Annotated in this window: 55 protein-coding genes and 1 pseudogene (1 of these 56 running past the window's edge); 21 read left to right on the top strand and 35 right to left on the bottom strand. The window is 58.2% G+C overall.

All coding sequences use genetic code 11. The features are described from left to right. From yidA to dnaA, 5 genes are all read right to left on the bottom strand, one after another. Positions 1-237, bottom strand: the beginning of a protein-coding gene (yidA, locus tag ACJ8M3_RS19730; RefSeq protein ID WP_033645143.1) for a sugar-phosphatase. The gene continues 579 nt to the left of window position 1, outside the view; only the first 237 of its 816 coding nucleotides appear in the window; its start codon is at positions 235-237; its stop codon lies beyond the left edge, outside the window. A 125-nt stretch (positions 238-362) separates the two neighbouring features. Then, a complete protein-coding gene (gene gyrB, locus ACJ8M3_RS19725; protein ID WP_004933898.1) occupies positions 363-2777 on the bottom strand; it encodes a DNA topoisomerase (ATP-hydrolyzing) subunit B in 2415 nt (804 codons plus the stop codon). A gap of 18 nt (positions 2778-2795) precedes the next feature. After that, on the bottom strand, positions 2796-3881 hold the full coding sequence (recF, locus tag ACJ8M3_RS19720; RefSeq protein ID WP_004933895.1) for a DNA replication/repair protein RecF: 1086 nt from the start codon (positions 3879-3881) through the stop codon (positions 2796-2798). Positions 3882-3926: 45 nt separating this feature from the next. After that, positions 3927-5027: a DNA polymerase III subunit beta gene (dnaN, locus tag ACJ8M3_RS19715; RefSeq protein ID WP_004933892.1), complete on the bottom strand. Its 1101-nt coding sequence runs from the start codon at positions 5025-5027 to the stop codon at positions 3927-3929. A gap of 4 nt (positions 5028-5031) precedes the next feature. Further along, entirely contained in the window at positions 5032-6426 is a 1395-nt protein-coding gene (dnaA, locus tag ACJ8M3_RS19710; protein ID WP_004933889.1) for a chromosomal replication initiator protein DnaA, read from the bottom strand. A 682-nt stretch (positions 6427-7108) separates the two neighbouring features. On the opposite strand from dnaA, the gene rpmH reads away from it, so the two are divergent. The 6 genes from rpmH to ACJ8M3_RS19680 all read left to right on the top strand — a co-directional run bounded on the left by rpmH (position 7109) and on the right by ACJ8M3_RS19680 (position 11896). Next, positions 7109-7249: a 50S ribosomal protein L34 gene (gene rpmH, locus ACJ8M3_RS19705; RefSeq protein ID WP_000831330.1), complete on the top strand. Its 141-nt coding sequence runs from the start codon at positions 7109-7111 to the stop codon at positions 7247-7249. A gap of 17 nt (positions 7250-7266) precedes the next feature. Then, the gene (gene rnpA, locus ACJ8M3_RS19700; protein ID WP_004933883.1) at positions 7267-7626 is read left to right on the top strand and encodes a ribonuclease P protein component; all 360 of its coding nucleotides are present in this window, start codon (positions 7267-7269) and stop codon (positions 7624-7626) included. Further along, positions 7590-7847: a membrane protein insertion efficiency factor YidD gene (yidD, locus tag ACJ8M3_RS19695; protein ID WP_004933881.1), complete on the top strand. Its 258-nt coding sequence runs from the start codon at positions 7590-7592 to the stop codon at positions 7845-7847. Before rnpA ends, yidD begins: the two co-directional genes overlap by 37 nt. 2 nt (positions 7848-7849) lie before the next feature. Continuing rightward, positions 7850-9487 (top strand): membrane protein insertase YidC, encoded by a 1638-nt coding sequence (yidC, locus tag ACJ8M3_RS19690; RefSeq protein ID WP_033645144.1) that lies wholly within the window; start codon positions 7850-7852, stop codon positions 9485-9487. Between the two features lie 96 nt (positions 9488-9583). Continuing rightward, on the top strand, positions 9584-10948 hold the full coding sequence (mnmE, locus tag ACJ8M3_RS19685) for a tRNA uridine-5-carboxymethylaminomethyl(34) synthesis GTPase MnmE (RefSeq protein WP_004933873.1): 1365 nt from the start codon (positions 9584-9586) through the stop codon (positions 10946-10948). A 147-nt stretch (positions 10949-11095) separates the two neighbouring features. After that, positions 11096-11896 (top strand): MBL fold metallo-hydrolase, encoded by an 801-nt coding sequence (locus ACJ8M3_RS19680; RefSeq protein ID WP_016929603.1) that lies wholly within the window; start codon positions 11096-11098, stop codon positions 11894-11896. A 10-nt stretch (positions 11897-11906) separates the two neighbouring features. Here the strand turns inward: ACJ8M3_RS19680 and ACJ8M3_RS19675 are convergent, their stop codons facing one another. Continuing rightward, complete coding sequence (locus ACJ8M3_RS19675; protein ID WP_226772977.1) at positions 11907-12926, bottom strand: threonine/serine transporter; 1020 nt, start codon at positions 12924-12926, stop codon at positions 11907-11909. On the opposite strand from ACJ8M3_RS19675, the gene ACJ8M3_RS19670 reads away from it, so the two are divergent. Further along, on the top strand, positions 12913-13059 hold the full coding sequence (locus ACJ8M3_RS19670) for a hypothetical protein (protein WP_226772979.1): 147 nt from the start codon (positions 12913-12915) through the stop codon (positions 13057-13059). The two genes, ACJ8M3_RS19675 and ACJ8M3_RS19670, sit on opposite strands and share 14 nt — an antisense overlap. A gap of 25 nt (positions 13060-13084) precedes the next feature. Here ACJ8M3_RS19670 and ACJ8M3_RS19665 read toward each other — a convergent pair whose 3' ends face one another. Beyond that, on the bottom strand, positions 13085-13978 hold the full coding sequence (locus tag ACJ8M3_RS19665; protein ID WP_197845372.1) for a hypothetical protein: 894 nt from the start codon (positions 13976-13978) through the stop codon (positions 13085-13087). 193 nt (positions 13979-14171) lie between these two features. Between ACJ8M3_RS19665 and ACJ8M3_RS19660 the strand changes: the two are divergent. The 4 genes and pseudogenes from ACJ8M3_RS19660 to ACJ8M3_RS19645 all read left to right on the top strand — a co-directional run bounded on the left by ACJ8M3_RS19660 (position 14172) and on the right by ACJ8M3_RS19645 (position 17131). Beyond that, positions 14172-14273: pseudogene (locus ACJ8M3_RS19660) on the top strand. Between the two features lie 275 nt (positions 14274-14548). Beyond that, positions 14549-15274 (top strand): 4'-phosphopantetheinyl transferase family protein, encoded by a 726-nt coding sequence (locus tag ACJ8M3_RS19655; RefSeq protein ID WP_033645147.1) that lies wholly within the window; start codon positions 14549-14551, stop codon positions 15272-15274. A 161-nt stretch (positions 15275-15435) separates the two neighbouring features. After that, on the top strand, positions 15436-16002 hold the full coding sequence (locus tag ACJ8M3_RS19650; RefSeq protein ID WP_033645148.1) for an NADPH-dependent FMN reductase: 567 nt from the start codon (positions 15436-15438) through the stop codon (positions 16000-16002). Between the two features lie 76 nt (positions 16003-16078). After that, on the top strand, positions 16079-17131 hold the full coding sequence (locus ACJ8M3_RS19645) for a hypothetical protein (RefSeq protein WP_033645149.1): 1053 nt from the start codon (positions 16079-16081) through the stop codon (positions 17129-17131). A gap of 35 nt (positions 17132-17166) precedes the next feature. On the opposite strand, the gene ACJ8M3_RS19640 is transcribed toward ACJ8M3_RS19645, so the two are convergent. Then, positions 17167-18504, bottom strand: a complete 1338-nt coding sequence (locus ACJ8M3_RS19640; protein WP_033636524.1) for an NCS2 family permease — start codon at positions 18502-18504, stop codon at positions 17167-17169. A 235-nt stretch (positions 18505-18739) separates the two neighbouring features. Here ACJ8M3_RS19640 and ACJ8M3_RS19635 point away from each other — a divergent pair, with 235 nt between their 5' ends. Beyond that, complete coding sequence (locus ACJ8M3_RS19635; RefSeq protein ID WP_033645151.1) at positions 18740-19144, top strand: NUDIX hydrolase; 405 nt, start codon at positions 18740-18742, stop codon at positions 19142-19144. Between the two features lie 46 nt (positions 19145-19190). Then, complete coding sequence (gene yieH / locus ACJ8M3_RS19630) at positions 19191-19859, top strand: 6-phosphogluconate phosphatase (protein ID WP_101452779.1); 669 nt, start codon at positions 19191-19193, stop codon at positions 19857-19859. Here yieH and ACJ8M3_RS19625 read toward each other — a convergent pair. The 23 genes from ACJ8M3_RS19625 to asnC all read right to left on the bottom strand — a co-directional run bounded on the left by ACJ8M3_RS19625 (position 19856) and on the right by asnC (position 42487). Then, positions 19856-20596, bottom strand: a complete 741-nt coding sequence (locus tag ACJ8M3_RS19625; RefSeq protein ID WP_047026001.1) for an amino acid ABC transporter permease — start codon at positions 20594-20596, stop codon at positions 19856-19858. The genes yieH and ACJ8M3_RS19625 overlap by 4 nt on opposite strands. A gap of 1 nt (position 20597) precedes the next feature. Continuing rightward, on the bottom strand, positions 20598-21311 hold the full coding sequence (locus ACJ8M3_RS19620; RefSeq protein WP_033645154.1) for an amino acid ABC transporter permease: 714 nt from the start codon (positions 21309-21311) through the stop codon (positions 20598-20600). 81 nt (positions 21312-21392) lie between these two features. Next, positions 21393-22232: an ABC transporter substrate-binding protein gene (locus ACJ8M3_RS19615; RefSeq protein WP_025304747.1), complete on the bottom strand. Its 840-nt coding sequence runs from the start codon at positions 22230-22232 to the stop codon at positions 21393-21395. Positions 22233-22400: 168 nt separating this feature from the next. Next, positions 22401-23135: a phosphate signaling complex protein PhoU gene (phoU, locus tag ACJ8M3_RS19610; RefSeq protein ID WP_004933833.1), complete on the bottom strand. Its 735-nt coding sequence runs from the start codon at positions 23133-23135 to the stop codon at positions 22401-22403. An 11-nt stretch (positions 23136-23146) separates the two neighbouring features. Further along, entirely contained in the window at positions 23147-23917 is a 771-nt protein-coding gene (gene pstB, locus ACJ8M3_RS19605; RefSeq protein ID WP_016929614.1) for a phosphate ABC transporter ATP-binding protein PstB, read from the bottom strand. Between the two features lie 54 nt (positions 23918-23971). Continuing rightward, positions 23972-24862, bottom strand: coding sequence for a phosphate ABC transporter permease PstA (gene pstA / locus ACJ8M3_RS19600; RefSeq protein WP_019455481.1), 891 nt, complete (start codon positions 24860-24862; stop codon positions 23972-23974). A 1-nt stretch (position 24863) separates the two neighbouring features. Further along, a complete protein-coding gene (gene pstC, locus ACJ8M3_RS19595; protein WP_004933822.1) occupies positions 24864-25820 on the bottom strand; it encodes a phosphate ABC transporter permease PstC in 957 nt (318 codons plus the stop codon). Positions 25821-25911: 91 nt separating this feature from the next. Further along, positions 25912-26952, bottom strand: a complete 1041-nt coding sequence (pstS, locus tag ACJ8M3_RS19590) for a phosphate ABC transporter substrate-binding protein PstS (protein ID WP_046898750.1) — start codon at positions 26950-26952, stop codon at positions 25912-25914. A gap of 335 nt (positions 26953-27287) precedes the next feature. Then, a complete protein-coding gene (gene glmS, locus ACJ8M3_RS19585; protein ID WP_089197565.1) occupies positions 27288-29117 on the bottom strand; it encodes a glutamine--fructose-6-phosphate transaminase (isomerizing) in 1830 nt (609 codons plus the stop codon). Between the two features lie 152 nt (positions 29118-29269). Continuing rightward, positions 29270-30643, bottom strand: a complete 1374-nt coding sequence (glmU, locus tag ACJ8M3_RS19580) for a bifunctional UDP-N-acetylglucosamine diphosphorylase/glucosamine-1-phosphate N-acetyltransferase GlmU (protein ID WP_046687989.1) — start codon at positions 30641-30643, stop codon at positions 29270-29272. A gap of 290 nt (positions 30644-30933) precedes the next feature. Next, positions 30934-31353, bottom strand: a complete 420-nt coding sequence (locus tag ACJ8M3_RS19575) for a F0F1 ATP synthase subunit epsilon (RefSeq protein WP_004933814.1) — start codon at positions 31351-31353, stop codon at positions 30934-30936. A 20-nt stretch (positions 31354-31373) separates the two neighbouring features. Next, positions 31374-32756 carry a F0F1 ATP synthase subunit beta gene (atpD, locus tag ACJ8M3_RS19570; RefSeq protein ID WP_004933813.1) on the bottom strand — a complete coding sequence of 461 codons (1383 nt, stop codon included), beginning with the start codon at positions 32754-32756 and terminating at the stop codon, positions 31374-31376. 32 nt (positions 32757-32788) lie between these two features. Next, positions 32789-33652, bottom strand: coding sequence for a F0F1 ATP synthase subunit gamma (gene atpG, locus ACJ8M3_RS19565; RefSeq protein WP_004933811.1), 864 nt, complete (start codon positions 33650-33652; stop codon positions 32789-32791). Positions 33653-33711: 59 nt separating this feature from the next. Continuing rightward, positions 33712-35253, bottom strand: a complete 1542-nt coding sequence (gene atpA / locus ACJ8M3_RS19560) for a F0F1 ATP synthase subunit alpha (RefSeq protein WP_004933808.1) — start codon at positions 35251-35253, stop codon at positions 33712-33714. A 12-nt stretch (positions 35254-35265) separates the two neighbouring features. Then, positions 35266-35799, bottom strand: coding sequence for a F0F1 ATP synthase subunit delta (gene atpH, locus ACJ8M3_RS19555; protein WP_025160298.1), 534 nt, complete (start codon positions 35797-35799; stop codon positions 35266-35268). A gap of 14 nt (positions 35800-35813) precedes the next feature. Then, a complete protein-coding gene (atpF, locus tag ACJ8M3_RS19550; RefSeq protein WP_004933804.1) occupies positions 35814-36284 on the bottom strand; it encodes a F0F1 ATP synthase subunit B in 471 nt (156 codons plus the stop codon). Positions 36285-36341: 57 nt separating this feature from the next. Then, a complete protein-coding gene (gene atpE, locus ACJ8M3_RS19545; RefSeq protein ID WP_004093904.1) occupies positions 36342-36581 on the bottom strand; it encodes a F0F1 ATP synthase subunit C in 240 nt (79 codons plus the stop codon). 49 nt (positions 36582-36630) lie between these two features. Beyond that, positions 36631-37410, bottom strand: a complete 780-nt coding sequence (atpB, locus tag ACJ8M3_RS19540) for a F0F1 ATP synthase subunit A (protein WP_015376132.1) — start codon at positions 37408-37410, stop codon at positions 36631-36633. A 22-nt stretch (positions 37411-37432) separates the two neighbouring features. Next, positions 37433-37816 carry a F0F1 ATP synthase subunit I gene (gene atpI, locus ACJ8M3_RS19535; protein ID WP_285142340.1) on the bottom strand — a complete coding sequence of 128 codons (384 nt, stop codon included), beginning with the start codon at positions 37814-37816 and terminating at the stop codon, positions 37433-37435. 639 nt (positions 37817-38455) lie between these two features. Then, a complete protein-coding gene (gene rsmG / locus ACJ8M3_RS19530) occupies positions 38456-39076 on the bottom strand; it encodes a 16S rRNA (guanine(527)-N(7))-methyltransferase RsmG (protein ID WP_025304738.1) in 621 nt (206 codons plus the stop codon). A 138-nt stretch (positions 39077-39214) separates the two neighbouring features. Continuing rightward, positions 39215-41104 carry a tRNA uridine-5-carboxymethylaminomethyl(34) synthesis enzyme MnmG gene (gene mnmG, locus ACJ8M3_RS19525; RefSeq protein WP_033645158.1) on the bottom strand — a complete coding sequence of 630 codons (1890 nt, stop codon included), beginning with the start codon at positions 41102-41104 and terminating at the stop codon, positions 39215-39217. A gap of 380 nt (positions 41105-41484) precedes the next feature. Continuing rightward, on the bottom strand, positions 41485-41925 hold the full coding sequence (gene mioC / locus ACJ8M3_RS19520; protein WP_015379470.1) for an FMN-binding protein MioC: 441 nt from the start codon (positions 41923-41925) through the stop codon (positions 41485-41487). A gap of 100 nt (positions 41926-42025) precedes the next feature. After that, entirely contained in the window at positions 42026-42487 is a 462-nt protein-coding gene (asnC, locus tag ACJ8M3_RS19515; RefSeq protein WP_004933786.1) for a transcriptional regulator AsnC, read from the bottom strand. 155 nt (positions 42488-42642) lie between these two features. Between asnC and asnA the strand changes: the two genes are divergently transcribed. Further along, a complete protein-coding gene (gene asnA, locus ACJ8M3_RS19510) occupies positions 42643-43635 on the top strand; it encodes an aspartate--ammonia ligase (protein ID WP_033645159.1) in 993 nt (330 codons plus the stop codon). 6 nt (positions 43636-43641) lie between these two features. On the opposite strand, the gene viaA is transcribed toward asnA, so the two are convergent. Continuing rightward, the gene (viaA, locus tag ACJ8M3_RS19505; protein ID WP_004933781.1) at positions 43642-45105 is read right to left on the bottom strand and encodes an ATPase RavA stimulator ViaA; all 1464 of its coding nucleotides are present in this window, start codon (positions 45103-45105) and stop codon (positions 43642-43644) included. Positions 45106-45107: 2 nt separating this feature from the next. After that, entirely contained in the window at positions 45108-46616 is a 1509-nt protein-coding gene (gene ravA / locus ACJ8M3_RS19500) for an ATPase RavA (protein WP_122004632.1), read from the bottom strand. Positions 46617-46899: 283 nt separating this feature from the next. Between ravA and kup the strand changes: the two genes are divergently transcribed. The 7 genes from kup (at position 46900) to rbsR (ending at position 54752) form a co-directional block, all read left to right on the top strand. Next, positions 46900-48768 carry a low affinity potassium transporter Kup gene (kup, locus tag ACJ8M3_RS19495; RefSeq protein WP_015379467.1) on the top strand — a complete coding sequence of 623 codons (1869 nt, stop codon included), beginning with the start codon at positions 46900-46902 and terminating at the stop codon, positions 48766-48768. A 170-nt stretch (positions 48769-48938) separates the two neighbouring features. Beyond that, on the top strand, positions 48939-49358 hold the full coding sequence (gene rbsD, locus ACJ8M3_RS19490) for a D-ribose pyranase (protein ID WP_033645162.1): 420 nt from the start codon (positions 48939-48941) through the stop codon (positions 49356-49358). A 7-nt stretch (positions 49359-49365) separates the two neighbouring features. Then, a complete protein-coding gene (gene rbsA / locus ACJ8M3_RS19485; RefSeq protein ID WP_089197563.1) occupies positions 49366-50871 on the top strand; it encodes a ribose ABC transporter ATP-binding protein RbsA in 1506 nt (501 codons plus the stop codon). Positions 50872-50877: 6 nt separating this feature from the next. Next, positions 50878-51846 carry a ribose ABC transporter permease gene (gene rbsC / locus ACJ8M3_RS19480; RefSeq protein ID WP_025304730.1) on the top strand — a complete coding sequence of 323 codons (969 nt, stop codon included), beginning with the start codon at positions 50878-50880 and terminating at the stop codon, positions 51844-51846. 24 nt (positions 51847-51870) lie between these two features. Continuing rightward, complete coding sequence (rbsB, locus tag ACJ8M3_RS19475) at positions 51871-52758, top strand: ribose ABC transporter substrate-binding protein RbsB (RefSeq protein ID WP_025160300.1); 888 nt, start codon at positions 51871-51873, stop codon at positions 52756-52758. Positions 52759-52819: 61 nt separating this feature from the next. Continuing rightward, complete coding sequence (rbsK, locus tag ACJ8M3_RS19470; RefSeq protein WP_033645164.1) at positions 52820-53746, top strand: ribokinase; 927 nt, start codon at positions 52820-52822, stop codon at positions 53744-53746. A 4-nt stretch (positions 53747-53750) separates the two neighbouring features. Continuing rightward, a complete protein-coding gene (gene rbsR / locus ACJ8M3_RS19465; RefSeq protein ID WP_047573267.1) occupies positions 53751-54752 on the top strand; it encodes a ribose operon transcriptional repressor RbsR in 1002 nt (333 codons plus the stop codon). Here rbsR and mdtD read toward each other — a convergent pair. Continuing rightward, positions 54749-56164, bottom strand: coding sequence for a multidrug transporter subunit MdtD (gene mdtD / locus ACJ8M3_RS19460; protein WP_033645165.1), 1416 nt, complete (start codon positions 56162-56164; stop codon positions 54749-54751). The two genes, rbsR and mdtD, sit on opposite strands and share 4 nt — an antisense overlap. Positions 56165-56231: 67 nt before the next feature. Continuing rightward, positions 56232-56921, bottom strand: coding sequence for a FadR/GntR family transcriptional regulator (locus ACJ8M3_RS19455; protein ID WP_033652336.1), 690 nt, complete (start codon positions 56919-56921; stop codon positions 56232-56234). Between the last annotated feature and the right edge of the window lie 162 nt (positions 56922-57083).

The raw sequence follows: 57083 nt of genomic DNA, 5'->3' as shown, positions 1-57083 counted from the left end.
GTCGACCGCACGCAGCACCAGCGCGCCGTTATAGGTGATACAGAAATCGCCGGGGCCCTGAATGTCCAACTGGCGCAGATAATCCTGCACGCCGACATAAGGCCGCCCGGTGGCCAGCACCACGTGTACCCCTTTGCGCCGCGCCGCCGCGATAGCCTGCTTTACCGCCGGCGTGATTTGGTGCTGCGGATCCAGCAACGTGCCGTCCATGTCGATCGCAATCAGTTCAATAGCCATTCAACGCTTCTCCCAGTGGTTTTTATTCATGCTAACGCGTTTCAGCCTCGGCTGTCAGCGCCAAAAAAGGCCAAAAAAAAATCCGCGCGGGTCGCCCGGCGCGGATTTTCACAGCCATTAACGCATCAGATATCGATGTTCGCCGCTTTCAGGGCGTTTTCTTCGATAAAGGCGCGACGCGGTTCAACCGCATCGCCCATCAGCGTGGTGAACAGCTGATCGGCAGCGATGGCGTCCTTGACGGTCACGCGCAGCATGCGGCGGCTTTCCGGATCCATGGTGGTTTCCCACAGCTGCTCCGGGTTCATCTCGCCCAGACCTTTATAACGCTGCACCGACAGGCCGCGGCGCGACTCTTTCACCAGCCACTCCAGCGCCTGTTCGAAGCTGTCTACCGGCTGACGGCGTTCGCCGCGCTCGATGAACGCGCCCTCTTCGATCAGCCCGCGTAGTTGCTCGCCCAGCTGGCAGATCTTGCGGTATTCACCGCCGTGGATGAAATCGAAGTCCAGCTTATAGTCGGTATCCACGCCGTGGGTACGGATGCGCAACGCCGGCTCGAACATCTGGCGCTCGCGGTTCTCGAAGATCACGAAGTCATAGCTGCTGCCGTGCTGCTCTTTGTCGTTCAGCGCCTGCACCAGCGACGCGATCCAGGTTTTCACCTTGGCTTCATCGCTGAGATCGCCTTCGTTCAGCGTCGGCTGATAGATCAGGCTGTTCAGCAGCGCGCGCGGGTAGCGGCGCTCCATGCGGCCAATCAGCTTCTGCACGCCGTAGTGCTCGGCCACCAGTTTCTCCAACTGCTCGCCGCCGAGCGCCGGTGCGCTGGCATTGGTGTGCAGCGTAGCGCCGTCCATCGCGATGGCGATCTGATACTGATCCATCGCCTCGTCATCTTTGATGTACTGCTCCTGCTTGCCTTTCTTCACCTTGTACAGCGGCGGCTGTGCGATGAACACGTGGCCACGCTCGATGATTTCCGGCATCTGGCGGTAGAAGAAGGTCAACAGCAGCGTACGGATGTGCGAACCGTCGACGTCGGCATCGGTCATGATGATGATGCTGTGGTAACGCAGCTTGTCCGGGCTGTACTCGTCGCGGCCGATGCCGCAACCCAGCGCGGTGATCAGCGTCGCCACTTCCTGCGAAGAGAGCATTTTGTCGAAACGCGCTTTCTCGACGTTGAGGATTTTCCCCTTCAGCGGCAAGATAGCCTGATTCTTGCGGTTGCGCCCCTGCTTGGCAGAGCCGCCCGCGGAGTCCCCTTCCACCAGGTACAGTTCGGACAGCGCCGGATCGCGTTCCTGGCAGTCCGCCAGCTTGCCCGGCAGGCCGGCCAGATCCAGCGCGCCTTTGCGGCGGGTCATCTCACGCGCTTTACGCGCCGCTTCGCGCGCGCGCGCCGCGTCGATGATTTTGCCGACCACGATTTTCGCGTCGCCCGGATTCTCCATCAGGTAATCCACCAGCTTCTCGTTCATCAGCGTTTCAACCGCGGTTTTCACCTCGGAAGAGACCAGCTTGTCCTTGGTCTGAGAAGAGAACTTCGGATCCGGCACCTTCACCGACACCACGGCGATCAGGCCTTCACGCGCGTCATCGCCGGTGGCGCTGACTTTGGCCTTCTTGCTGTAGCCTTCCTTCTCCATGTAGCTGTTCAGCGTACGGGTCATCGCGGTACGGAAACCGACCAGGTGCGTGCCGCCGTCGCGCTGCGGAATGTTGTTGGTGAAGCAGTAGATGTTTTCCTGGAAACCGTCGTTCCACTGCAGCGCCACTTCCACGCCGATGTCGTCTTTCACGGTGGAGAAGTAGAACACGTTCGGGTGGATCGGGGTTTTGTTCTTGTTCAGGTACTCGACAAACGCCTTGATGCCGCCTTCGTAATGGAAGTGGTCTTCACGGTCGGTGCGCTTGTCCTTCAGGCGAATAGACACGCCGGAGTTGAGGAAGGACAGCTCGCGCAGACGCTTGGCCAGAATGTCGTACTCGAATTCGGTCACATTGGTGAAGGTCTGGTGGCTCGGCCAGAAGCGCACCATGGTGCCGGTCTGCTCGGTTTCGCCCACCACGTTCAGCGGCGCCTGCGGCTCGCCGTGGCTGTAAGTTTGTTCGTGCACTTTGCCTTCGCGGCGGATCACCAGCTCCAGTTTCTCCGACAGGGCGTTAACCACCGAGACGCCCACGCCGTGCAGGCCGCCGGAAACTTTATAGGAGTTGTCGTCGAATTTACCGCCGGCGTGCAGCACGGTCATGATGACCTCTGCGGCTGAAACCCCTTCTTCCGGGTGAATGCCGGTCGGAATGCCGCGGCCGTCATCCTGCACCGATACCGAGTTGTCGGCATGGATGGTGACCTGAATGTCACTACAGTGGCCCGCGAGCGCTTCGTCGATAGCGTTGTCCACAACCTCGAATACCATGTGGTGCAGACCGGTGCCGTCATCGGTATCGCCGATATACATGCCCGGGCGCTTGCGCACCGCATCCAGCCCTTTTAATACCTTGATACTTGAGGAGTCATAAGAATTCGACATCAACGTTTCTCGCTCATTTTAGTCCTGTGGTTGAACCTCTATTTTACCCTGTTCCACGCGGAACATCTTGCCCTTTTCACCGGCCATGTCGGTCACTTGTTCAGCGCTGACTGCGCTGACAAAAACCTGGGCCTGGGTGGCTTTCAGGCGATCGGCCAGCAACCGGCGACGGCCGGTGTCCAGCTCGGAGGCAAAATCATCAATCAGATACAGGCAACGCCGCCCGCTCTGCCGGGTGAGAAACTCACCCTGCGCCAAGCGCAACGCGCACATCAGCAGCTTAAGCTGACCGCGCGATAACAAATCCTCTACCGGCGTGCCGTCGGCACGAATGCGAAAGTCCGCTTTGTGCGGCCCCACCGCGGTATAGGTTAACGCCCTGTCGCGCTCAAACTGGCGCTCCAGCAGCTCGCCGTAGTCGCTCTCTTTGTCCCAGCCGCGCTGGAAGGAGAAGCTCAGGGCGAATTCAGGCAGAAACTGCGCGCAGGTCGCGGTGATATCCGCGGCGATCGCGTCGCTGTATTCCGCCCGCCATTCGCTGATGCGCTCCGCGAGCGGGATCAGTTCCTGATCCCAGGCGCGGATCTGCGCATAGCGACTCACCTGGCGCAGCGCGGCATTGCGCTGCTTCAGTAACCGTTTCAGGTTGCTCCAGGCGGTGAAAAAACCGGGTTCGTTATGAAAACAGCCCCAGTCCAGGAAAGCGCGCCGGAATTTCGGCCCGCCGTTCAGCAGGGTAAAACCTTCGGGGGTGATCAGCTGCATGGGCAGCAGCTGCGCCAGCTCGGCCACCTTGTGGCCGTCGCTGCCATCGATGCGTACTTTGCTGTCACCCTGACGGCTCTTGCTCAATCCTACCGACAGCTCGCGCTCCGCGCCTTCGATGCGGCCATGCAGCACGAACTCCGGTTGGTCGTGGCGGATCACCCGACCGGCCTGCAGACTGCGAAAGGCGCGGCCATGGCCGAGCGTATACACCGCCTCCAGCACGCTGGTCTTGCCGCTGCCGTTAGCGCCGACCAGGAAGTTGAATCCCGGCGCCAGCGCCAAATCCGCCGCCTCGATATTGCGGAAATCTTTAATCAATAAACGCGTCAGAGCCATGCAATCTCTTTACCGATGACGGTGCTGTAATTCAAGGTAACGAGACTACAACCGCATTGGCATGACAACGTAGGCCGCCGCCTGGCTGGCGCCGTCTTCGATCTGCACGCTGGAGACCGAGTCGGTCAACAGCAGGCGCACGTCTTCACACTTGAGCGCGTTCAACACGTCCAGCACGTAGCTGACGTTGAAGCCGATCTCCATCTCCGCGCCGTCGTAGCTGACGTCGAGGATCTCTTCCGCCTCTTCCTGTTCCGGGTTGTTGGCGGTGATCTTCAGCTGATTCTGGCTGACGTACAGCCGCACGCCGCGGAATTTCTCGTTCGAGAGAATAGCCGCGCGGGCGAACGCCTGCTTGAGCAGATCGCAGCCGGCTTCCAGCGTTTTGTCCGGGTTCTTCGGCAAAACGCGGCGATAGTCCGGGAAACGGCCGTCAACCAGCTTGGACGTGAAGATGAAATCGCCGACGTGGGCGCGAATGTTGTTGCTGCCGATCTGCAGCTGCAGCAGCGAATCGCCGCCGTCCAGCAAGCGCACCAGCTCCATCACCCCTTTACGCGGCACGATCACCGAATGCGACGGCAACTGCTGGCCGATCGGCATCGAGCACACCGCCAGGCGGTGGCCGTCTGTCGCGACGGTGCGCAGCTCTTCGCCTTCGGTTTCAAACAGCATGCCGTTCAGGTAGTAACGTACGTCCTGATGGGCCATCGAGAACTGGGTGGCTTCGATCAGGCGCTTCAGCGTCGCCTGCGGCAAGGTGAATTCCACCTCGCTCTGCCAGTCGTCCAGGTTCGGGAAGTCCGCCGCGGGCAGCGTGGACAGCGAGAAACGGCTGCGGCCGGATCGCACCAGCATGCGCTCGCTCTCCAGCGTGACGGCGATCTCCGCCCCTTCCGGCAGGCCACGGCAGATATCAAAGAATTTGCGCGCGGGCACGGTGGTCGCGCCCGGCTCATGCGGCTGGGACAGGGCGACGCGCGCCACCATCTCCATCTCCAGATCGGTGCCGGTCAGCAGCAGGGAGCCTTCCGTCACCTGCAACAGCAGGTTGCCCAGGATCGGCAAGGTCGGGCGGCCGCCCAGCGGGCTGCTCACCTGTTGCAGCGGTTTTAGCAGATGCTCACGTTCAACGATAAATTTCATAGCGCTATGAAGATAATGTTCTGATTAAATTGGAGAAATCTTCTTTGATGTCGTGACTTTCCTCACGCAGCTGCTCGATCTTCCGGCAGGCGTGCAACACCGTGGTATGGTCGCGGCCACCAAACGCATCGCCGATTTCCGGCAGGCTGTGGTTGGTGAGTTCCTTCGCCAGCGCCATCGCCATCTGGCGCGGGCGGGCAACGGATCGCGAACGCCGCTTGGACAGCAAATCCGCGACTTTAATCTTGTAATACTCCGCCACCGTCTTTTGGATATTGTCGATGGTGACCAGCTTTTCCTGCAGCGCCAACAGATCGCGCAGCGCTTCGCGCACGAAATCGATGGTGATGGCCCGGCCGGTAAAGTTGGCGTTGGCGATCACGCGGTTCAGCGCCCCTTCGAGCTCACGCACGTTGGAACGCAGGCGCTTGGCGATGAAGAACGCCACTTCGCCCGGCAGGCGAATGTCGTTTTCGTCGGCCTTTTTCATCAGGATCGCCACGCGGGTTTCCAGCTCCGGCGGCTCGATCGCCACCGTCAGCCCCCAGCCGAAGCGGGACTTCAGACGATCTTCCACCCCATTGATCTCTTTAGGGTAGCGATCCGAAGTCAGGATGATCTGCTGATTGCCTTCCAACAGGGCGTTAAAGGTATGGAAGAACTCTTCCTGCGAACGCTCCTTGTTGGCGAAGAATTGGATGTCATCGATCAGCAACGCGTCGACCGAACGGTAGTAGCGCTTAAACTCTTCGATGGCATTGTTCTGCAACGCTTTGACCATGTCTTGTACGAAGCGTTCCGAGTGCATGTAGACCACTTTGGCGTTGGCCTTGCGCGCCATGATGCCGTTGCCGACCGCGTGCAGCAGGTGAGTTTTACCCAGGCCGGTGCCGCCATACAGGAACAAAGGGTTGTAGGCGCCGCCCGGATTGTCCGCCACCTGGCGAGCCGCCGCGCGCGCCAGCTGGTTTGACTTACCCTCGACGAAGTTGTCGAAGGTGTGTTTGGGGTTGACGTTGGAGCGGTAAGAGAGCTCGGGCTGCGCCGCCGCGTTGTCCCAGCTCGGGCGCGAAGGCGCGGCCGTGCGCGCCGCCGGGGCCGCAGGGGCGCTGCTGACGCTGGCGGTCACGGTCTGGCTGATCACCTGCGTGATCGGCTTGCTGCCGACTTCAAAACGCAGCAAAGGCGCATCCGTGCCGCAGAAATCATTCAGCAGACCATTGATATTGTTTAAGTACTTATCGCGAACCCAATCCAGCACAAAACGGTTAGGCGCGTACAGCGCCAGGGTGTTGTCACTCAGTTCCGCCTGCAATGGGCGAATCCACATACTAAATTCTGTGGCAGGTAACTCATCCTGCAATCGGGCAAGACACTGCTGCCAAAGCGAAAGTGACACGGCGGACTCCACTCGAACAAGATCAATAAAGAAAAGAAACGGGCAACTTTTTTATAACTCATGATTTTTGACACATACCCGGCATCGGCTGTTTGCCTGTGGGGGATGCGAACCGCCTTTCACGGTTTGTGTCCTTCACGATCCCGGCATGAGGGATCGCGATCGGAATGACGGATCATAGCGCAATCCGCGCAAGAGATCCTCCCCTTCCTCACAGATTAGATCCATTTTATCCACAGGCCGCGGCCGGCGGCGATCTTTTCACCGCTGCGGCCGCACGACCGTGCAGATCCCGGCCGCTGCGCCGCGTTTTTTACATTGTCAACCGGTTATACCCTGTTATCCACGCCGGATCCTGGGATCGCGCGCAAAGGATCTCACGGGGATCCTTGCGATTTCACCCCGAGTCCGTATAATCTTCGCCCTACGTGTGATACCTGGTTCCTTATGGTGCGTCATTAGCCAGACAGGATTCTGCGGTGACCACGGGCCAAGACCGGATTTTGTTCCGTTATTGGCAGACAACCAGGTAGGCTGGCGCGATGCGAATTGACTCAGGACTGTACAATTATTACAATCCCGCTTCTTTATGTATTGCGATTGAGGCGTCGGTCATCTTCACGCCGAGTAGCCAAACGCGTTTACTGATCAGTAATTATTTTAAGTTTAGGTAGAAATCGCTATGAAACGCACTTTCCAACCGTCCGTATTGAAGCGCAACCGTAGCCACGGTTTCCGTGCTCGTATGGCCACCAAAAATGGTCGTCAAGTTCTGGCCCGCCGTCGTGCGAAAGGCCGTGCTCGTCTGACTGTTTCTAAGTAATAAAGCTAACCCGCTGAGTGGTTAAGCTCGCTTTTCCCAGGGAGTTACGTTTGTTAACTCCCACTCATTTCACTTTCGTCTTCCAGCAGCCACAACGGGCTGGCACGCCGCAAATCACCATCCTCGGCCGCCTGAACCAGCTGGGGCATCCCCGCATCGGTCTTACCGTCGCCAAAAAACACGTCAAACGCGCGCACGAGCGTAATCGGATCAAACGCCTAACCCGCGAAAGCTTCCGCCTGCGTCAGCACGAATTACCGGCGATGGATTTTGTCGTGGTGGCCAAAAAGGGGATAGCGGATTTGGATAACCGCGCGCTGACGGAAGCTTTGGATAAATTATGGCGTCGCCACTGTCGCCAGGCTCCCGCATCCTGATCGGGCTGGTGCGGGCCTATCAGCTCGTCATCAGCCCGCTGCTAGGGCCTCGTTGTCGCTTCCAGCCGACATGCTCTCATTACGCAATTGAGGCATTAAGCAGGTTTGGCATGATAAAAGGCAGTTGGTTAGCATTGAAACGCGTATTAAAATGCCACCCTTTGAACCCAGGTGGCGATGATCCGGTGCCGCCAAAAACCGACGATAACAGAGAACACTAACGATGGATTCGCAACGCAATCTTCTCCTCATCGCTCTGCTGTTCGTGTCTTTCATGATCTGGCAGGCATGGCAAACGGACAACGCTCCGCAGCCGGCCGCACAGACCACGCAACAGACTTCGAACGCAGTAGCCGGTGATGCCGCCAGCCAGGCCGTGCCAGCCAGTGGTCAGGGTAAGCTGATTACCGTGAACACCGACGTGCTGTCACTGACCATCAACACCCGTGGTGGCGATATCGAGCAGGCTAAACTGTTGGCCTACCCGGAAACTCTGGGTTCATCGACTCCGTTCCAACTGCTGGAAACCACTCCGTCGTTCGTCTATCAGGCGCAAAGCGGCCTGACCGGTAAAAACGGCCCGGACAACCCGGCCAACGGCGAACGCCCGCTGTACCAAGCGGCGCAGGACAGCTACACCCTGCCGGAAGGCCAGGACGAGCTGCGCATCCCGCTGACCTACACCGATAAAGACGGCGCGGTCTACACCAAGACCTTCGTGCTCAAACGCAACCACTATGCGGTCGGCGTGGATTACAGCATCGACAACAAAGGCGCGGCGCCGCTGGAGCTGACCCTGTTCGGCCAGCTGAAGCAGACCACCGAATTGCCTAAGCACCGCGATACCGGCAGCAGCAACTTCGCGTTGCACACCTTCCGCGGCGCGGCATACTCGTCCAGCGAGGACAAGTACCAGAAATACGCGTTCGACAAAGACGAAAACCTGAGCGTCACCACCAAAGACGGTTGGGTCGCCATGCTGCAGCAGTACTTCGCCACCGCGTGGGTACCGGCGACCAAGGGTGACAACACCTTCTACACCGCCAAACCGGGTGACAACTTGTCCACCATCGGCTTCAAATCTACCCCGGTCGTGGTGCAGCCTGGCGCTCAGCAGCAGCTGAACGCGACCCTGTGGGTCGGCCCGGAGCTGCAGGACCAGATGGCCCAACTGGCGCCGCACCTGGACCTGACCGTGGATTACGGCTGGCTGTGGTTCATCTCCCAGCCGCTGTTCAAACTGCTGAAGTTCATCCACGGCTTTATCGGCAACTGGGGCTTCTCCATCATCATCATCACCTTCATCGTGCGCGGCATCATGTACCCGCTGACCAAGGCGCAGTACACCTCGATGGCGAAAATGCGCATGCTGCAGCCGAAGCTGCAGGCGATGCGCGAACGCATCGGCGATGACAAGCAGCGCATGAGCCAAGAGATGATGGCGCTGTACAAGGCGGAGAAAGTCAACCCGCTCGGCGGCTGCCTGCCGCTGATCATTCAGATGCCGATCTTCCTGGCGCTGTACTACATGCTGATGGGTTCGGTCGAGCTGCGCCACGCGCCGTTCGCCCTGTGGATCCATGACCTGTCGGCGCAAGACCCGTACTACATCCTGCCAATCCTGATGGGCGTGACGATGTTCTTCATCCAGAAGATGTCGCCGACCACCGTGACTGACCCGATGCAGCAGAAAATCATGACCTTCATGCCGGTGATCTTCACAGTGTTCTTCCTGTGGTTCCCGTCCGGTCTGGTGCTGTACTACATCGTCAGCAACCTGGTGACCATCCTGCAGCAGCAGCTGATTTACCGTGGTCTGGAAAAACGCGGTCTGCACAGCCGCGACAAGAAAAAAAGCTAAGCGTATTGTAGGGGTTCGGCGCGCCGACCCTTGCAGTCCCCCCAAAGGCGGTCATTAGACCGCCTTTTTGCATCTTAATCGTCAGAGAGAACCGTTATGAGCACCACCGATACCATCGTAGCCCAAGCCACCCCGCCGGGACGCGGCGGCGTCGGCATTCTGCGCATTTCCGGAAGCAAGGCCAAAGACGTCGCCCAGGCGTTGCTCGGCAAGCTGCCGAAGCCGCGCTACGCTGACTATCTGCCGTTCCGCGACGCTACGGGCGCCACCCTCGATCAGGGCATCGCGCTGTGGTTCCCGGGGCCGAACTCCTTTACCGGCGAAGACGTGCTGGAACTGCAGGGCCACGGCGGGCCGGTGATCCTCGATCTGCTGCTTAAGCGCGTGCTGGCGCTGCCCGACGTGCGCATCGCGCGGCCGGGCGAGTTCTCCGAGCGCGCGTTTCTCAACGACAAACTCGATCTGGCGCAGGCCGAAGCGATTGCCGATCTGATCGACGCCAGCTCCGAGCAGGCGGCGCGTTCGGCGATGAACTCGCTGCAGGGCGCGTTCTCCACCCGCATCCACCAGCTCGTGGAAGCGCTCACTCACCTGCGAATCTATGTGGAAGCGGCGATCGACTTCCCGGACGAGGAAATCGACTTCCTGTCCGACGGTAAAATCGAGGCGCAGCTCAACGACGTGATGGCGGATCTGGACAACGTGCGCGGTGAAGCGCGCCAGGGCAGCCTGCTGCGCGAAGGGATGAAGGTGGTGATCGCCGGGCGCCCCAATGCCGGCAAATCGAGCCTGCTCAATGCGCTGGCAGGACGCGAGGCGGCGATCGTCACCGATATCGCCGGCACCACCCGCGACGTTCTGCGCGAACACATCCATATCGACGGCATGCCGCTGCACATCATCGACACCGCCGGCCTACGCGACGCCAGCGACGAAGTGGAACGCATCGGCATCGAACGTGCATGGAACGAGATCGAACAGGCCGACAGGGTGCTGTTTATGGTTGACGGCACCACCACCGCCGCCACCGAGCCGGCGGAGATCTGGCCGGAGTTTATGGCGCGCCTGCCTGGCACGCTACCTATCACCGTGGTGCGCAACAAAGCCGACATCACCGGTGAAACGCTGGGTCTGACGGAAGTGAATAACCACTCACTTATTCGCCTATCGGCCCGCACCGGCGAAGGCGTCGATGTGCTGCGCGATCATCTTAAACAGAGCATGGGCTTCACCAGCAACATGGAAGGCGGCTTCCTGGCGCGCCGCCGCCACCTGCAGGCGCTGGAACTGGCGGCGCAGCACCTGGTGCAGGGCAAAGAACAGTTAGTGAGCGCTTACGCGGGGGAGCTGCTGGCCGAGGAACTGCGCCAGGCGCAGCTGGCCCTGAGCGAAATCACCGGCGAATTCACCTCCGACGATCTGCTGGGCCGCATCTTCTCCAGCTTCTGTATCGGCAAGTAACACCGCCAGACGCCTTCACGGCCGGGACAAGCCCTTGTTCCGGCCGTTTTTCTTTTCCGCTCTCGCTCTGCGCGCCGGCTCACAGAGCCGCCGCAGCGTCCCGCGCTATACTGGTCAGTCAGGAATCTCTCTCAGGAACGAGTCAACATGGCATTGACCCTCAGGGTACTGCTGGAAAACCGCCGCGCCGCCGGCGCCAACCCGCTATTGCAGGCCAAGGCCGGGTTAAGCCTGCTGATTGAGGATGATACGACCTCCATACTGTTCGATACCGGCCCCGACGACAGCTTTCTGCGCAATGCGGCGCTGATGGGTGTCGATCTCTCCCGTATCACCGCGACGGTGCTCTCCCACGGCCACTATGACCACTGCGGCGGCGTCGCCTGGCTGCCAGACAACAGCCGTATCATCTGCCACCCGCAGGTCGGCGATGAGCGCTATGCGGCGCTGAAGGTGCTGGGCCACACTCGGAAAATCAAAAAGCTCTCTTTGGATATCGACTACTCGCGCCACCGCATGCAATACAGCCGAGAGCCGCTGGCGATCGGCGATCGCTTTATGTGGTCAGGCGAAATCGCGGTGCCCGCACCCCGCGCCTACGGGGTGATCGCCGGGGAGAACGCAGCGGTAGATTACGTTATTGACGAAGGGGTGCTGATTTACAAATCGGATCGCGGTCTGGTGATCGTGACCGGCTGCGGGCACCGCGGGATCGTCAATATCGTGCGCCATTGCCAGCAAATCACCGGAATCGACAGGATCCACGCCTTGATCGGCGGTTTTCATCTGCGCTGCGCTTCCCCGCGCACGCTCTGGCGCGTCCGCCGTTTTTTGCGCCAGCATCAGCCGGAAAAGATTATGGGCTGCCACTGTACCGGCGCCTGGGGCCGGCTATGGCTGCCGGAAGGGATCGCGCCGGCCACCGGCGATAGGCTGGTGCTGGATTAAGCGTGCCGCTTTACACCAACAACGTTGCGATTACCGCGATCCCGCAGCCCAGCACGACGACGCCGATCCCCTTTTGCCTGCCGTCGCCCCGTAGCAAAAAATACAGTGATGGGATGAAAAAGACGGTCATCACGATAACGGGTATCGACCAGCCCGAGATGATCTTGATAATGCTCGGGTTGATCGCGCCAATAAACGTACAGACAACGATATTCCCTGCGATGATTCTCTTTTTGCCCGCCACACCGAAGGACGTAATGCCATCGATCACGCCGGTCAACGTGCCGATATAGGCGCCGCCGGTCAGTAAACACAGCAACAGGGCAGCGCCTAACCACGCCGTGGCGTTGCCGGTCAAACCGGCGGTATAAAACAGCGCATCCACATTGCGGCTGTTAATGATTGAGATGTCATCCAGCGTCAGCAAACGGCTGATGGCGATAACGATCATGACGATAAACGCCATGATCAGTACCTTGCCAAACAGAATACTGCGCGCCTGCGGTCGTAAGGCGCTTTTCGCAAAGCGCTGGATGCACGGGGTAAAGTTAAATGTAAAAAGAAAAATCGGCAGCAGCAGCCACGTCTGCAATGAAATGCCAGGCGGCGCCTGCACCGCCTGCTGCCCCCCCGCAGGTTGTAACAGGAAAAACACCGCCAGGATCGCCACCAGTACGATAGAAACCAGTGCCATTCTGGAAATCAGGTGCTCGATTCGCTGACTAAACGCCAACCATGCCGCCGACAGCGCGGCACTCAGCAACAGCGAAATGCCGCCCCTGACCCAGAATCCGTTGTGGAAAAAAGACGCGACGACGTTGACCAAGGTGATGAAATTTATCAGCACGATAATAATCATCGACAAAATAAACAGCACACAGACGATTGCCGCTGCCCGCTCGCCGATAAATGTCGATGATGCCGCCAGGAAATCTTTCTCCGGGTGCGAAATGATGAATTTGAAAAAAAGATAGTGCGCCATCATCGATACCGACATGGCGATAACGATAAACAGCATGAACACGTTCATCCCCAGCACGCCTGGCCCCACCGCCTGCGGCAAAAAGAAAATCCCGGCGCCGAATGCCGTGGAGAAGAAAGTGACAGGCCAATACAGGTGTGAGATTTTCATGATGATGCTCGACCATCATGGCTATGCGTGACGCATAGCCAGCTGGCACAAAAATGTCATTCGAAACAGGATTTGCCGAAGAAGACCAGTAAAGAAGGCAAGGCGAAGTTATCGTAAAAAGTCGCGGCCGCACGATAGCCGTTAAGCACGTTGACGCGTGAACACAGCGGAAAAACACCAATATGCGACGTGTAATTATCAAAGATTTTATTGGAGGAAATGCGATACCGAATAGCCCTGAACGTCGCGGCATTTCCCGCCGCGCAGGTCGGTTTATTTTCCTTGATGATATCGAACGCGTGTTCACCCACCGTCATCTTCACATTTCCGTCTTGGCGCTGAAAATACGCCTCTTTATCCATACGGTTTTTAATGTGGCGTTTAAAGCGATCCGCCATGTTTTTCTCACTGACATAAAATGCTTTTATATCAATGCCATGACGTTGATTCGACGCCAGAATGTAGGCGTTTATTTTTTCCGGAATAATGTACGGCGATGTCGCCATCTTCCTGAATTCGTTAGCGCCGTCTATCTCGCTGCCATCACTTTTTTCCATATAGAAATCATTTATTTCCATCAAGAAGTCAGGCTGAACACTGAGCCGTCTGATGGATTCGGCAATGTAGTCGATGCAGAAGCGCGCGGACTTTTCCACTTCACTGCTGACAGAAAAACGATCGTCCAAATTAACCACGGTATGCCCACCGGAAATCACCACCTTATCCGTCAAAAAAGACGATGCCAGCGCGATGAGGTCTTCAACGTTGTTATTTGAAACCTCATTGTTGATAACCTCAGCGATCCCATTCTGATCGGCTTTGTAGACGATAAAGCGATCTTCACCCTTCCAACCTTTTTTGCAGTTACATTTATATTCTTTAAAAACAACACGTTCAGCTGTCTTATAAAAATCGGCGCTTTGCAGCGGCATTAATTCGAGATCTGGCATACCCTTCTTCCCTATTCGTAGCCAATGACGCCAACTTTTTATAACAATAGCTAATGTAAATTTAGTGACCTGACTCTGATAATTAATAAACACCCACAATAAATAGGGTTTTTGTGGGTTTGCTCACATTTTCAAGTTCAGGTTATTTTAACCATTTTTATTATGTGGTTTTATATTTCCAACAAACGAATGCGGAGAGGTGGGCGAGTGGTTTAAGCCAGATTTAAGAAACTAACCGTTTCTTAAATCCACACGAGTCATCGTGTCGTAGGTTCGAATCCTGCTCTCTCCGCCAACTTTTTCTTATCAGGCGATATTTTATGGGTTCATTGGACGCCGTCGATTCGAAAGCGGCTGGCTTCGGAACTGATTAATTTTATGCACGACCCCGTTACGCAACGCGATTTGAGGTCTGAATAACCTTCGCCTTGCATGCCCCCATCCCCTCCTGCACAGCGCAAAAGCCAACAAATCGGATAATCCGCATAGTGTTTTTTGATGATAAATCCTCAACTTAGTCTTAATCTAACACCCCTGCGTTCTTAGCGACCCTCTGTCATGGAGTGAACAATGGCGTGTCATTTTGCCCGATGGACCCCGGCCTCCGCTGTCCTGGATACCCAGAGACTCTCCGACGAAGTGATAGCCGCCACCCGCACCTTTTCCGTTAAGCGCCGCACGCGTTACCTGCAAGGGCGCATTCTGCTCGCCGAAATGATGTTTTACCTGTACGGCCTGCCGACGCTTCCCCCTATAGCCACCACCCCGACCGGCCGCCCCTGCTTCGCCGATCATCAGCTGCCCGATTTTAGCCTCGCCTACGCCAGCAACACCGTGGGCGTGCTGCTCAGCGACGAAGGCAAAGTCGGACTGGATATCGAAGTGATGCGGGCGCGCGGCACCCGGCAAAGCGCGCTGCAACACGCGCATCAGACGCCGGCGGAAAGTGCCTGGATCGGCGCGCAGGACGATCGGCTGGAGGCGGAAACTCAGCTGTGGAGCATCCGGCAAAGCGTGCTGAAAATTTCCGGCCTGGGCAACAGCGGCCAGTCTACGCTGCGTCTGCATCCGTTCTCCGGGCACCTGCGCTCCAGCGCCACGCCGGACGTTCAGGTGATGAGCGACGCCGATGAATACCTAAGCTGGGCCTGCGCCGGCAGCCCCGGGCTGGATCGCCTGCTGTGCTGGCGCTACGAAGAACGCCGCGGCCTGCACAAAGACGGGGAAATCTCGCCACGCAGCCCGGCGGCGTCCTCGCGATTCGTCAAACTGACGGGCCTGAAGACGCCCGGTTAACGTGGCGCAAGGCGGATAAAGCCGTTTTTACCGCACGAATTTCTGCCGTAATTTGTAAAAACAGCTAAATGTTGAGCAATCGCCTATTCTCGACCCGAGCTTTAGCCTACTATTCGCCCATGTTGTCCGCTGAATCTGCTCATTCGAAAGGGAGAATCATCATGTCAGACCAAGCCTTAAAAATCGTCACTCTGCTCGGCAGCCTGCGCAAAGGCTCCTACAACGCCATGGTGGCCCGCGCCCTGCCAGGCCTGGCTCCGCAGGGTGTCACCATTGAAGCGCTGCCTTCCATCCGCGATATCCCGCTGTACGACGCCGACATGCAACAGGGTGAGGGTTTCCCTGCCGCGGTCGAAGCGATAGCAGAGCAGATCCGCCAGGCCGACGGCGTGATCATCGTCACCCCCGAATACAACTATTCCGTGCCCGGCGGGTTGAAAAACGCCATCGACTGGTTGTCTCGCTTGCCGAATCAACCGCTGGCCGGCAAGCCGGTGGCCATTCAAACCAGCTCGATGGGGCCCATCGGCGGCGCGCGCTGCCAGTACCACCTGCGCCAGATCCTGGTGTTCCTGGATGCGATGGTGATGAACAAGCCCGAGTTTATGGGCGGCGTGATCCAGAACAAGGTCGATGAACAGGCCGGTGAACTGAGCGATCAGGGAACGTTGGATTTCCTGACCGGCCAGCTGTCCGCGTTCAGCGATTTCATTCGCCGCGTGGAATGACGGTCTCGCGGCGCCCGCAGGGCGCCGCAACAGGACATGAAGTCCGCCAATTTATTGAAATTAAAGCCATAGCATCATGTATTTTTTCATTTTAGCGTTATTTTTCGTTTCCATCACCAGTCCCGCTTTCGCCGCAGACATGCGTTATCCCGCCGGTGAAGAGCCGCTGGAGCTGCCTGCGCACAGTGCGCTTAACGCCCAACTGTCGCGATCCGCGCAAAACCAGGAAGATAAAAAGCTGGGCGCCATGTCGCTGTACCTGACGCTGATGCGCGAAGACGGCCGCAACGTCTGGGCCCCCTACCAGTTGGCGGTATCGTCGGCGGAGAAAGGGCAAACCGAGCTGGCGGAGCGCTATCTGCAGCTGAGCGCCGATCGCGGCCTGTGGTACTACTACAATCTGCTGGAGGACGACGCCTTCAACAGCATCCAGCATTCCGCCACCTACCAATCCATTCTGGCCGCCACCAAAGCGCGCTATCTGCAGCACGCCCGCCGCTATGAAGGCAAAGCCAGCTACGCGATACCGGACGGCGAAGCGCCGCCCGAAGGTTGGCCAACGGTGATCTTCCTGCATACCTACGGCAAGGCCGCCGCCATCAGCCCCGAGGAACGGCTGCTGTTCGGCGAAATGGGCGTGGCCTATATCGAGATCAACGGCACGCAGATGTTGTCGGAAAACAGCTTCCGCTGGTCGAATTACAGCGACGAAAGCACCCAGGCCGCCCTTCAGCGTACGGTGCAACAGCTGGCTCCACAGTTAAAGCTGAACCCCCAGCGGATTTATCTCAGCGCTCGCGGCCAGGGTGCGCTGCACGCCGCCAATCTGATCGCGAAGTACCCGCAGTTTTACGCCGGCGCGCTATTGATCGCCCCCAACGGCGAGATCAAGCCGGCCCAGCAGTCGCTGGCGGCGAAAAAGAAAATCGTGATGGCGTATTACGATCGGCAGAACTTCAGCGAGCAGGCGCTGGCATTGCACTTCGCCAATCTGTTCGGAGAGGATAATCAGGTGCAGACGCTGCACTTCGCCCAAGGGGAGGATGCCGCCGGCAGTTGGCAGGCGCGCTTCAGGCGGCCATTGCAATGGGTGCTGGATCGGGCGCCGGATGCGACGCCGGGAGTCTAGGGTTTCAGGGCCGACGGACGTCGGCCCTTTGGCTGTCAATGGCCGTCGACGAAGACGATCTTCAGCACAAACAGCAGCGCCACCACCACCACGCACGGGCTGATTTCACGCCAGCGGCCGGTGCCGAGCTTCATCACGCAGTAGGAGATAAAGCCGAGCGCAATGCCTTCGGTGATCGAGAAGCTGAACGGCATCATCACCGCGGTGACAAACGCCGGTACCGCTTCGGTCAGATCGTCCCATTTCACCCGCGCCAGGCTGGAGGTCATCAGCACGCCGACGTAGATCAGCGCGCCGGCGGCGGCATACGCCGGCACCATACCCGCCAGCGGCGACAGGAAGATCACCAGCAGGAACAGCAGGCCGGTGACCACCGCCGTCAAACCGGTGCGGCCGCCCACGGCGACGCCGGATGAGCTTTCAATGTAAGCGGTTACGGAAGAAGTGCCCGCCAGCGAACCGGCCACCGAGCTGATGCTGTCGACGTACAGCGCCTGCTTCATACGCGGGAACTTGCCCTGGTTGTCGGTCAAGCCGGCCTTATCGGTGACGCCGATCAGGGTGCCGGAGGAGTCGAACAGGTTCACCAACATGAACGAGAAGATGATCCCGGCCAGCCCGATGTTCAGCGCGCCGGCCACGTCGACCTGGCCCACCACCGAGGTGATGCTTGGCGGCAGGGAGAACAAGCCACCGTATTTCACATCGCCCAGCATCCAGCCGATCAGGGTGGTGACCACGATCGACACCAGCACCGCCGCGTGGAAGTTACGTGAAGAGAGCACGGCGATGATGAAGAAGCCGAGCGCGCCCAGCAGCACGTTGTGCGAGGTCAGGCTGCCGATGGTCACCAGCGTGTCCGGGTTGGCCACCACGATGCCGGCGTTTTTCAGCCCCATCATGCCGATGAACAAACCGATGCCGCTGGTAATGCCGACCCGCAGGCTGACCGGAATATTGGCGATCATCCAATAGCGAATACGGAAAATGGTCAGCAGCAGCAGGCCGACCGCGCCCCAGAAGATGGCGCCCATGCCCACCTGCCAGGAGATGCCCATCGCGCCGACCACCACGAAGGCGAAGAAGGCGTTCAGGCCCATCGCCGGCGCCAACGCCACCGGCAGGTTCGCCAGCAGGCCCATAAAGATGCTTCCGAAGGCGGCGATCAAACAGGTGGTGACAAATACCGCCTGGGTATCCATGCCCGCCGCGCCCAAAATTTGCGGGTTAACGAACACGATATACACCATGGTGAGGAAAGTGGTGATACCGGCAATCGTTTCCGTACGCGCCGTCGTGCCATGTTGCTTGAGTTTAAACACACGCCCAAGCAAGCCTTGCTCAGCGTCAAGGCCAGATACTGGTTTGGTCATTATCAGAATTCCGAAAATGGGAATGGACAGTCGCCGGCTATCCTATAACAAAAAATGGGGCTTTTGACGCCGGTCACAGGTTTTTTTCGCCGTCTTTACGGCTAAACGCGTCAACGGCTTGTATTTACAGGCATTCATTCTCCATCACAGCCCGCCGCGTTGCCGTTTGCCGACACGGCCGATAAAATGGCCTATCGCATCTCTTACCCTACCCGCTAAAAAAACAGGAACCCGCATGTCTTCGACCTTTATCGATAAGCTCGCGTTGATCGCGCTGAAAGATGACAAAGTGGCGCTGGTGCGCTCGCACAACAAGACGCTGTTTTATGTACCGGGCGGAAAGCGCGAAGCGGGTGAAACCGATGAGCAGGCGCTGTGCCGCGAAATCGACGAAGAGCTGACCGTTGCGCTGCAGCCGCAATCCATCGCGTTTTACGGCGAGTTCACCGGCCCGGCGGACGGCAAGCAGGACGGCACTCAGGTGCGCATTCGTTGCTACCAGGCCGACTTTACCGGGCAGTTGCAGCCGGCCGCCGAAATCGCCGAGCTGAAGTGGTGCGACAGCCGCGATCTGCCGCAGTGTTCACACGTCGCCGCGCTGATTTTGCACGATCTCAAGGCGCGTAGCCTGATCAAGTGATCGCTGAGCGGCCTCAGCGGCGTTAACCCGAAGGAACCTGTCCCGCATGAATCAGATTGACTGCATTTTGTTCGACTGCGACGGCACGCTGGTGGACAGCGAAGTGCTGTGCAGCAAAGCCTATGTCCATATGTTCGCCCGCTACGGCATTCATCTGTCGCTGGAAGAGGTATTCAAGAAATACAAAGGGGTGAAGCTGTACGAGATCATCGATCGGGTCAACGCCGAGCAGGGCACTGACCTGGCAAAAGAGACGCTGGAGCCGCTGTATCGGCAGGAAGTGGCGCGGCTGTTCGACAGCGAACTGCAACAGATTGCCGGCGCCCGCGAGCTGCTGGCGCAGGTGACGGTGCCAGTCTGCACCGTCTCCAACGGGCCGGTCAGCAAGATGCAGCACTCGCTCGGCCTGACCGGCATGCTGCCTTATTTTGATGACCGGTTGTTCAGCGGCTATGACATTCAGCGCTGGAAGCCGGACCCGGCGATCGTGTTTCACGCCGCCGAACAGATGCAGGTGCCGGTGACGCGCTGCATCCTGGTGGACGATTCGCCCGCCGGCGCGCAGGCCGGCATCAATGCCGGCATCCCGGTCTTTTACTTCTGCGCCGATCCGCATAACCCGCCGATCGACCACCCGCTGGTGACAACGTTTGACGACCTGGCTCAATTGCCCGCGCTGTGGCACGAACGCGGTTGGCGGCTGACGGCCGATTAACTGGCCGGCAACGGCGGCTTGTTGCGCCACCAGCGCCAAGAGCGCTTCAGGCCGCGGGTTTGCGCGCCGAAATGGCGGTTGACCGCGTTGGCCAGCAGATCGAGCGCCAGGCAGAATACGAAATAGACCAGCGCCACGAACAGGAAGACTTCCATCGGGTAGACCATGCTGCGGTTGTTGACCTGGGTCGCCAGGAAGGTCAGTTCGCCAACGCCGACGATATAAGCCAACGAGGTATCTTTGATCAGAGAAATCCACTGGTTGATGAACGACGGCACCATCATGCGCAGCGCCTGCGGCAGCACGATCATGCGCAGCGTCTGCCAGCGGGTCAGCCCCAGAGAAAGCCCGGCCTGCCACTGGCCGGGGCCGATCGCGGCGATGCCGGCTTTCACCGCATGGGCCAGATAGGCCGAGGCGATCAGCGCCAGCGCGCACACGACGGTGGTGATTTCCGGGATCTCGACGCCAAACACCATCGGCAACAGGAAATAGGTCCAGAAGATCAGCATGATGACCGGAATGGCGCGGAAAAAGCCCAACACCGCCGCCAGCAGCCCGGCGGCGATGCCGCGCGACATCGCCAGCGCCACGCCGAGCAGGGTGCCGAGCACCGCCGAGGCGACCCCGGCCATCAGACTGATCGCCAACGTCAGCGCCGCGCCGCCCAGCGGCCCATCCGGCCAGGTGCCCCACAGCAGGTAGCCCAGGTTGTCGTGAATCACGCTGAAATCCATCTCAATGCCCTCCCAGCGGTTTACGCTGTTGTCGCCACATGCCCCAGCCTTCCAGCAGCGCGATGATGGCGATATACAGTACCGTCGCCACGCCGAACGCCTGGAAAGTGCGCAGGGTTTCGGTTTCGACCTGACGCGAGGCGTAAGAGAGTTCGGCCACGCCGATCGCCATGGTCAACGACGAGTTCTTGATCACGTTCATGTATTGGCCCAGCAGTGGCGGCAGCGCGATTTTCAGCGCCTGCGGCAGCACCACATAGCGCATCGCCTGCCAGCCGGTCAGCCCCAGCGCCTGAGCGGCATATTTCTGCCCGCCGGCGACGCCGCGAATACCGGAGCGGATCTCTTCGGCGATAAAGGCGGTGGAGTACAGCGTCAGGCCGAAGAAACCGGCGAGAAACTCGAACGACGGCCACTCAAGCGGGCCAACCTGATGGGCGCTGTTCAGCCACTGCATGGCGGCGGACGGCAGGATCTGCCCGGCGGCGAAGTACCAGAAGAACAGCTGCACCAGCAGCGGCGTATTGCGAAACAGCGAACTGTACCCCATCGCCAGCCAGCGCAACGGCCGCAGGCTGCTGTCGCGCATCGCCGCCAGCACAAAGCCCAGCAGCGTAGCCGCCAGCCCCGCACAGGCGGAAAGCCACAGCGTCAGCAGAAAACCGTGCCACAGCCAGCTCAGGTATTGCGGCGCCAGCAGCCAGTCCAGGTTCATGTTCAATCCTTGTCTTGCAGAATGCATCAGGGGCGCAGCAAGCTGCGCCCCTCCGTGCCTATCTCACCGCAAGCGGTTAAGTCAGGCTTTTGGTTGCTGATCCAAAGGCGCGATTTTGAAATCGCCGCGCGGTTGAGCGGATTTGGTTTCCGGCCCGAACCAGCGATCGTAAATCTTAACCGCTTCGCCGTCTTTTTCCAGCTTGATCAGCGTCTCGTTCACCGCGGCGGTCAGGCGATCTTCACCCTTGGGAATGCCGACGCCCTGATACTCTTTGGTCAGGCTGAACGGCGAAATTTCAAACTCCGCCTTTTGCGCCGCCGGCAGGTTGCCGAGCAGGCCGACCAGCTTGGCGTCGTCCTGAGTGATCGCCTGCACGTTGCCGTTACGCAGCGCCACGAACGCCAGCGGGGTATCATCGTAGGAGATCACTTTCGCCGTCGGGAAACGCTCGCGCAGGGTGATTTCCTGCACCGTGCCCTTATCCGCGCCGATGCGCAGCTTCTTGATGTCTTCCGGCGTTTTCAACACGCCTTTGCGGGCGATGAATTTCTGGCCAGTGGCGAAGTACGGCACGCTGAAGTTCACTTCCTTGGCGCGCTCGTCGGTAATGGTGAAGTTGGCGGCAATCAGGTCAACCTTCTTCGACACCAGCAGCGGAATGCGGTTGGCCGGGTTGGTGGCGCGCAGCTCCACTTTCACCCCCAGCGCTTTGCCGATCGCGTCGGCGACATCCACATCGTAGCCCACCAGCTTCTTGCTCTGCGGATCGATGTAGCCGAACGGCGGGTTGCTGTCGAACACCGCGATGCGCACCACGCCGGCTTGCTTGATATCGTCAAGTTTGTCCGCGTGCGCGGCGCCGGCGGCGAAACCGGTCAGACTGGCTAACAACGTTAAGGCCAAAGCGCGATGTTTCATAGAAAGCTCCTAAGTGGTTGATGTCCTGCTGGCGGATAAGCTAGCAAGCGCCACATAGGTCAGGAAATAATATAAAAAGCTATATTTATAACCTTTTTATCTTTACGAGCTTAAGATGGAATAAAGGCGCGGGAAACCGCGCCTTGGAAGGATATTACCCGGAAAGGGTTAGTCGTCTTTTTCGTCTTTACCGCCCGGAGACAGCAGCTTTTCCAGGGCGTCGCCGCCCAAATGACGGAAATCCTGTCCTTTGACGAAATAGAAGATAAATTCGCAGATGTTCTGGCAGCGATCGCCGATACGCTCGATAGAACGGGCGCAGAACAGCGCGGTCAGCACGCTCGGAATGGTGCGCGAATCTTCCATCATGTAGGTCATCAGCTGACGTACGATGCCTTCGTATTCCTGGTCGACCTTTTTATCTTCACGGTAAATACGGATCGCTTCGTCCAGATCCATGCGCGCGAACGCGTCCAGCACGTCGTGCAGCATCTGCACGGTGTGGCGCCCCAGCGACTCCAGGCTGACCAGCAGCGGCTGGTGCTGGTGCGAGAACTTCTCCAGCGCGGTGCGGCAGATCTTGTCCGCCACGTCGCCGATGCGTTCCAGCTCGGAAATGGTTTTGATGATCGCCATCACCAGACGCAGATCGCTGGCGGTCGGCTGGCGCTTGGCGATAATGCGCACGCAGGCTTCGTCGATCGCCACTTCCATCATGTTGACCTTGGCGTCGCCTTCGATCACGCGCTTGGCCAGCTCGCCATCCTGATTGTGCATCGCGGTGATGGCGTCGGTCAGCTGCTGCTCCACCAGCCCGCCCATGGTCAGCACCTGGGTGCGGATATGCTCGAGCTCTGCGTTGAACTGGCCGGAAATGTGTTTGTTTAAATTCAGGTTATCCATGATGCTTCCTATCAACCATAACGGCCAGTGATGTAGTCTTCAGTCTGCTTTTTCTGCGGCGCAGTGAACAGGTTATCAGTATCACTGAACTCGATCAGCTCGCCCAGATACATAAATGCGGTAGAGTCGGAGCAGCGTGCCGCCTGCTGCATGTTGTGCGTCACGATCACCACGGTGTAATCAGCCTTCAGCTCGCTGATCAGCTCTTCAATCTTGCCGGTGGAGATCGGATCCAGCGCCGAGCAAGGCTCATCCAGCAACAACACTTCCGGACGAATGGCGATGCCGCGGGCGATGCACAGACGCTGCTGCTGGCCGCCGGAGAGGCTGTAGCCGCTCTGGTGCAGCTTGTCCTTGGTTTCGTTCCACAGCGCCGCTTTGGTCAGCGCCCACTGCACGCGCTCGTCCATATCGGCGCGCGACAGCTTTTCAAACAGGCGAACGCCGAAGGCGATGTTGTCGTAAATCGACATCGGGAACGGCGTCGGCTTTTGGAACACCATGCCGACCTTGGCGCGCAGCAGTGCAATATCCGAGTTGTCGGTCAGGATGTTCTGGCCGTCCAGCAGAATGCCGCCTTCCGCACGCTGTTCCGGGTACAGCTGGTACATCTTGTTGAAGGTGCGCAGCAGGGTGGACTTGCCACAGCCAGATGGGCCGATAAACGCGGTGACCTTATTCTTGGCGATATCCAGCGTGATGTTCTTCAGCGCATGGAATTTGCCGTAGTAGAAGTTCAGATCGCGTACCTGAATTTTGCTGCTGGAAGCGTCAGTAACCATACTCATCAAGACTTCTCTCTTTTCATCAGCGCCGCCAAAGCGGCGCTCAAAATTTTATGAATGCTTTTTCTTGGCGAAAATCACGCGCGCCAGGATATTCAGTAACAGTACGCACAGGGTGATCAACAGCACCCCGGCCCAGGCCAGCTGTTGCCATTCGGCGAACGGGCTCATGGCGAATTTGAAGATGGTCACCGGCAGGTTGGCTATCGGCTGCATCAGGTCGGTGCTCCAGAACTGGTTCGACAGCGAGGTGAACAGCAGCGGCGCCGTTTCCCCCGCAATGCGCGCAATCGCCAGCAGCACGCCGGTGATGATGCCGGACACCGACGCCTTCAGCGTGATGGCGGAAATCATGCGCCATTTCGGCGTGCCCAGCGCATAAGCGGCCTCGCGCAGCGTATCCGGCACCAGTTTCAGCATGTTCTCGGTGGTGCGAATGACGATCGGCACCTGCAGCAGCGCCAGCGCCACGATGCCGGCCCAACCGGAGAAGTGTTCCATCTTCGCCACCACAATGGTGTAAACAAACAGGCCCACCACGATCGACGGTGCAGACAACAGAATATCGTTGATAAAGCGGATCACTTCCGCCAACCAGGATTTACGTCCGTATTCCGCCAGATAAATACCGGCCATGATGCCCAGCGGCGTGCCGAAGATGGTCGCCCACAGGATCAACAGCCCGCTGCCGGCGATGGCGTTGGCCAAGCCGCCGCCCGCGGTGTTCGGCGGCGGGGTCATCTCGGTGAACAGCGCCAGCGACATGCCGTCGAAGCCTTTGGTCACGGTGGCGATAAGGATCCAGATCAGCCAGAACAGCCCGAACGCCATGGTCGCCATCGACAGGAACAGCGCGAGGCGGTTTTTCTGGCGGCGCCAGGCCTGCATTTTGCGGCGGCTTTCCGCCAGAACGACTGCGTTTTGCATATCCATCGTCGCCATGTTAACGCCCCTCATTCTTGGCCAGACGCATGATCATCAGTTTCGACAGCGCCAGCACGATAAAGGTGATAACAAACAGAATCAGGCCCAGCTCCATCAGTGCGGCGGTGTGCACGCCGGATTCGGCTTCGGCGAATTCGTTGGCCAGCGCCGAGGTGATGCTGTTGCCCGGCATGTACAGCGAAGCGCTGTCGAGCTGGTAGGTGTTGCCGATGATAAAGGTTACCGCCATGGTCTCCCCCAGCGCTCGGCCCAGGCCCAGCATCACGCCGCCGATGACGCCGTTTTTGGTGAACGGCAGCACGATGCGCCAGATGACTTCCCAGGTGGTGCAGCCGATGCCGTAGGCCGACTCTTTCATCATTACCGGCGTCTGTTCGAACACGTCGCGCATCACTGCGGCGATGTAAGGAATGATCATGATAGCCAGGATCACCCCGGCGGCCAGAATGCCGATGCCGAAGGCCGGGCCGGAGAACAACTCGCCGACGATAGGAATGCCCGACAGCACTTCGCCCACCGGCGTCTGGAAATATTCGGCGAACAGCGGGGCGAACACGAACAGGCCCCACATGCCGTAGACGATGCTCGGGATGGCCGCCAGCAGCTCAATGGCGATGCCCAGCGGCCGCTTCAACCAGTTCGGCGCCAGTTCGGTCAGGAACAGCGCGATGCCGAAACTCACCGGCACGGCGATAATCAGCGCGATGAGCGAGGTGACCACGGTGCCGTAGATAGGCACCAGCGCGCCGAACTGCTCCGCCGGCGCGTCCCACTCTTTGGTCCACAGGAAGGCGAAGCCGAATTTCTGCATGCTTGGCCAGGAGGCGAAGATCAGCGAAACGATGATGCCGCCCAGCAACAATAGGGTAATCAGCGCAGCCAGTCTCACCAGCGCGCTGAAAATGATGTCACCGTTTTTGCCCGGTGCTTTGATGGTCGGCTTGTACTCAGCCATAGATTACTCTCTGTTTGAACCCTGGCAGCCCCAACCGGGATCGGAGCCTGAAGAACTGTGTGGGGCGCGGCGAACCCGCGCCCCTGCGTTGTTAGTACAGCGCTTTACCTGAACTGTCTTTTACGTTGGTTTTCCAGGCCGCACGCACCTGCTCAACCACTTCTTTCGGCAGGGTGGCGTAATCCAGTTCGTTAGCCTGCTTGCCGCCGGTTTTGTAGGCCCAGTCGAAGAACTTCAGCACTTCGGCGCCCTGAGCAGGGTTTTTCTGCTCTTTATGCACCAGGATGAAGGTGGTGGAGGTGATTGGCCACACGTTGTCGCCTTTCTGGTCAGTCAGATCCTGAGCGAAGGTTTTGCTCCAATCCGCACCCTTGGCGGCGTTGCTGAAGCTCTCTTCGGTCGGGCTGACCGGTTTGCCGTCGGCGGACACCAGCTTGGTGTAAGCCAGGTTGTTCTGCTTGGCGTAAGCGTATTCTACGTAGCCGATAGAGCCAGGCAGACGCTGAACGAAGGCGGCGATGCCGTCGTTGCCTTTGCCGCCCAGACCGGTCGGCCAGTTAACGGTAGAACCGGCGCCGATCTTCTCTTTCCACTGCGCGTTCACCTTGGACAGGTAGCTGGTAAACACGAACGAGGTGCCGGAACCGTCGGCGCGGCGCACCACGGCGATGTTCTGGTCAGGCAGTTTCACGCCTGGGTTCAGCTTGGTGATAGCCGGATCGTTCCACTTTTTGACGTTGCCCAGGTAGATATCGCCCAGGGTTTTACCGTCCAGCGTCAGTTCGCCGGATTTGATGCCCGGGATATTCACAGCCAGCACCACGCCGCCGATCACGGTCGGGAACTGGAACAGGCCATCGGCCGCCAGTTTGTCGTCAGACAGCGGGGCGTCGGAAGCGCCAAAGTCAACGGTGTTGGCCACGATTTGCTTCACGCCGCCAGAGGAGCCGATGCCCTGATAGTTAACTTTGTTGCCGGTTTCTTTCTGATAAGAATCTGCCCACTTGGCGTAAACCGGAGCGGGGAATGTCGCACCTGCACCGGTCAGGCTGGCAGCAGCGAACGCGGACACGGTGGTCAGGGAGAAGGTCGCTGCCACAATACTGGCGACGGTGGTACGCATCAGTTTCATAATCCCTCCTAATGGGATACTTAAAATCGACTTCGAGTCGTTTTAATCAGAGTAAGTATTGCTGCAGGAGGGAAAATAGGACAGTTTGGTGACAGAAAAATGTACGCAATATGACAGTTATATTACAGCGTGCTTGAGAGGGGTTTGTTTAATTAAAAATCAATAAGTTAAATAAAAAATAGCGCAATTGCCAAACAACAAAAAACCGTTTGGGCACGGCCTATCCGCTTGAATATGACAATGTTTATCGCCGAATCGGTCGCGCTGTCATCTTTAAGGTCACTCATGAAAAAAGCCGGCGCGAAGGCCGGCTTTTGCAGTTTACCTGCGGCAGGTTACTCTACGGTGACAGACTTCGCCAGGTTGCGCGGTTGGTCAACGTCGGTGCCCTTGATCAGCGCCACGTGGTAAGACAGCAGCTGCAACGGCACGGTGTAGAAGATCGGCGCCACGATTTCCTCAACGTGCGGCAGAGGAATGATGGTCATGCCTTCGCTGCTGACGAAGCCGGCGTCCTGATCGGCGAACACGTACAGCTGACCGCCGCGCGCGCGCACTTCTTCAATGTTGGACTTCAGCTTTTCCAGCAGTTCGTTGTTCGGCGCCACCACGATCACCGGCATATCGGCGTCGATCAGCGCCAGCGGGCCGTGTTTCAACTCACCCGCCGCATAGGCTTCAGCGTGAATATAGGAGATCTCTTTCAGCTTCAGCGCCCCTTCCATGGCGATCGGGTACTGATCGCCGCGGCCGAGGAACAGCGCATGATGTTTGTCCGAGAAACCTTCCGCCAGCGCTTCGATTTCTTTATCCATCGACAGCATCTGCTCAATACGCGCCGGCAGCGCCTGCAGGCCGTGCACAATCTCCTGCTCCACGCTTTCCGCCATGCCTTTCAGACGGCCCAGGCGCGCCACCAGCATCAACAGGACGGTGAGCTGCGTGGTAAAGGCTTTGGTCGAAGCAACGCCGATTTCCGTGCCCGCTTTGGTCATCAACGCCAGATCGGATTCGCGCACCAGCGAAGACCCCGCAACGTTACAAACGGCCAGCGAACCGAGATAACCCAGCTCTTTGGACAGACGCAGCGCCGCTAACGTGTCGGCGGTTTCGCCGGACTGCGACAGGGTGATGATCAGGCTGCCCGGACGCACCGCCGATTTGCGGTAACGGAATTCGGACGCGATCTCGACATCGCACGGCACGCCGGCCAGCGCTTCGAACCAGTAACGCGCCACCATCCCGGAGTGGTAAGAAGTCCCACAGGCGATGATCTGCACGTGCTGCACCTTGGCCAGCAGCTCGTCGGCGTGCGGGCCCAGCTCGCTCAGGTTGATTTGGCCATGACTGAAACGCCCTTCCAGGGTGTTTTTCAGCGCCAGCGGCTGTTCGTAAATCTCTTTTTGCATGTAGTGGCGGTAAGCGCCCTTGTCGCCGGCGTCATACTGCACCTGGGATTCGATCTCAGGGCGCTCGATGGCGTTACCCTGTTTGTCGAAGATGTTGACGGTGCGGCGAGTCACCTCCACCACATCGCCTTCTTCCAGGAAGATGAAGCGGCGGGTGACCGGCAGCAACGCCAGCTGATCGGAAGCGATGAAGTTTTCCCCGACGCCGCGGCCGATAACCAGCGGGCTGCCGGAGCGCGCCGCGACCAATACGCTCGGATCGCGGCTGTCCATCACCACGGTGCCGTAAGCGCCGCGCAGCTGTGGGATCACGCGCTGAACCACTTCGAGCAGCGTACCGCCCTGCAGCTGTTCCCAGTGCACCAGGTGCGCGATCACTTCGGTGTCGGTTTCAGAGTTGAAGCGGTAACCGCGTTCGATCAGCAGTTCGCGCAGCGGCTCGTGGTTTTCGATGATGCCGTTATGCACCACGGTAATGTAGTCGGAAACATGCGGGTGCGCGTTCGCTTCGGTCGGTTCACCGTGCGTTGCCCAACGGGTGTGAGCGATGCCGGTGCCGCCGTGCAGATCGGTCTGCTCCGCCGCTTCGGCCAGTTTTTGCACCTTGCCTACGCGACGTAGGCGACTGACGTTGCCTTGATCGTCGACCACCGCCAGACCGGCGGAGTCGTAACCGCGGTACTCAAGACGACGTAAACCTTCCAGCAGAATTTCTGCGATATCACGTTGCGCTACTGCGCCTACAATTCCACACATTCGGTTATATTCCTAATGAACGCCTTTTATGGGCGTTTTCGATGCCTTGACCTGATTTTTGCCGGTTTTACCGTGCGTCCCCCGAGCCTGTAGATGGTGGGGGTTATTATGTTTTGTATTGGGCTCGTGAATGGAGCCCAACGCAAAACACACTATGACTTCTTCTTCACCGGGCGCTGCCAGCCCTGAATGTGCACCTGCTTGACGCGGCTCAGCACCAGTTCGTTTTCGGCGATATCTCGCGTCACCGTGGTGCCGGCGGCAATGGTGGCCCCTTTGCCGACCGACACCGGCGCCACCAGCTGAGTATCGGAACCGACAAACACGCCATCGCCGATCAGCGTCTTGTGCTTGTTGGCGCCATCGTAATTGCAGGTGATGGTGCCGGCGCCGATATTCACGTCATCTCCAATGTCGGCATCGCCCAGGTAGCTGAGGTGACCGGCCTTGGAGCCTTTGCCCAATCGCGCCTTTTTCATTTCCACGAAGTTGCCGACGTGGGCCCCTGTTGCCAGCTCCGCGCCAGGGCGCAGGCGGGCGAACGGCCCAACGGAGCAGGCGGCTTCCAGCACGCTGTCTTCCAGGACGCTGTAAGGGCTGATCTCGCAGTCATCACCGATCACGCAGTTTTTCAGCACGCAGCCGGCGCCGATTTTCACCCGGTCGCCCAGCTTGACGTGACCTTCGATAATCACATTCGCATCAATAGTGATGTCGCGGCCGTGAACAAGTTCACCGCGCAGGTCGAAACGCGCCGGATCCAACAACATTACGCCGGCCAGCAGCAGTTTTTCAGACTGTTCCGACTGGAACACGCGCTCCAGGGTCGCCAGCTGCTGTCGGTTGTTCACGCCTTCCACTTCGCTCAAACGCGATGGGTGCACGGCTTCGATTTTCTTGCCGTCGGCATGCGCCAACGCAATGATATCGGTGATGTAAAACTCGCCCTGAGCGTTGTCGTTGTTCAACATCCCCAGCCAGCGCTTCAGATCGCGCCCATTCGCCACCAGGATGCCGGTATTGATCTCATTGATCTGACGCTGCGCTTCGCTGGCGTCCTTGTGTTCGACGATGCCCACCACGTCACCCTGCTCGCGCACGATGCGGCCATAGCCACTCGGATCGTCCAGCTTGACCGTCAGCAGGCCGATGCCGCCCTGCGGCTTGGCCGCCAACAGGCGCGTGAGCGTATCGACGGAGATCAACGGCACGTCGCCATACAGCATCAACACGTCTTCATCGTCGGCAAAATGCGGCGCCGCCTGCTGCATCGCATGGCCAGTGCCCAGTTGCTCGGCCTGCAGCACCCAGTTCAGCGCGCCTTCGGTCAACGTGCTTTTCAGCAGATCGCCGCCATGGCCGTATACCAGGTGTACATGTTGCGCGCCCAGTTTCATCGCGGCATCAATGACGTGTTGCACCATCGGCTTGCCGGCCAACGGATGCAACACTTTGGGAAGATCGGAATACATGCGCGTACCCTTGCCTGCGGCGAGGATAACCACGCTCATTGCGCTGTTCGACATAAGCAACCTGATAACTCCATTTTGATAGACGAAAGTAAAACCGTTTAGCGACGATATTACTACATATTTCTCATCACGAAACCGTCGCAGGCCGCGCAGCGCTTGGCCTGCCACCATCATGTCCAATTAGGCTTCAGGACGAAAAAACTGTCGGTGATTGGCGACGGCTCCACCCTGGATATCAGGGTTACATACCACTTTCTACGCCGGGCTGAAATACTTATTTTAAAGTAAAAAAAAAGCGACCCTATAGGCCGCTTTCTTAAAGTTGGGTGCTCTGCACCCAAACATTACATCGCTTTTCTGGTGAGCTCGATAACGCGCAGTTTTGCGATCGCTTTCGCCAGTTCAGCGGATGCCTGAGCATAGTCGACATCGCCATGAGAGCTGCGAATGTGTTCTTCAGCTTTACGCTTAGCTTCCAACGCTCTCGCTTCGTCGAGGTCAGTACCACGGATAGCAGTGTCCGCCAGCACGGTAACCACGCTCGGCTGCACCTCGAGGATGCCGCCGGACAGGTAGATGAACTCTTCTTCACCGTGCTGCTTAACAATACGCACCATGCCAGGCTTGATGGCAGTCAGCAGCGGCGCATGGCCAGGGAAGATCCCCAGTTCACCTTCGCTGCCTGTCACCTGGATCTTCTGCACCAGGCCGGAAAACATCTGTTTTTCCGCGCTGACTACATCCAGATGGTAAGTCATAGCCATATCACCCTCCTCTCAAGGCGTTACAGTTTCTTGGCTTTTTCCACTGCTTCTTCAATGGTGCCAACCATGTAGAACGCCTGCTCCGGCAGGTGGTCATAGTCGCCGTCCATAATGCCTTTGAAACCACGGATGGTGTCTTTCAGCGATACGAACTTGCCCGGAGAACCGGTGAAGACTTCTGCCACGAAGAACGGCTGAGACAGGAAGCGTTGGATCTTACGCGCACGGGATACGACCAGTTTGTCTTCTTCAGACAGCTCGTCCATACCCAGGATCGCGATGATATCTTTCAGTTCCTGGTAGCGTTGCAGAATGGACTGCACGCCACGCGCTACGTCGTAGTGCTCCTGGCCAACAACCAGCGGATCCAGCTGACGGCTGGTGGAATCCAGCGGGTCAACGGCCGGGTAGATACCCAGAGAAGCGATGTTACGGCTCAGTACCACGGTTGCGTCCAAGTGCGCAAAGGTGGTGGCTGGAGACGGGTCAGTCAAGTCATCCGCAGGAACGTAAACGGCCTGTACGGAAGTGATGGAACCGGTCTTGGTCGAGGTGATACGTTCTTGCAGAACGCCCATCTCTTCCGCCAGCGTCGGCTGATAACCTACCGCGGATGGCATACGGCCCAGAAGTGCGGACACTTCGGTACCGGCCAGGGTATAACGGTAGATGTTGTCAACGAACAGCAGAACGTCACGGCCTTCGTCACGGAATTTCTCCGCCATGGTCAGACCGGTCAGCGCAACGCGCAGACGGTTACCTGGTGGCTCGTTCATCTGGCCGTAAACCAGGGATACTTTGTCCAGAACGTTGGAGTCGGTCATTTCGTGGTAGAAGTCGTTACCCTCACGAGTACGCTCGCCCACGCCCGCAAACACGGAATAACCGGAGTGCTCGATCGCGATGTTACGGATCAGCTCCATCATGTTTACGGTTTTACCTACGCCCGCACCGCCGAACAGACCGACTTTACCGCCCTTGGCGAACGGACAAATCAGGTCCATTACCTTGATACCGGTTTCCAGCAGTTCCTGGGAGCTGGACAGCTCTTCGTAGCTTGGCGCCGCGCGGTGAATCGCCCAACGCTCTTCTTCGCCGATGTCGCCTTTCATGTCGATCGGTTGACCCAATACGTTCATGATACGGCCCAGGGTAGCTTTACCCACCGGCACTTCAATCGGGTGGTCCAGGTTGTTCACTTTCAGACCGCGACGCAGACCGTCGGAGGTCCCCATTGCGATACAGCGAACCACGCCACCGCCCAGCTGTTGCTGAACTTCCAACACCAGTTTTTCGGTGCCGTTTTCTACCTCAAGGGCATCGTACACTTTTGGTACGGCATCCTGAGGGAACTCGACGTCCACCACGGCGCCGATTACCTGGATAATCTTTCCAGTAGCCATCTTGAATCCTCTACGTAATTCGTAAACCTAGCTTAAACCGCGGAGGCTCCCGAAACGATCTCGGTGAGTTCCTGAGTGATGCTGGCCTGACGCGCCTTGTTGTATACCAACTGCAGCTCTTTGATCAGGCTACCGCCGTTATCGGTTGCGGCTTTCATCGCGACCATTCGTGCGGCCTGCTCGCTGGCCAGGTTTTCCACGACGCCCTGATAAACCTGCGACTCCACATAGCGGCGCAGCAAGGTATCAAGCAGCACTTTTGGATCCGGTTCATACAGGTAATCCCAAGGCGTTTTCTTCAGCTCTTCGTCATCGGCGGGCGGTAACGGCAGCAGCTGAAGCACCTGCGGCTCTTGGGACATCGTATTAACAAATTTGTTGCTGACAATGTACAGCTTGTCCAAACGACCTTCGTCGTAGGCCTGCAGCATCACTTTCACCGGCCCGATCAGATCCGACAGGGAAGGTTTGTCCCCCATGCCGGTCACCTGGGCAACCACGTTGCCGCCCACGGAACCAAAGAAAGAGGCCGCTTTAGAGCCAATCAGCGCCAAATCGGTTTCGACGCCTTTTTCGGACCAGGCTTTCATCTCCGCCAGCAGCTTTTTGAACAGGTTGATGTTCAAGCCGCCGCAGAGACCACGGTCAGTAGACACCACCAGATACCCGACGCGCTTAACGTCACGCTCATCCAGGTACGGGTGCTTGTACTCCAGATTCCCTAACGCAAGGTGACCAATCACTTTGCGCATGGTCTCTGCATAAGGACGGCTGGCCGCCATGCGATCCTGCGATTTACGCATTTTGGAGGCGGCGACCATTTCCATCGCTTTAGTGATCTTTTGCGTGTTTTGCACGCTAGCGATCTTACTACGTATCTCTTTTGCGCCGGCCATCTCTGCTTCTCCTCAGTGCCAGACGGCCTGCTGTCTTTCAACAGCAGGACCGTTCGGCGTTACCAGGACTGGGTTTTCTTGAAGGTCTCGAGGATGTCTTTCAACTTGCCCTCGATCTCATCATTGAAGTTGCCAGTTTGGTTGATGTGGTTCAGCAGCTCGGCGTGCTCGCGGTCCGCATAGGCGACCAGCGCGGCTTCGAAGCTCACCACTTTGGCGACTTCGACGTCGTTCAGGTAACCGCGTTCTGCGGCAAACAGCACCAGAGACTGTTGTGCAACCGACATCGGCGCATACTGTTTCTGTTTCAGCAGCTCGGTCACTTTCTGACCGTGGCTCAGCTGTTTGCGGGTCGCGTCGTCCAGATCGGAGGCGAACTGGGAGAACGCAGCCAGTTCACGATACTGCGCCAGCGCGGTACGGATACCACCGGACAGTTTCTTCATGATCTTGGTCTGCGCGGCGCCACCAACACGGGATACGGAGATACCCGGGTTAACTGCCGGACGAATACCGGAGTTGAACAGGTTGGATTCCAGGAAGATCTGACCATCGGTAATCGAGATTACGTTGGTCGGAACGAACGCGGAAACGTCACCCGCCTGGGTTTCAATGATCGGCAGAGCGGTCAGTGAACCGGTTTGGCCTTTAACTTCACCTTTGGTGAAGGCTTCAACGTACTCGGCGTTAACGCGCGCTGCACGCTCCAGCAAGCGGGAGTGCAGGTAGAATACGTCGCCTGGGTAAGCTTCACGACCTGGCGGACGACGAAGCAGCAGGGAAATCTGGCGGTAAGCAACGGCCTGTTTGGACAGGTCATCGTACACGATCAGCGCATCTTCGCCGCGGTCACGGAAGTATTCGCCCATTGCGCAACCGGCGTATGGCGCCAGGTATTGCAGTGCAGCGGATTCGGAAGCGGTCGCCACCACCACGATGGTGTTGGCCAGTGCGCCGTGCTCTTCCAGTTTGCGCACCACGTTAGCGATGGTGGACGCTTTCTGGCCGATAGCCACGTAAACGCATTTGATGCCGGAGTCGCGTTGGTTGATGATCGCATCGATCGCCAGCGCGGTTTTACCGGTCTGACGGTCACCGATCACCAGCTCACGCTGGCCGCGGCCGATTGGAATCATGGCGTCAACGGATTTGTAGCCAGTCTGAACCGGCTGATCAACGGACTGACGCTCGATAACGCCTGGGGCGATAGCTTCTACCGGAGAGAAACCGTCGTTTTCAATCGGGCCTTTGCCGTCGATTGGCGCGCCCAGGGTGTTAACGACGCGGCCCAGCAGACCACGACCGACTGGAACTTCCAGGATACGGCCGGTGCATTTAACCTTCATGCCTTCGGCCAGATCCGCGTACGGACCCATGACCACGGCACCAACGGAGTCGCGCTCCAGGTTCAATGCGATTGCGTAACGGTTGCCAGGCAGCGCGATCATTTCGCCCTGCATAACTTCGGCCAGGCCGTGTACGCGGATGATCCCGTCGCTGACGGAAACGATAGTACCTTCATTGTGAGCTTCGCTCACTACATTGAACTGAGCAATGCGCTGCTTGATCAGTTCGCTGATTTCGGTGGAATTCAGTTGCATGCTCCAGTCCCCTTAAGACTGCAAGACGTCTGTCAGGCGTTCAAGACGACCGCGAACGCTGCCATCAATCACCATATCGCCGGCGCGAACAACGATGCCGGCCAGTACAGACTTGTCAATTTTGCAATTCAGCTTAACTTTGCGTGACAGACGTTTTTCCATCGCAGCGGCGATTTTCGCCTGCTGTTCGTCGCTCAGCGCGCTCGCAGACAGCACTTCGACTTCGACGGTGGATTCCAGCGAGGCGCGCAGTTCGATGAACTGCTGCAGCACGGCAGGAAGAACCAGTAAACGTCCATTTTCGGCCATTACACGGATAAAGTTCTGGCCATGTTCGTCGAGCCGATCGCCACAAACCGCGATGAACGTCTTGGACAGCGTTTCTGGCGCAACCGCGCCAGACAGCAGTTCAGAAATCTGTTCATTGCGAGTGACTTCAGCCGCAAACGCCAGCATGTCCTGCCAGCGCTCTACGCTTTGGTGCTCAACGGCAAAGTCAAAAGCTGCTTTGGCGTAGGGGCGAGCTACAGTTACAAATTCAGACATCAGCCCCTCCCTCCTTACAGTTCAGCGACCAGTTTATCAACGATGTCGCTGTTAGCAGCTTCATCCACGGAACGTTCGATGATCTTCTCGGCGCCGGCAATTGCCAGCATCGCGACTTGCTTACGCAACTCTTCACGAGCGCGCTTACGTTCGGCTTCGATCTCAGCCTGAGCCTGCGCCACGATTTTGTTACGTTCCTGCTCGGCTTCGGCTTTCGCTTCATCCATGATCTGAGCTTTGCGTTTGTTCGCTTGCTCGATGATCACCTGAGCTTCTGCTTTGGCAGTTTTCAGCTGGTCGGTCGCATTGGCTTGCGCTAAGTCCAGATCTTTTTTGGCACGCTCTGCAGAAGCGAGGCCGTCAGCGATTTCTTTCTGACGTTTCTCGATGGCAGCCATGATCGGCGGCCATACGTACTTCATGCAGAACCAGACAAACAGAACGAACGCGATGGCCTGGCCGAGGATTGTTGCGTTAAGATTCACAGCACAATGCCTCTTTAAAAGTTAATAGTTTGGTTACGTCGTAGAGGGTTGCTCTACTTACGCGACGGCGAACATCACGTACAGACCCAGACCTACAGCGATCATCGGGATGGCGTCGACCAGACCCATAACGATAAAGAACTGTGTACGCAGCAGAGGAATCAGGTCAGGCTGACGAGCAGCGCCTTCCAAGAATTTACCACCCAGGATGCCGATACCGATCGCAGCACCGATTGCCGCTAAACCCATCATCACAGCGGCAGCCATGTACAGCAGATCCATACTCAGGTTTTCCATGACAGTCTCCAGTTTGTTTCAGTTTAAAAGTGCAAGTGTTTTAAGAAAATCAGTGCTCTTCAGATGCCATCGACAGATAGACGATCGTCAGAACCATGAAAATAAAGGCTTGAAGCGTAATGATCAGGATGTGGAAGATAGCCCAAGGCAAGCTCAGGACCCACTGTGACCACCACGGCAACAGGCCGGCAATCAGGATGAAGATCAACTCACCCGCATACATGTTGCCGAACAGTCGCAGACCCAGTGAAACAGGTTTGGACAGCAGGCTGACACCTTCAAGAATCAGGTTGATAGGAATGAATACAGGGTGGTTGAACGGCTGCATGGTCAACTCTTTAACGAACCCGCCAACGCCTTTCATTTTGATGCTATAGAACAGAATCAGGATAAACACGCCCAGCGCCATCGACAGCGTGACGTTCACATCGGCGGTAGGCACTACGCGCAGCGCAGGCAGGCCGAGGATGTGTTCGCCAACGTAAGGCAGGAAGTCGATGGGCAGCAAGTCCATCAGGTTCATCAGGAACACCCAGACGAACACGGTCAGCGCCAGCGGCGCAATCACCTTGCTCTTGCCGTGGTACATGTCGCGCACGCTGCTGTCGACGAAACCGACTACCAGCTCCACGGCGGTTTGCAGTTTACCCGGCACGCCGCTGGTGGCGTTTTTGGCCACTTTGCGGAAGATCACCAGGAAAAGCGCCCCGAGGACGACGGAGAAAAACATCGAGTCGATGTTGATCGACCAGAACCCAGTCCCGACCTGAAGCTGCGTCAGGTGGTGACCGATATACTCCTGTGGAGTCAAGACTTCTCCTGCAGACATGATGCCTCTTACCCTTATTTAGTTAAGTTCGGTAACTGTTAATCACGGCCGGTGCCACTATCTGCACCACTAACACCGCTAAATAGGTCAGGCCAAGCGGTATAAACTCCGCCTTGAACACCCCCAGCGCCACGATCAGCAAAACGATGGTGATCACGACCTTTAGCCCCTCGCCGATGGCGAACGACCAGGCAACCCTACCGGGCGCCGGCGTTTGCGCCTGATGGCGCAAGGCAAACAGCATAAACATTGCACTCGGCAACCAGGCGGCGAGACCGCCTGCCAACGCCGAAGCGCTCCATTCCGGGCTTTTCAGCCAGAAAACAACGCTGATCAGAACAAAAGTCATTAACTGCAAAAACAGCAGTTTGCGTGCGACTTTCCCGCTGTATAGGGACACAGACATGACGTTTGTTCTCTCCGTACCCCAGAGGGGGTATGCTGAGTGACGTATACAACTGTTTTTGCTGTCCTGAGTCAAGCAGCAAAAAACGAGCAAATTATACGGGGCATACCAACGAATTCAATCGATAAGTAGCGAAAAGGTGAACAATTATTTAAATTTCCCTATTCCAGCCTATTTTCACAAGAAAACGGTCGGAATAATAGGGCACATTTAATTGTCTGATTATTCCAGCGTTGCGTTTAGAAACGCGAAGCCGATCACAATAATGCCCTTCACTGATTTATAGCCGATGGACAATCAAACCGTCTTTAGCAATTTGAGCGATCAAAAGATTATATAAATCAAAACATTATCAGTTAACTGTTCAAAAACAATCCGTATACCCGATGAAAACCTTTTATTGACAAGCAACGGGGCAATATTCCAACAGCCAATTAACATTAGCAGCAAAGGCCAATCTTTCGCACATGATTGCTAACGTGACTATTTCTAATTGCAATTACTCTATTGTCGCTAATTAGCCGCGTTTTTTGTGTTAATAGAAAGTAAATTAACTAAAAAAAGCGACCAACTAATTAGCCTGCTTACCTTTACACGCCGTACTACCGTTAATTCACGCTTGTTTGATCAAAAACAAACTCAGTTTGCCTTAAGCACCACCAGATGGCGTTCGCCTTCCAGTTCAGGCACCTGCAACCGCACGATAGACTCCAGGCTAACGCCCTCCGGCAGGTGCGCCAATTCTTCATCCGGGCGCACGCCTTTCAATGCGTAAAAACGCCCCTGCCCTTTCGCCGGCAGGTGATGGCACCAGGACAGCATATCCTGCAGCGAAGCGAACGCCCGGCTGATCACGCCGTCGAACGGCGGCTCGGCCGGAAACGCTTCAACGCGGCTCTGAACCGGCTCGATATTGTTCAGGCCCAGTTCATGCTGCACCTGGCGCAGGAAACGCACGCGCTTGCCCAGGCTGTCGAGCAGCGTGAAATGCGCATCCGGACGCACGATCGCCAGCGGAATGCCCGGTAAACCGGGGCCGGTGCCGACATCGATAAAACGCGATCCCTGCAGATGCGGGTTGACCACGATGCTGTCGAGGATGTGGCGCACCAGCATTTGCTGCGGATCGCGCACCGACGTGAGGTTATAAGCCTTGTTCCACTTATCCAGCATGCCGACATAGCCCAGCAGCTGCTGTTTCTGCTGATCGGGCAGCTCAATGCCTGCTGCCGCGAGCAGCGAGTCTAATTTTTTTTGCACAACGGATCCTCTGGCAGGCGCTGAACGACCAGCGGATGGTTAGCTGGCGCAATGAGGCGCCTATGATAATTCAGCGCGCAGGTGATGTCAGCGGCCGTTTGGCTACGGGTTGAGCAAACGGCCGCCTGGATGCGGGATTTATGCGCTGCGGCGCAGCAGCCCCTGCTTTTTCAGCCAAATCAGCAAAATCGAGATCGCCGCCGGCGTAATGCCGGAGATGCGTGAAGCCTGGCCGATGGAGTTCGGTTTGTGATCGTTCAGTTTGGCGATCACTTCGTTCGACAACCCCGAAACCTGACGGTAGTCGAGATCCAACGGCAACACGGTGTTCTCGTTGCGCTGCTGTTTTTCGATCTCTTCCTGCTGGCGAGCGATGTAGCCTTCGTATTTGACCTGGATCTCAACCTGCTCGGCGGCTTGTACATCGTCCAACGGCGGCGCGAAGGCCTCGGTGGCGGTCAATTGCGCGTAGTCCATTTCCGGACGGCGCAGCAGCTCTTCGCCGTTTGCTTCGCGTGACAGCGGCGCTTTCAGCAACGCATTGACCTGTTCGACGTTCTCGGCGTGCGGGTGCATCCAGATGTCGCGCAGGCGCTGACGTTCACGTTCGATCCGCTCCAGCTTCTCGCTGTAGCGCGCCCAACGCACGTCGTCCACCAGGCCGAGTTCACGGCCTTTTTCTGTCAGGCGGAGATCGGCGTTGTCTTCGCGCAGCATCAGACGATACTCGGCGCGTGAAGTAAACATGCGGTACGGTTCTTTGGTGCCGAGGGTGCTGAGGTCGTCCACCAGCACGCCGAGATAAGCCTGATCGCGACGTGGCGCCCAGCCTTCTTGCTCGGCGGCGAAGCGACCGGCGTTCAGACCGGCCAGCAGCCCCTGTGCGGCGGCTTCTTCATACCCGGTGGTGCCGTTGATTTGACCTGCAAAGAACAGCCCCTGAATGAATTTGCTTTCCAGCGTCGGTTTCAGGTCGCGCGGATCGAAGAAATCGTACTCGATAGCATAACCAGGGCGAATAATACGCGCGTTTTGCATTCCTTCCATCGAACGGACGATCTGCATCTGCACATCGAACGGCAGGCTGGTGGAGATCCCGTTAGGGTAAATCTCATTGCTGGTCAGGCCTTCCGGCTCGAGGAAGATCTGGTGCGCGTTGCGATCGGCAAAGCGCATGACCTTGTCTTCGATCGACGGGCAGTAACGTGGGCCGATCCCTTCGATGATCCCGGCATACATCGGGCTGCGATCGAGGTTATTGCGGATCACGTCATGGGTTTTTTCATTGGTATGGGTGATATAGCACGCCATTTGTTCCGGATGCTGGCTGGCATCGCCCAGGAACGAGAATACCGGCACCGGCGTATCGCCGTGTTGCGGCGCCAGTACGCTGAAATCGATAGTGCGGGCGTCGATGCGCGGCGGTGTCCCGGTTTTCAAGCGGTTGACGCGCAGCGGCAGTTCACGCAAACGCTGAGACAGCGAGATCGAAGGCGGATCCCCGGCGCGGCCGCCGCTGTAATTTTCCAGGCCGATATGGATCTTGCCGTCCAGGAAGGTGCCTACGGTCAATACCACCGCTTTGGCGCGGAATTTCAGGCCCATTTGGGTGACGGCGCCCACGACGCGATCGTTTTCGACGATCAGATCCTCAACCGGCTGTTGGAAGATCATCAGATTGGGCTGGTTCTCCAACGCGGTACGGATAGCCTGGCGATACAACACGCGATCCGCCTGAGCGCGTGTGGCGCGAACGGCTGGGCCTTTGCTGGCGTTTAGTATCCTAAACTGTATGCCGGCATGGTCGATCGCTGTCGCCATCAGGCCGCCGAGTGCATCAATTTCCTTAACCAGATGCCCTTTACCAATACCGCCAATCGCCGGGTTACAGGACATCTGTCCCAGCGTGTCGATATTGTGTGTCAATAATAAAGTCTGACGTCCCATGCGCGCCGCGGCCATGGCGGCCTCGGTACCTGCATGGCCACCACCGATGATGATGACGTCAAATTGATCTGGATAAAACATGGAACTGCACCTCGCCGTATTGCGAACGATCGTATTTGCCCTGGGGTCGGGGATTCTACTCAAGTTTAGACGATCGACCAAGTGGTCAGGATCGTCGGTAATTAAAAGAAGATCTTTTTTATTTAAAGATCTCTTTATTAGATCTCTTATTAGGATCGCGATCCTCTGTGGATAAGTGACTATTCACGATGAAGATCAGCAGATTAAGGAGGATCGTTTGCTGTGAATGATCGGTGATCCCGACGCAGATAAGCTGGGATCTAAAAGGCTTGTTATACACAGGACAAAAAGCGCACTACGGTTGTTATTGGGATAACTACGGCTTTTACCCTGCTTTTAAGCTTAGTTATCCACAATCGTTCGCACGATCTTTAGACGAATTAGAGTAAATTAATCCAGTTTTTTACCCATTCCTCGGCCGGATCCTCGGGAATTTCATGCTCGGTCACGTCGATCTCGAGACGATCGCCGATCCTTTTAGCGCCTCTGGCGATCAATAGATCGTCGATCTGTTTGATCGCACCGCAGAAGGTGTCGTATTCCGAACTGCCTAAACCGACGGCGCCGAACTGCACCTCGGAAAGATCCGGCTGCTGCTCAGCGATCTGTTCCAACAGCGGCTGAAGGTTATCCGGCAGTTCGCCGGCACCGTGCGTGGAAGAGACCACCAGCCAGCGGCCGTTCAACGGCAGTTCATCCAGTTCAGGGCCGTGCAGCATCTCGGTAGAGAAGCCGGCGTCTTCCAGCTTTTCAGCCAAATGTTCAGCCACGTATTCGGCGCTGCCAAGCGTACTGCCACTGATCAGAGTAATGTCTGCCATGAACCAACGATCCCAACCTTCTCACTCAAAGTGGCTGCATTGTACGCTGTGAATCGGCTGGGATCTACCTGTGGATAATGTGGGTATGCAATTTGGCGGGTTACGGCACGATGGTGCGCATAATGGGGTTCTGCAGCGAGATCAGCGTTTCGGTGGACTGGATCTCGTCGATGGTCTGGATCTTGTTGATAAGTACCTGTTGCAACGCGTCGATCGAGCGGCACATCACTTTAATAAAGACGCTGTAATGGCCGGTGGTGTAATAGGCTTCCACCACTTCCTCCAGGCTTTCCAGCTTCTTCAGTGCCGAAGGGTAGTCCTTGGCGCTCTTTAATATGATGCCGATAAAGCAGCACACGTCGTAGCCCAGCTGTTTGGGACTGACGTCGATACGCGCGCCGGTGATGATCCCGGCCTGTTTCATCTTCTCCACCCGCACGTGAATGGTGCCGGGGCTGACGGCGAAGTTTTTCGCCAGTTCGGCGTACGGTGTGCGCGCATTGTCCATCAGGGCGTTGAGGATGCCGCGATCGAGATTATCGATCTGATAAATTTCCGCCATTTAATCCCCCATTAATTAACGATTGTTGAATTCAGTCCGGGTAAAAATGAACGATTAAAAGTGAAAAGGCAATATTGATTAACGGATATTGAATTGGCGTATCGTTTTGTTGCTTAATCGATGGCAACAGAGACAGGTTTACAAGAGATACGGCAATGAAAAAACAGTTTATCCAAAAACAACAACAAATCAGCCAGGTCAAATCCTTCTTCTCCCGCCAGCTGGAACAGCAGCTCGGTCTGATCGAAGTGCAGGCCCCGATCCTTAGCCGCCTGGGCGACGGCACGCAGGATAACCTCTCCGGCAGCGAGAAAGCGGTGCAGGTCAAAGTCAAAACTTTGCCGGACGCCACCTTCGAAGTGGTGCACTCACTGGCGAAATGGAAACGCAAAACCCTGGGCAGCTACGATTTCGGTGCCGGCGAAGGCCTGTATACCCATATGAAGGCGCTGCGCCCGGATGAAGACCGCCTGACGCCAATCCACTCGGTGTACGTCGATCAGTGGGACTGGGAGCGGGTGATGGGCGACGGTGAGCGCGGTCTGGACTATCTGAAAAGTACCGTGCGCAGCATTTACGCCGCGATCAAGGCGACGGAAGCGGAAGTCAGCCGTGAGCATGGCCTGACCCCGTTCCTGCCGGAACAGATCCACTTCGTGCACAGCGAAACCCTGCTGCAGCGCTATCCGGATCTGGACGCCAAAGGGCGTGAGCGGGCGATCGCCAAAGAATTGGGCGCGGTGTTCCTGATCGGCATCGGCGGCAAGCTGTCGCACGGCAAATCGCACGATGTGCGTGCGCCGGATTATGATGACTGGACCACGCCGACGGCGGATGGCCTGGCGGGCCTGAACGGCGATATAGTGGTGTGGAACCCGGTGCTGCAGGACGCTTTCGAGCTTTCTTCCATGGGCATCCGCGTCGACGCCGCGGCGCTGAAACATCAGCTGGCGCTGACCGGCGATGAAGATCGCATGAAGCTGGAATGGCATCAGTCGTTGCTGCGCGGCGATATGCCGCAGACCATCGGCGGCGGCATCGGTCAGTCGCGTTTGGTGATGTTGCTGTTGCAGCTGTCGCATATCGGCCAGGTGCAGTGCGGCGTGTGGTCACCGGAAGTGCGCGGCGCGGTTGAAGGCCTGCTCTGATTCTGCCTAGCGCCGCCAGCGGCGCATCAACCGGCTTTTCAACCCGGTATCGAAGCGCCAAATGTGATCGAAGATGCGCATGATGCCGGGTTTGCCGTAGGCGGACATCGCCACCGCGTGGAAACGCTGCTGGTGGCTTTGCTGCTGCTGTTTCACCTTCTTTATTACCTCCTCCGGCAACCGCTGGGCGATAAAATCAGAAATGATCACCGCATCGGCATCGAACCAGCCGCTCTCCGCCATTTTGGTGACGGTGGCGTTCAGGCAGGCCGCCAGATCGGTGCCGCCGCGAAACTGCTGGCCGAGAAAACGCACTGCCTGCTCAATGCCGCTGGCGGCGGTGAGTTCGTAATGTACGATCTGGTTGGCGAACAGCATGATGTAGCAGCGGCGGTTGTCCGCCAGCGCAATGCGCAGCAGCGCCAGACAGAACGCCTTGGCGCACTGTTCGTTGAAGCCGCCCATCGATCCTGAGGTGTCCACGCAGACGATAAACGGCCCGCGCGGCTGCTGATCCTGCTGCTGGTGGGTGACCTGACGGATCAGGATCTGTTCCTGCCAGACGTCGCCCTGCAGGCGGTAGCTCAGCAGTCGCTTTTCCAGCAGGCGGCGATAAAACTCGAATTCCAGCTCTTCAATCCCCAGCGTCGCCAGCTCCGGCGGCAGCAGGCGCAGAATGTCGTCGCTTTGATGAATGCCGCTCACTTCTTCCGGCAGCGTGGCCGGCACCTGCACCATAACCCTGAACGGCTCCGGCTGCGCGTCCTGTTGCTGCACCGCTTTGGCCTGATAGCTGCGGCCCAGCTGTTGCGCCAGCTTTTTCAGCTCCGGCTGCTGCTGCAAAAAGTTGCCGTACTCCACCAGCCGCTGGTAATCGCCGCGCTGCAGCTGGCCTTTGCTCATGTCCCACAGCCTGCCGGCGGCGGTGTCGTTTTCCGACAGCAGCGGTTCCAGCGCGCCGCTCAGCGCCAGGCGTTCCTGCAGTTCCGCCATCAGCTGCTCACGCTCTTGTTCCAGCAACTGGTGGTGCAGCATGGTGGCCTGCAGCGTCAGGCTGATGCGCCAGCGCTGCAGAAACAGCGTTTGAAAACTGTCGTCCAACGGATGATTGGGCAGATCGGCGGCGTCCACCAGCGCGCGCGCCTGTTCATAAAACGGGGAAACCAGCTGGCGCAGCAGCTCCATCGTGTCGTTGAGGTTGTGATAGAACTGGGTATTGTTCTCCAGCTGGCACTGTTGGTAGCGGTAAAATTCCTGCGCCAACGCCGGCGGCACCATGGCCTCCTGCAAACGCTCCTTTAGCTGCAGCTTCCAGCGCGGCAGATCGCGATCCAGCGCCCGCCGTAGGGCCGGAAACTTTTTAAAGAATACCGACAGCTGCGGCGCGGCCAGCATGCCGACGATCATCTCCTCGATCATCTCGCCTTCGGTGATCGCCAGCAGCAGATCGAGCGTCTCCAGACTGAGCATGGTTACTGGCCGCGCATTTGCTGCTGTTGCTGTTTAACCTGTTCCGCGACCTGCAGCAAACTGGCTTCGATCTTGGCCAGACCGGCGGCGGACGTGAACAGGCAGGGCTGATGTTGGCTGAAGGCGCGGCGCTGTTCCGCCAGGCGCTGGGCCAATGCGTCCATTTCATCCAGCAGCGCCTGCGGCGTAGCGGTAGCCTGTTTGCCCGGCAGCGCCAGCAGCGACGGCTGGCGGCTGACGTCCAACACCGTCAGGTGCAGTTGGTCATCGACGTCCAAATCGATCGGCTGCGCGAAGCCGATGCCGTTCAACTTGGCGCGCACGTCGCCGCCTTTTTGCAGCCAGGTGTCCAGCGCGCTGCTTTCGATGCTCAGATGATTGACCTGAATGTCATGCAGCTGCAGCGGTTTTTGCAGCAGCAGGGTGAGGGTGCCGCCGGCGAACGGTGTGGCCGGTGCGTATTGCGGTTTGCGGCTGAACATCCCGCCTTTTTTCACCAGGCTGATGGCCTGTCGGTCGCTTTGTTGCTGCTGGTCCTGCATCCAGCGGGTATGGATCTGTTGCAGTTGGATCAACATCGACTGCTGCTGATAGGCCGATTCGGTCAGCAGTTGATCGATCTGCTGTTGCAGCAGCTTCAGCGAGGTGAGATCGTGCCACAGGCAGTCTTTCAACAGCATCAGATCGAGCGGGGCGATGGCGTCGCGCCCGCTGAAGAAGGCGCAGGCCTGCAGCAGGCGCAGGGCTTTCTTCCAGCGCCGATCGGAGACGTACGGCGCCTGTTCCAGCGCGTCCAGCCGCTGGCGCAGTTGGAAAATCAGCTCAAAGCAGGCTTCCGGCAGCGCGACCTTATCGATCTGCGGCTGCCACTGCAGAAACTCTTCGTCGCTGACGCTCAGCGCCGCCGGCACCGGGTTTTGGCTTTCGCTCTGGCGGTTGACCAGCAGCGAGCGGAAATTCTGTTTATCCTGCACCTTGTCCAGCCACAGGCGAATCAGCATGCGGTCATACAGGGCTTCGAGGCTGTTGTCCGCTTCGGGCAGTTCGTTGGAAGCGGTGACCAGCAGGCGCAGCGGGATCGGTTCTTCGCTGTTGCCGTTGCGAAAACGCCGTTCATTGATCGCCGTCAGCAGGGTGTTGAGGATCGCCGGGCCGGCCTTCCAGATCTCGTCCAGAAACACGATCTCCGCTTCTGGCAGATAGCCGGCGGTCAGGCGTTGATAGCGCCCTTCATCTTTCAGCGCCTGAATCGAGAGCGGGCCGAAGACCTCTTCCGGCGTGGAAAAGCGCGTCATCAGGTATTCAAAAGAGCGAGCGTTGCGGAAGGCAAACTTCAGCCGGCGCGCGATCAGGCTCTTGGCGATGCCGGGCGGGCCGAGCAAGAATACGCTTTCGCCGCTCAGCGCCGCCAGCAGGCACAGGCGGATCGCCTCTTGCCGCTCATAAAGGCCGCTCTCCAGCGCGCTGCTGAGGCGGGAAATTCGTTCTGCCAGAAGGGATGATGGCGTCATATAATCGTCGTATTGTCCGAGAGTTAGCCAATCTTGGTCGATAATTCGATGATAAACCACCATTATTTTTAATGGTATAGCTTATTGATTAGTAAAAATTTTCTCAGTTGAGTCGGATATCCGGTTCACATTTTGTTTATTTTTCGGCTCTGATATAAGGGTAGGCAAGCCGTATAAATGGTGCATACTGTGCGGCTTTCTGGTGGGCGTGACGGATCTTTGAGCCCGTATTTTGCCTGATGCGGATGCATCGCTAACGGATGTTCTGATAAAGAAACGAATTATGAGCGCAGAGCATAAGCAGTCCCTATCGGCGGTAACCCTGGCTGCCATCGGCGTGGTCTACGGTGATATCGGCACCAGTCCTCTCTATACGTTGAGAGAGTGTTTCTCCGGCCATTACGGCTTCGATGTTCGTCCAGACGTGGTTTTCGGCTTCCTGTCGCTGATTTTCTGGATGCTGATCGTGATCGTTTCCCTCAAATATCTCACCTACGTGATGCGGGCGGACAACGCCGGCGAAGGCGGCATTTTGACGCTGATGTCGCTGGCCGGGCGCAATACCTCGGCGCGCACCACCGCAGTGCTGGTGATACTGGGCCTGATCGGCGGCAGCTTCTTCTATGGCGAGGTGGTGATCACCCCGGCGATCTCGGTGATGTCGGCGATAGAGGGGTTGGAAATCGCCGCGCCTGCGCTCGACGCCTATATCGTGCCGCTCTCGATTCTGGTGCTGACTCTGCTGTTCGTTATCCAAAAACACGGCACCGGCAGCGTCGGCAAGCTGTTCGCCCCGGTAATGCTGTTGTGGTTCATCGTGTTGGCGGTGCTGGGCGCGCGCAGCATCATTTCGAACCCGGAAGTGCTGCAGGCGCTGAATCCCAAATGGGCGCTCAACTTCTTTATGGAATATAAGAAGGTGTCTTTCTTCGCGCTGGGGGCGGTGGTGCTGTCGATCACCGGCGTTGAGGCGCTGTATGCCGACATGGGGCACTTCGGCAAGTTCCCGATCCGCCTGGCCTGGTTCACCGTGGTGCTGCCTTCGCTGGTGCTCAACTACTTCGGCCAGGGGGCGCTGCTGCTGAAAAACCCTGAAGCGATCAAAAACCCATTCTTCCTGCTGGCGCCCGACTGGGCGCTGATCCCGCTGCTGATTCTGGCAACCCTGGCAACGGTCATCGCCTCGCAGGCGGTGATTTCCGGCGTCTTCTCGCTGACTCGCCAGGCGGTGCGCCTGGGGTATTTGTCGCCGATGCGCATCATTCACACCTCGGAAATGGAATCCGGCCAGATCTACATTCCGGTGATCAACTGGACGCTGTATATCTCGGTGGTGCTGGTGATCATCGGCTTCGAACACTCCAGCAACCTGGCGGCGGCGTACGGCATCGCCGTTACCGGCACCATGGTGCTGACCAGCATACTGGTCACTTCGGTGGCGATTAATAACTGGCACTGGAACCGCTTCCTGGCGATCGGCATCGTAACCATCTTGCTGATCATCGACGTGCCGATGTTCTCCGCCAACGCCCTGAAGCTGTTCTCCGGCGGCTGGCTGCCGCTGACCCTGGCGCTGGTAATGTTCATCATTATGACTACCTGGAAGAGCGAGCGTTTCCGCCTGTTGCGCCGTCTGCATGAGCACGGCAACTCGCTGGAGGCGATGATCGCCTCGCTGGAGAAATCGCCGCCGGTGCGGGTGCCGGGTACCGCGGTCTTCCTGTCGCGCGCCACCAACGTCATTCCTTTTGCGCTGTTGCACAACCTGAAGCACAACAAGGTGCTGCATGAACGCGTGGTGCTGCTGACGCTGCGCACCGAGGATGCGCCTTACGTGCACAACGTGCGTCGGGTGACCATCGAACAGCTGTCGCCGACCTTCTGGCGGGTGGTGGCCAGCTACGGCTGGCGCGAAACGCCGAATGTGGAGGAAGTGTTCCACCGCTGCGGGCTGGAAGGGTTGCCGTGCCGCATGTCGGAGACGTCGTTCTTCATGTCCCATGAATCGCTGATCCTCACCAAGCGGCCATGGTACCTCTACCTGCGCGGCAAACTGTTCGTTGCTCTGAGCCGCAATGCGCTGCGCGCGCCGGATCAGTTCGAAATCCCGCCGAACCGGGTCATCGAGCTCGGCACGCAGGTCGAGATCTAACCCGCCTGACAGGGGCTCAGCTAGGCTGAGCCCCTTTTGTTTGCGCTTTCTCCGTGCACGAACGAAACGTTTCGATGACGATCACACTTCTGCATTGTCCGGGTTGCCTTCCCCTGCCGTTTTTTTACACTCCTCCAGAGAGCGAAACGTTTCGCTAGCGGAGTGAGAAGATGAAAAAAGGCGTATTACTGAATTCCGACGTGTCTGCCGTGATTGCCCGGTTGGGGCATACCGATCAGCTCACCTTGTGCGATGCGGGTTTGCCGATACCGGCGGCGACGCAGCGCATCGATCTGGCGCTGACGCAGGGCGTGCCGACCTTCATGCAGGTGTTCGCGGCGGTCACGCAAGAGATGCAGGTAGAAAGCGCCATCCTGGCGGAAGAAATCGTGAAACAAAATCCGTCGCTCCACGAGGCATTGTTGGCTGAATTGACCGCACTGGGCCAACGCCAGGGCAATACCATCGGCGTGCGTTATATCAGCCATCAGGCGTTTAAAGCGCAAACCGAGCACAGCCGGGCGGTGATCCGCAGCGGGGAGTGTTCGCCTTACGCGAACGTGATCCTGTGCGCCGGCGTAACTTTCTGAGGCGTTTATGCAACCTTTACTGCAACTGAAAGGGATTGATAAAACCTTTCCCGGCGTGAAGGCGCTTTCCGGCGCCGCCCTCAGCGTTTATCCCGGCAAGGTGATGGCGCTGGTGGGGGAAAACGGCGCCGGGAAGTCCACCATGATGAAAGTGCTGACCGGCATCTACCAGAAAGACGCCGGCAGTCAGCATTTTCTCGGTAAAGAGGTGGTGTTCAACGGGCCTAAATATTCGCAGGAAGCGGGCATCGGCATTATTCATCAGGAGCTGAACCTGATCCCGCAGCTGACGATTGCGGAAAACATCTTCCTCGGCCGCGAGTTCGTCAACCGTTTCGGCCGCATTGACTGGAAGCGCATGTACGCCGAGGCCGATCGCTTGCTGGCGCGCCTCAACCTGCGCTACAGCAGCCACCGGCTGGTGGGCGAGCTGTCGATTGGCGATCAGCAGATGGTGGAGATTGCCAAGGTGCTGAGCTTCGAATCGAAAGTGATCATCATGGACGAACCGACCGATGCGCTGACCGACACCGAAACCGCCTCGCTGTTCAAGGTGATCAACGAGCTGAAGGCCGAAGGGCGCGGCATCGTCTATATCTCGCACCGTCTGAAAGAGATCTTTGAAATCTGCGACGACGTGACGGTATTTCGTGACGGGCAGTTCATCGCCGAGCGGCCGGTGAGCGAGCTGCAGGAAGATTCGCTGATTGAAATGATGGTCGGTCGCAAGCTGGAAGAACAATACCCGCGCCTTGATTTACCGCGCGGGGAAAAGCGGCTGGAAGTCAGTCATCTTTCCGGACCCGGCGTTGAAGACGTCAGCTTTACGCTGTATCGCGGTGAGATCCTCGGCGTGGCCGGCTTGATGGGCGCCGGGCGCACCGAATTGATGAAGATTCTGTACGGCGCCGCGCCGCGCAAGGCCGGCACCGTCAACCTCGACGGCCGCGAGGTAGTCACCCATTCGCCGCAGGATGGATTGGCGAACGGCATCGTCTATATCTCGGAAGACCGTAAGCGCGACGGCCTGGTGCTGGGCATGTCGGTAAAGGAAAACATGTCTCTGACCGCGCTGCGCTACTTCAGCCGCGCCGACGGCAGCCTGAAACAGGCCGACGAGCGGCAGGCGGTGGGGGACTTCATCCGCCTGTTCAATATCAAAATGCCGTCGATGGAGCAGCCGATAGGTCTGCTTTCCGGCGGCAATCAACAGAAAGTGGCGATCGCCCGCGGCCTGATGACCCGGCCGAAGGTGCTGATCCTCGATGAGCCGACGCGCGGCGTCGACGTCGGCGCCAAAAAAGAGATCTATCAGTTAATCAACCAGTTCAAGCAGGAAGGGCTGAGCATCATTCTGGTGTCTTCGGAAATGCCGGAGGTGATGGGCATGAGCGATCGCATTCTGGTGATGCACGAAGGGCATCTCAGCGGCGAATTCCCGATTGAACAGGCCACCCAGGAAGCGTTGATGGCGGCAGCCGTCGGCAAGCAATACGGCGTAAAGCAGGAGTAATCAGATATGAGTTCCCAGACTATCGCAGCCAAGCGCTGGTTCAGTAAAGAGTGGCTGTTAGAGCAGAAGTCGTTGATTGCGCTGCTGGTGCTGATCGCCGTGGTCTCTTCCATGAGCCCGAACTTCTTCACCCTGAACAACCTGTTCAATATTCTGCAGCAGACTTCGGTGAACGCCATCATGGCGGTGGGGATGACGCTGGTGATCCTCACGTCCGGCATCGATCTGTCGGTAGGATCGCTGTTGGCCCTGACCGGCGCGGTGGCGGCGTCGATCGTCGGCTTTGAGGTCAACGCGCTGGTGGCGGTGGCGGCGGCATTGGCGCTCGGCGCCGCGATTGGCGCCTGCACCGGGGTGATCGTCGCCAAAGGCAAAGTGCAGGCCTTTATCGCCACGCTGGTGATGATGCTGCTGTTGCGCGGCGTCACCATGGTGTACACCAACGGCAGCCCGGTCAACACCGGTTTCACCGATGTGGCCGACACCTTCGGCTGGTTCGGTATTGGCCGCCCGCTGGGCGTGCCTACGCCGATCTGGATCATGGCGATCGTGTTCATTGCCGCCTGGTATATGCTGCACCATACGCGCCTGGGCCGCTATATTTATGCCCTGGGCGGCAACGAAGCGGCGACCCGCCTGTCCGGCATCAGCGTCGATAAAGTGAAGATTATCGTCTACTCGCTGTGCGGCCTGCTGGCGGCGCTGGCCGGGGTGATCGAAGTGGCGCGCCTGTCGTCGGCGCAGCCGACCGCCGGTACCGGCTATGAGCTGGACGCCATCGCCGCCGTGGTGCTGGGCGGCACCAGCCTGGCCGGCGGCAAGGGCCGCATCGTCGGCACGCTGATCGGGGCGCTGATCCTCGGCTTCCTGAACAACGGCCTGAATTTACTGGGTGTTTCTTCCTACTACCAAATGATCGTGAAGGCAGTGGTGATACTGCTGGCGGTTCTGGTAGATAACAAAAGCAACAAGTAACCTCCCCCTACAGGAATCACGATGATGAAAATGAAAAAACTGGCAACCTTAGCCTCCGCCATCGCGCTGAGCGCCACCCTGAGCGCCAATGCCATGGCTAAAGACACCATCGCGCTGGTGGTGTCCACCCTCAACAACCCGTTCTTCGTCTCGATGAAGGACGGCGCGCAGCAAGAGGCCAACAAGCTGGGCTACAACCTGGTGGTGCTGGATTCCCAGAACAACCCGGCGAAAGAGCTGGCCAACGTGCAGGATCTGATGGTGCGCGCGCCCAAGCTGCTGTTGATCAACCCGACCGACTCCGACGCGGTGGGTAACGCCATCAAGATGGCCAACCAGGCTAAGATCCCGGTCATCACGCTGGACCGCGTGGCGAGCAAGGGTGACGTGGTGAGCCACATCGCTTCGGATAACCGCGTAGGCGGCAAAATGGCCGGTGATTTCATTGCCAAGAAAGTGGGCGCCGATGCCAAGGTGATTCAGCTGGAAGGCATCGCCGGCACCTCTGCCGCGCGTGAACGCGGTGAAGGCTTCAAGCAGTCGCTGGATCAGAATAAATTCAAGCTGCTGGCCAGCCAGCCGGCCGATTTCGATCGCACCAAGGGCCTGAACGTGATGCAGAACCTGCTGACCGCGCACCCGGATGTGCAGGCGGTGTTCGCCCAGAACGATGAAATGGCGTTAGGTGCGCTGCGCGCGCTGCAAACCGCCGGTAAAACCGACGTGATCGTGGTAGGCTTCGACGGCACCGCCGACGGCGTGAAAGCGGTCGAAGGCGGCAAGCTGGCGGCGACCGTGGCGCAGCGTCCCGATCAGATCGGCGTGATCGGTGTGGAAACCGCCGATAAAGTGCTGAAAGGCGAAAAAGTGCCGGCGACCATCCCGGTCGATTTGAAACTGGTCACTCAGTAAGTCATACCAGCGCCATCGGAACGGGGCGTTTACGATGGCGCGCAATTCAGGAATCAATGCGATGGAAACAGGTAAGCTGGTGGTTCTTGGCAGCATCAATGCCGACCATATCCTCAATATTGAACAGTTCCCCCACCCGGGCGAAACGGTGATCGGGAAACAGTATAAGGTGGCGTTTGGCGGCAAGGGCGCGAATCAGGCGGTGGCGGCCGGGCGCAGCGGGGCGAAGATCGCCTTTATCGCCTGCGTGGGCGCCGACGATATCGGCGAACGTGTCCGCCGGCAGCTGGCGAGCGATCGCATTGATACCCAACCGATTGAAGCCATCGCCGACAGCACCACCGGCGTGGCGCTGATCTTCGTCAACGCCGAAGGCGAGAACGTGATCGGCATCAATGCCGGCGCCAACGCCGCGGTGACGCCGGATTACCTGGCGCGCTACCAACAAAAAGTGATCGACGCCGATGCCCTGCTGATGCAGCTCGAGTCGCCGCTGGAGACGGTGATCGCCGCCGCCCGCCTGGCGAAGCAACATCAAACGCAGGTGATCCTCAACCCGGCCCCGGCGCGTGAGCTACCTGACGAGCTGCTGGGCATGATCGATATGATCACCCCGAATGAAACCGAAGCCCAGCGCCTGACCGGCATCGCCGTGGACAACGACGCGGATGCGGCGCGTGCGGCGCAGGCGCTGCACGACAAGGGCATCGCGACGGTGATCATCACCCTCGGTAGCCGCGGCGTGTGGCTGAGCGAAAACGGCAACGGCAAACTGGTGCCCGGCTTCAAGGTGCAAGCGGTGGATACCATCGCCGCCGGCGATACCTTTAACGGTGCGCTGGTGACTGCCCTGTTGGAAGGCAAAGTCATGGCCGACGCGGTGCGTTTCGCCCATGCGGCGGCGGCGATCGCCGTGACCCGCCCCGGCGCGCAGCCTTCGGTGCCGTGGCGTGAAGAGATCGACGCCTTCTTGCAGCAGCAGGGGTGATCCTTTGGCCACCATGAAAGATGTCGCCCGCCTGGCGGGCGTTTCAACCTCTACCGTGTCGCATGTGGTCAACAACAATCGCTTTGTCAGCGACAGCGTGCGCGACAAGGTCATGGCGGCCGTGGAACAGCTGAACTATGCGCCTTCCGCGCTGGCGCGCAGCCTGAAGCTCAATCAGACGCGCACCATCGGCATGCTGGTGACCGCCAGCAACAACCCGTTTTATGCCGAAGTGGTGCGCGGCGTGGAGCGCAGCTGTTATGAACGCGGCTACAGTTTAATCCTGTGCAATACCGAAGAAGACGCCGCGCGCATGAACCGCAGCATGGAGACGCTGCTGCAAAAGCGCGTCGACGGTTTGCTGCTGATGTGCACCGAAAACCACCGACCATCGCAAGATGCTCTGAGCCGTTACCCGTCACTGCCGATCGTGATGATGGACTGGGCGCCGTTCGAGGGCGCGAACGACATTATTCAGGATAACTCGCTGCTGGGCGGCGAGATGGCGACCGATCATCTGATCGCCCGCGGCTACCGCAAGATTGCCTGCATCGCCGGCCCGCAGGACAAAACCACCGCCCGTCACCGGCTGGAAGGCTATCGCAACGCGATGCGTCGCGCCGGATTACCGATCCCGCCAGGGTATGAAGTGCATTGCGACTTTGAGTTTGAAGGCGGCGTGACCGCCATGCGCCAGCTGCTGGCGCTGAAAGAGCCGCCGCATGCGGTGTTCGCCGGCAACGACGCGGTGGCGGTAGGCGTTTATCAGGCGCTGTATCAGGCCGGGCTTTCCGTGCCGCAGGATATGGCGGTGATGGGGTACGATGACATTGAACTGGCGCGTTATCTGGCGCCGCCGCTGAGCACCATTCATCAGCCGAAGGATTCGCTGGGCGAGCTGGCGATCGATGCGCTGATCAACCGCCTGCAAAACCCGGAGCGTGCTCCCCAGGTGCTGGTGCTGACGCCCGAGCTGGTGGAACGCGCCTCGGTGGGCCACCGTTAACTGGCCGCCTTCGCTTCTTTCTTGCTTTCCTGGCCGCTGATCAAGTTGCGGCCATCTTTCCTTCTCAGCAACATAAATACCAGCGCCGACGCCACGGTGACGATCCCCATGGTGATAAAGGTGTAATGGAAGTGGTCGATCATAGTGCCTAACGACAGGGATTCGTAAAAACGCAGCACCGCCGCGCTGATCGCTACGCCGAAACTGATGGACAGCTGTTGGGTGACCGCCAGGACGCTGTTGCCGGCGCTGGCGTTGGCGTCGTTCAAATCCGCCAGGCTGATGGTATTCATGGCGGTGAACTGGGTGGACATCGCCATGCCCAGTACGAACAGCGGCAGGATCATCAGCCACAGCGGCATGCCTGGGCTCTGCAGGGCGAACTGCGCGATCAGCGCTCCGATGATAACGGTGATGCCGACCAGCGTTTTACGGTAGCCGAACCAGCGCAGCACCTGAGTGACGGTGGATTTCGCCATCAGCGAGCCGATGGCGGTCGGTGCCATCATGCAGCCGGCGACGATCGCCGTGTAGCCAAATCCCACCTGCAGCATGAGCGGCATCAAAAACGGCACGCAGCCGGTGCCCAACCTGGACGCGACGTTGCCGGCGATGCCGACCGAGAAGGTGCGGGTTTTGAACAGGTCGAGGCCGATCAGCGGCTGAGGATGACGGCGGGCGTGCGCGATGTAGCCGAACAGCATCACGAAGCCGCTGAGCAGAATGCCCAGCGAAACGTAGCTCGCCAGCACCCGCTCGCCAAACAGTTCCAGCCCGGTGGAGATCAGCACCAGGCTCAGGCCGAACAGCATAAAACCCAGAAAATCGAAGCGGCGCTTGGGCGTGGTGAAGTCCGGCATGTACTTGCGCGCATAGAAGATGCCGAGCAGGCCGATAGGGATATTGATCAGGAAAATCCAATGCCAGGTGGCGTAGGTCACCAGCCAGCCGCCCAGCAGCGGCCCCAGAATCGGCCCGACCAGGCCGGGCATGGTGACGAAGTTCAGCACCGGCAGCAGTTCGCTGCGCGGGTAGGCGCGCAGCAGCGCCAGTCGCGCGACCGGCATCATCATCGCGCCGCCGATGCCCTGCAGCACGCGAGAGGCAACCAGCACGCTCAACGTGGGGGAGAGGGCGCACAACAGCGAACCGAGGGTGAATAACGTGACGGCGAAGATGAACACGCGGCGGGTGCCGAAGCGGTCCGCCAGCCAACCGCTGACTGGGATCAGCATCGCCACCGTCAGCGTATAGCTGATGACGGCAGATTGCATCGCCAGCGGCGAGTGCCCGAGGCTGTGGGCGATCGCCGGTAGCGCCGTGTTGAGGATGGTGGCGTCCAGCGCCTGCATAAAGAACGCCATTGCGGCGATCCACGGGAGTCCTGCCATACTGCGCGCGGATTGGGTCATGGTCGGTCCTGGTTAAATGGTCGTCTCTCCCTCATCTCTTTCTTCTATCTATAAGCGGGGAGCGTGTCTAGTCTTTCTCTTTCAGCAAAACTTGGCAGGCGACGAGGGCGCCTGCGCTGTCTCCGGCGAGTATCGCATCGACGATAGCCTGATGGTGGCGCAGCTTGATCACTTCATTGCCGGTGATGGCGCGGAAGTAACTCTGATACACCGAACTGAACAGGTTGGCGAACGAGGTCAGGAACGGATTGCCGCTGGCCTCGTAGATGAGCTGGTGGAATTGGGTATCGACCTGGATCCAGCGCTCGCGATCAAACTGGGTATGCAGCGCGCGCATTTCCGCCATCAGTTCCGCCAGCAGTTTGGTTTGCTGCGGGCTGGCGTGGTCTGCCGCCAACGCGCAGGCCTGCGGTTCCAACGAGGTGCGCAATATAAGGAAATGTTGCATCACCTGATCGAAGTTTTCCCGCGTCATCCACCAGGTCAGTAAATCCTGATCGAGGAAATTCCATTGGCTTTGCGGCATCACGCGGGTGCCAATGCGCGGGCGCGGCAACAACATGCCTTTGGCGGCTAACATCTTTACCGCTTCGCGCACCGCGGTGCGGCTGACGCCGAATTGCTCGCCCAGTTCCATTTCACCGGGCAGGATGCTGCCGGCCTGATAATCGCCTGCCAGAATTTGTTGGCCGAGTTTCTCTGCAAGCAGATAAGAAAGATTGCGTTGGGCGGCCTGTTGTTGTGCATTTAATGGCATGGCTGCGGATCCTTACTGACTTCGTTTCTTCTATTTTACTCCAGTGATCGCCAGCTTTTATGGCTGTTTGCCTGAAAAAGTGACATAAATTCGCCGCTTTTTCGCTCTTTTGCCGAAAAAATCCGCGCTTGAAAAGTTTTTTGCATTTAGGGGTTGCGGCCT

Source organism: Serratia sp. CY55921 (assembly GCF_052167655.1).
Classification (GTDB): Bacteria; Pseudomonadota; Gammaproteobacteria; order Enterobacterales; family Enterobacteriaceae; genus Serratia; species Serratia ureilytica.
Note: the sequence above shows the minus strand (reverse complement) of the source record. Positions and strands in the feature narration are given on the sequence as shown.

Excerpts from the sequence above, each read along its gene's own strand:
- ACJ8M3_RS19665 (WP_197845372.1), bottom strand. The coding sequence starts at position 13,978 with ATGCCAGATCTCGAATTAATGCCGCTGCAAAGCGCCGATTTTTATAAG.
- ACJ8M3_RS19650 (WP_033645148.1), top strand. The coding sequence starts at position 15,436 with ATGTCAGACCAAGCCTTAAAAATCGTCACTCTGCTCGGCAGCCTGCGC.
- atpE (WP_004093904.1), bottom strand. The coding sequence starts at position 36,581 with ATGGAAAACCTGAGTATGGATCTGCTGTACATGGCTGCCGCTGTGATG.
- viaA (WP_004933781.1), bottom strand. The coding sequence starts at position 45,105 with ATGCTCAGTCTGGAGACGCTCGATCTGCTGCTGGCGATCACCGAAGGC.
- ACJ8M3_RS19655 (WP_033645147.1), top strand. The coding sequence starts at position 14,549 with ATGGCGTGTCATTTTGCCCGATGGACCCCGGCCTCCGCTGTCCTGGAT.
- atpI (WP_285142340.1), bottom strand. The coding sequence starts at position 37,816 with ATGTCTGTGTCCCTATACAGCGGGAAAGTCGCACGCAAACTGCTGTTT.
- ACJ8M3_RS19635 (WP_033645151.1), top strand. The coding sequence starts at position 18,740 with ATGTCTTCGACCTTTATCGATAAGCTCGCGTTGATCGCGCTGAAAGAT.
- pstB (WP_016929614.1), bottom strand. The coding sequence starts at position 23,917 with ATGGTTACTGACGCTTCCAGCAGCAAAATTCAGGTACGCGATCTGAAC.
- ACJ8M3_RS19620 (WP_033645154.1), bottom strand. The coding sequence starts at position 21,311 with ATGAACCTGGACTGGCTGCTGGCGCCGCAATACCTGAGCTGGCTGTGG.
- atpD (WP_004933813.1), bottom strand. The coding sequence starts at position 32,756 with ATGGCTACTGGAAAGATTATCCAGGTAATCGGCGCCGTGGTGGACGTC.
- rbsB (WP_025160300.1), top strand. The coding sequence starts at position 51,871 with ATGAAAATGAAAAAACTGGCAACCTTAGCCTCCGCCATCGCGCTGAGC.
- ACJ8M3_RS19645 (WP_033645149.1), top strand. The coding sequence starts at position 16,079 with ATGTATTTTTTCATTTTAGCGTTATTTTTCGTTTCCATCACCAGTCCC.
- pstA (WP_019455481.1), bottom strand. The coding sequence starts at position 24,862 with ATGGCGACGATGGATATGCAAAACGCAGTCGTTCTGGCGGAAAGCCGC.
- yieH (WP_101452779.1), top strand. The coding sequence starts at position 19,191 with ATGAATCAGATTGACTGCATTTTGTTCGACTGCGACGGCACGCTGGTG.
- rpmH (WP_000831330.1), top strand. The coding sequence starts at position 7,109 with ATGAAACGCACTTTCCAACCGTCCGTATTGAAGCGCAACCGTAGCCAC.
- rbsD (WP_033645162.1), top strand. The coding sequence starts at position 48,939 with ATGAAAAAAGGCGTATTACTGAATTCCGACGTGTCTGCCGTGATTGCC.
- mnmE (WP_004933873.1), top strand. The coding sequence starts at position 9,584 with ATGAGCACCACCGATACCATCGTAGCCCAAGCCACCCCGCCGGGACGC.
- ACJ8M3_RS19455 (WP_033652336.1), bottom strand. The coding sequence starts at position 56,921 with ATGCCATTAAATGCACAACAACAGGCCGCCCAACGCAATCTTTCTTAT.
- asnA (WP_033645159.1), top strand. The coding sequence starts at position 42,643 with ATGAAAAAACAGTTTATCCAAAAACAACAACAAATCAGCCAGGTCAAA.
- ACJ8M3_RS19675 (WP_226772977.1), bottom strand. The coding sequence starts at position 12,926 with ATGAACGTGTTCATGCTGTTTATCGTTATCGCCATGTCGGTATCGATG.
- dnaN (WP_004933892.1), bottom strand. The coding sequence starts at position 5,027 with ATGAAATTTATCGTTGAACGTGAGCATCTGCTAAAACCGCTGCAACAG.
- atpB (WP_015376132.1), bottom strand. The coding sequence starts at position 37,410 with ATGTCTGCAGGAGAAGTCTTGACTCCACAGGAGTATATCGGTCACCAC.
- ACJ8M3_RS19575 (WP_004933814.1), bottom strand. The coding sequence starts at position 31,353 with ATGGCTATGACTTACCATCTGGATGTAGTCAGCGCGGAAAAACAGATG.
- pstC (WP_004933822.1), bottom strand. The coding sequence starts at position 25,820 with ATGGCTGAGTACAAGCCGACCATCAAAGCACCGGGCAAAAACGGTGAC.
- ACJ8M3_RS19625 (WP_047026001.1), bottom strand. The coding sequence starts at position 20,596 with ATGGATTTCAGCGTGATTCACGACAACCTGGGCTACCTGCTGTGGGGC.
- glmS (WP_089197565.1), bottom strand. The coding sequence starts at position 29,117 with ATGTGTGGAATTGTAGGCGCAGTAGCGCAACGTGATATCGCAGAAATT.
- mnmG (WP_033645158.1), bottom strand. The coding sequence starts at position 41,104 with ATGTTTTATCCAGATCAATTTGACGTCATCATCATCGGTGGTGGCCAT.
- rbsK (WP_033645164.1), top strand. The coding sequence starts at position 52,820 with ATGGAAACAGGTAAGCTGGTGGTTCTTGGCAGCATCAATGCCGACCAT.
- kup (WP_015379467.1), top strand. The coding sequence starts at position 46,900 with ATGAGCGCAGAGCATAAGCAGTCCCTATCGGCGGTAACCCTGGCTGCC.
- mioC (WP_015379470.1), bottom strand. The coding sequence starts at position 41,925 with ATGGCAGACATTACTCTGATCAGTGGCAGTACGCTTGGCAGCGCCGAA.
- glmU (WP_046687989.1), bottom strand. The coding sequence starts at position 30,643 with ATGTCGAACAGCGCAATGAGCGTGGTTATCCTCGCCGCAGGCAAGGGT.
- atpA (WP_004933808.1), bottom strand. The coding sequence starts at position 35,253 with ATGCAACTGAATTCCACCGAAATCAGCGAACTGATCAAGCAGCGCATT.
- atpG (WP_004933811.1), bottom strand. The coding sequence starts at position 33,652 with ATGGCCGGCGCAAAAGAGATACGTAGTAAGATCGCTAGCGTGCAAAAC.
- yidC (WP_033645144.1), top strand. The coding sequence starts at position 7,850 with ATGGATTCGCAACGCAATCTTCTCCTCATCGCTCTGCTGTTCGTGTCT.
- ravA (WP_122004632.1), bottom strand. The coding sequence starts at position 46,616 with ATGACGCCATCATCCCTTCTGGCAGAACGAATTTCCCGCCTCAGCAGC.
- ACJ8M3_RS19680 (WP_016929603.1), top strand. The coding sequence starts at position 11,096 with ATGGCATTGACCCTCAGGGTACTGCTGGAAAACCGCCGCGCCGCCGGC.
- mdtD (WP_033645165.1), bottom strand. The coding sequence starts at position 56,164 with ATGACCCAATCCGCGCGCAGTATGGCAGGACTCCCGTGGATCGCCGCA.
- atpH (WP_025160298.1), bottom strand. The coding sequence starts at position 35,799 with ATGTCTGAATTTGTAACTGTAGCTCGCCCCTACGCCAAAGCAGCTTTT.
- gyrB (WP_004933898.1), bottom strand. The coding sequence starts at position 2,777 with ATGTCGAATTCTTATGACTCCTCAAGTATCAAGGTATTAAAAGGGCTG.
- asnC (WP_004933786.1), bottom strand. The coding sequence starts at position 42,487 with ATGGCGGAAATTTATCAGATCGATAATCTCGATCGCGGCATCCTCAAC.
- ACJ8M3_RS19640 (WP_033636524.1), bottom strand. The coding sequence starts at position 18,504 with ATGACCAAACCAGTATCTGGCCTTGACGCTGAGCAAGGCTTGCTTGGG.
- pstS (WP_046898750.1), bottom strand. The coding sequence starts at position 26,952 with ATGAAACTGATGCGTACCACCGTCGCCAGTATTGTGGCAGCGACCTTC.
- rbsC (WP_025304730.1), top strand. The coding sequence starts at position 50,878 with ATGAGTTCCCAGACTATCGCAGCCAAGCGCTGGTTCAGTAAAGAGTGG.
- ACJ8M3_RS19670 (WP_226772979.1), top strand. The coding sequence starts at position 12,913 with ATGAACACGTTCATCCCCAGCACGCCTGGCCCCACCGCCTGCGGCAAA.
- recF (WP_004933895.1), bottom strand. The coding sequence starts at position 3,881 with ATGGCTCTGACGCGTTTATTGATTAAAGATTTCCGCAATATCGAGGCG.
- rbsA (WP_089197563.1), top strand. The coding sequence starts at position 49,366 with ATGCAACCTTTACTGCAACTGAAAGGGATTGATAAAACCTTTCCCGGC.
- phoU (WP_004933833.1), bottom strand. The coding sequence starts at position 23,135 with ATGGATAACCTGAATTTAAACAAACACATTTCCGGCCAGTTCAACGCA.
- ACJ8M3_RS19615 (WP_025304747.1), bottom strand. The coding sequence starts at position 22,232 with ATGAAACATCGCGCTTTGGCCTTAACGTTGTTAGCCAGTCTGACCGGT.
- yidD (WP_004933881.1), top strand. The coding sequence starts at position 7,590 with ATGGCGTCGCCACTGTCGCCAGGCTCCCGCATCCTGATCGGGCTGGTG.